General features: G+C 71.1%; 53 protein-coding genes and 1 tRNA gene (2 of these 54 cut by a window edge). 32 read left to right on the top strand and 22 right to left on the bottom strand.

The features are described 5' to 3' along the window. A protein-coding gene (locus tag EER34_RS14080; RefSeq protein WP_240642385.1) for an FAD-binding oxidoreductase crosses the window boundary here: on the top strand, positions 1-1,195 show its 3' portion. 131 nt of this gene lie to the left of the window's left edge; only the last 1,195 of its 1,326 coding nucleotides appear in the window; its start codon lies beyond the left edge, outside the window; the stop codon is at positions 1,193-1,195. A 77-nt stretch (positions 1,196-1,272) separates the two neighbouring features. Here EER34_RS14080 and gndA read toward each other — a convergent pair whose 3' ends face one another. After that, on the bottom strand, positions 1,273-2,757 hold the full coding sequence (gene gndA / locus EER34_RS14075; RefSeq protein ID WP_276317254.1) for an NADP-dependent phosphogluconate dehydrogenase: 1,485 nt from the start codon (positions 2,755-2,757) through the stop codon (positions 1,273-1,275). 218 nt (positions 2,758-2,975) lie between these two features. Beyond that, positions 2,976-3,098 (bottom strand): hypothetical protein, encoded by a 123-nt coding sequence (locus EER34_RS17865; RefSeq protein WP_276317253.1) that lies wholly within the window; start codon positions 3,096-3,098, stop codon positions 2,976-2,978. A 325-nt stretch (positions 3,099-3,423) separates the two neighbouring features. Between EER34_RS17865 and EER34_RS14070 the strand changes: the two genes are divergently transcribed. Further along, on the top strand, positions 3,424-4,068 hold the full coding sequence (locus EER34_RS14070; RefSeq protein WP_127475839.1) for a 50S ribosomal protein L25/general stress protein Ctc: 645 nt from the start codon (positions 3,424-3,426) through the stop codon (positions 4,066-4,068). A gap of 108 nt (positions 4,069-4,176) precedes the next feature. Then, on the top strand, positions 4,177-4,761 hold the full coding sequence (gene pth / locus EER34_RS14065) for an aminoacyl-tRNA hydrolase (RefSeq protein ID WP_127475837.1): 585 nt from the start codon (positions 4,177-4,179) through the stop codon (positions 4,759-4,761). A 97-nt stretch (positions 4,762-4,858) separates the two neighbouring features. On the opposite strand, the gene EER34_RS14060 is transcribed toward pth, so the two are convergent. Together EER34_RS14060 and EER34_RS14055 are read right to left on the bottom strand one after the other, a co-directional pair. Next, the gene (locus tag EER34_RS14060; protein WP_240642384.1) at positions 4,859-5,371 is read right to left on the bottom strand and encodes a hypothetical protein; all 513 of its coding nucleotides are present in this window, start codon (positions 5,369-5,371) and stop codon (positions 4,859-4,861) included. Between the two features lie 142 nt (positions 5,372-5,513). Beyond that, positions 5,514-6,236, bottom strand: a complete 723-nt coding sequence (locus tag EER34_RS14055; protein ID WP_240642382.1) for a hypothetical protein — start codon at positions 6,234-6,236, stop codon at positions 5,514-5,516. A gap of 64 nt (positions 6,237-6,300) precedes the next feature. On the opposite strand from EER34_RS14055, the gene mfd reads away from it, so the two are divergent. After that, a complete protein-coding gene (gene mfd, locus EER34_RS14050) occupies positions 6,301-9,945 on the top strand; it encodes a transcription-repair coupling factor (RefSeq protein WP_164743571.1) in 3,645 nt (1,214 codons plus the stop codon). A gap of 59 nt (positions 9,946-10,004) precedes the next feature. Here mfd and EER34_RS14045 read toward each other — a convergent pair whose 3' ends face one another. Both EER34_RS14045 and EER34_RS14040 read right to left on the bottom strand, forming a co-directional pair. After that, positions 10,005-10,547: a GNAT family N-acetyltransferase gene (locus EER34_RS14045; RefSeq protein ID WP_127475835.1), complete on the bottom strand. Its 543-nt coding sequence runs from the start codon at positions 10,545-10,547 to the stop codon at positions 10,005-10,007. Positions 10,548-10,610: 63 nt separating this feature from the next. Further along, positions 10,611-11,945, bottom strand: a complete 1,335-nt coding sequence (locus EER34_RS14040; protein ID WP_240642379.1) for an HNH endonuclease signature motif containing protein — start codon at positions 11,943-11,945, stop codon at positions 10,611-10,613. 93 nt (positions 11,946-12,038) lie between these two features. Between EER34_RS14040 and EER34_RS14035 the strand changes: the two genes are divergently transcribed. After that, positions 12,039-12,638 carry a gamma carbonic anhydrase family protein gene (locus EER34_RS14035; protein WP_127475831.1) on the top strand — a complete coding sequence of 200 codons (600 nt, stop codon included), beginning with the start codon at positions 12,039-12,041 and terminating at the stop codon, positions 12,636-12,638. Positions 12,639-12,714: 76 nt separating this feature from the next. On the opposite strand, the gene EER34_RS17555 is transcribed toward EER34_RS14035, so the two are convergent. After that, the gene (locus EER34_RS17555; protein ID WP_164743570.1) at positions 12,715-12,885 is read right to left on the bottom strand and encodes a hypothetical protein; all 171 of its coding nucleotides are present in this window, start codon (positions 12,883-12,885) and stop codon (positions 12,715-12,717) included. A gap of 167 nt (positions 12,886-13,052) precedes the next feature. Further along, the gene (locus tag EER34_RS14030; RefSeq protein WP_127475829.1) at positions 13,053-15,725 is read right to left on the bottom strand and encodes a phosphoenolpyruvate carboxylase; all 2,673 of its coding nucleotides are present in this window, start codon (positions 15,723-15,725) and stop codon (positions 13,053-13,055) included. A gap of 85 nt (positions 15,726-15,810) precedes the next feature. Between EER34_RS14030 and nhaA the strand changes: the two genes are divergently transcribed. The 3 genes from nhaA to EER34_RS14015 are packed head-to-tail and all read left to right on the top strand — an operon-like array spanning position 15,811 to position 19,014. Then, positions 15,811-17,058, top strand: coding sequence for a Na+/H+ antiporter NhaA (gene nhaA, locus EER34_RS14025; protein ID WP_338067958.1), 1,248 nt, complete (start codon positions 15,811-15,813; stop codon positions 17,056-17,058). Positions 17,059-17,093: 35 nt separating this feature from the next. Beyond that, positions 17,094-17,696, top strand: a complete 603-nt coding sequence (locus EER34_RS14020) for a nucleoside triphosphate pyrophosphohydrolase (protein ID WP_240642424.1) — start codon at positions 17,094-17,096, stop codon at positions 17,694-17,696. A gap of 31 nt (positions 17,697-17,727) precedes the next feature. Further along, a complete protein-coding gene (locus tag EER34_RS14015; protein WP_240642423.1) occupies positions 17,728-19,014 on the top strand; it encodes a histidine--tRNA ligase in 1,287 nt (428 codons plus the stop codon). Here the strand turns inward: EER34_RS14015 and EER34_RS14010 are convergent. Then, positions 18,998-20,251 carry an APC family permease gene (locus EER34_RS14010; RefSeq protein WP_127475824.1) on the bottom strand — a complete coding sequence of 418 codons (1,254 nt, stop codon included), beginning with the start codon at positions 20,249-20,251 and terminating at the stop codon, positions 18,998-19,000. The genes EER34_RS14015 and EER34_RS14010 overlap by 17 nt on opposite strands. Before the next feature lie 84 nt (positions 20,252-20,335). Between EER34_RS14010 and EER34_RS14005 the strand changes: the two genes are divergently transcribed. Next, complete coding sequence (locus EER34_RS14005; RefSeq protein WP_127475822.1) at positions 20,336-21,130, top strand: SGNH/GDSL hydrolase family protein; 795 nt, start codon at positions 20,336-20,338, stop codon at positions 21,128-21,130. Here EER34_RS14005 and EER34_RS14000 read toward each other — a convergent pair. Continuing rightward, positions 21,111-21,581, bottom strand: a complete 471-nt coding sequence (locus tag EER34_RS14000) for a DUF4442 domain-containing protein (RefSeq protein ID WP_127475820.1) — start codon at positions 21,579-21,581, stop codon at positions 21,111-21,113. The two genes, EER34_RS14005 and EER34_RS14000, sit on opposite strands and share 20 nt — an antisense overlap. Positions 21,582-21,813: 232 nt before the next feature. On the opposite strand from EER34_RS14000, the gene EER34_RS13995 reads away from it, so the two are divergent. The 13 genes from EER34_RS13995 to EER34_RS13935 all read left to right on the top strand — a co-directional run bounded on the left by EER34_RS13995 (position 21,814) and on the right by EER34_RS13935 (position 37,200). Beyond that, positions 21,814-25,893: a beta strand repeat-containing protein gene (locus EER34_RS13995; RefSeq protein ID WP_164743569.1), complete on the top strand. Its 4,080-nt coding sequence runs from the start codon at positions 21,814-21,816 to the stop codon at positions 25,891-25,893. 31 nt (positions 25,894-25,924) lie between these two features. Next, positions 25,925-26,608 carry an O-methyltransferase gene (locus EER34_RS13990; RefSeq protein ID WP_127475817.1) on the top strand — a complete coding sequence of 228 codons (684 nt, stop codon included), beginning with the start codon at positions 25,925-25,927 and terminating at the stop codon, positions 26,606-26,608. A 96-nt stretch (positions 26,609-26,704) separates the two neighbouring features. Beyond that, complete coding sequence (eno, locus tag EER34_RS13985; protein ID WP_127475815.1) at positions 26,705-27,985, top strand: phosphopyruvate hydratase; 1,281 nt, start codon at positions 26,705-26,707, stop codon at positions 27,983-27,985. Between the two features lie 32 nt (positions 27,986-28,017). Then, on the top strand, positions 28,018-28,545 hold the full coding sequence (locus EER34_RS13980; protein ID WP_240642376.1) for an FtsB family cell division protein: 528 nt from the start codon (positions 28,018-28,020) through the stop codon (positions 28,543-28,545). Positions 28,546-28,618: 73 nt separating this feature from the next. Beyond that, positions 28,619-29,134, top strand: a complete 516-nt coding sequence (locus EER34_RS13975) for a DUF501 domain-containing protein (RefSeq protein WP_127475813.1) — start codon at positions 28,619-28,621, stop codon at positions 29,132-29,134. Next, positions 29,131-30,411 carry a S8 family serine peptidase gene (locus EER34_RS13970; protein WP_127475811.1) on the top strand — a complete coding sequence of 427 codons (1,281 nt, stop codon included), beginning with the start codon at positions 29,131-29,133 and terminating at the stop codon, positions 30,409-30,411. The genes EER34_RS13975 and EER34_RS13970 overlap by 4 nt, the downstream gene beginning before the upstream one ends. A gap of 33 nt (positions 30,412-30,444) precedes the next feature. After that, the gene (locus tag EER34_RS13965; RefSeq protein WP_127476432.1) at positions 30,445-31,857 is read left to right on the top strand and encodes an NAD(P)/FAD-dependent oxidoreductase; all 1,413 of its coding nucleotides are present in this window, start codon (positions 30,445-30,447) and stop codon (positions 31,855-31,857) included. A 31-nt stretch (positions 31,858-31,888) separates the two neighbouring features. After that, a tRNA-Leu gene (locus EER34_RS13960) sits at positions 31,889-31,962 on the top strand. A gap of 1 nt (position 31,963) precedes the next feature. Then, entirely contained in the window at positions 31,964-32,818 is an 855-nt protein-coding gene (locus EER34_RS13955) for a serine hydrolase (RefSeq protein ID WP_240642374.1), read from the top strand. A gap of 36 nt (positions 32,819-32,854) precedes the next feature. Further along, entirely contained in the window at positions 32,855-34,084 is a 1,230-nt protein-coding gene (locus tag EER34_RS13950) for an alanine racemase (RefSeq protein ID WP_127475810.1), read from the top strand. Continuing rightward, on the top strand, positions 34,081-35,394 hold the full coding sequence (locus tag EER34_RS13945) for a D-arabinono-1,4-lactone oxidase (protein ID WP_127475808.1): 1,314 nt from the start codon (positions 34,081-34,083) through the stop codon (positions 35,392-35,394). Before EER34_RS13950 ends, EER34_RS13945 begins: the two co-directional genes overlap by 4 nt. Positions 35,395-35,476: 82 nt before the next feature. Then, complete coding sequence (locus EER34_RS13940; RefSeq protein WP_127476421.1) at positions 35,477-36,046, top strand: LemA family protein; 570 nt, start codon at positions 35,477-35,479, stop codon at positions 36,044-36,046. Between the two features lie 56 nt (positions 36,047-36,102). Beyond that, positions 36,103-37,200: a DNA glycosylase AlkZ-like family protein gene (locus tag EER34_RS13935; protein WP_127475806.1), complete on the top strand. Its 1,098-nt coding sequence runs from the start codon at positions 36,103-36,105 to the stop codon at positions 37,198-37,200. Here the strand turns inward: EER34_RS13935 and EER34_RS13930 are convergent, their stop codons facing one another. Both EER34_RS13930 and EER34_RS13925 read right to left on the bottom strand, forming a co-directional pair. Continuing rightward, on the bottom strand, positions 37,201-38,133 hold the full coding sequence (locus tag EER34_RS13930; RefSeq protein WP_127475805.1) for a hypothetical protein: 933 nt from the start codon (positions 38,131-38,133) through the stop codon (positions 37,201-37,203). It lies immediately after the preceding gene. Positions 38,134-38,142: 9 nt separating this feature from the next. Continuing rightward, the gene (locus EER34_RS13925) at positions 38,143-39,420 is read right to left on the bottom strand and encodes a winged helix-turn-helix domain-containing protein (protein WP_240642373.1); all 1,278 of its coding nucleotides are present in this window, start codon (positions 39,418-39,420) and stop codon (positions 38,143-38,145) included. Between the two features lie 103 nt (positions 39,421-39,523). On the opposite strand from EER34_RS13925, the gene EER34_RS13920 reads away from it, so the two are divergent. After that, on the top strand, positions 39,524-40,714 hold the full coding sequence (locus EER34_RS13920; RefSeq protein WP_127475801.1) for an AI-2E family transporter: 1,191 nt from the start codon (positions 39,524-39,526) through the stop codon (positions 40,712-40,714). A 2-nt stretch (positions 40,715-40,716) separates the two neighbouring features. After that, positions 40,717-41,967: a threonine ammonia-lyase gene (gene ilvA, locus EER34_RS13915; protein ID WP_127476419.1), complete on the top strand. Its 1,251-nt coding sequence runs from the start codon at positions 40,717-40,719 to the stop codon at positions 41,965-41,967. Positions 41,968-41,991: 24 nt separating this feature from the next. Here the strand turns inward: ilvA and greA are convergent, their stop codons facing one another. Continuing rightward, on the bottom strand, positions 41,992-42,483 hold the full coding sequence (greA, locus tag EER34_RS13910) for a transcription elongation factor GreA (RefSeq protein WP_127475800.1): 492 nt from the start codon (positions 42,481-42,483) through the stop codon (positions 41,992-41,994). Positions 42,484-42,573: 90 nt separating this feature from the next. Continuing rightward, positions 42,574-42,966 (bottom strand): DUF4307 domain-containing protein, encoded by a 393-nt coding sequence (locus EER34_RS13905; RefSeq protein ID WP_127475798.1) that lies wholly within the window; start codon positions 42,964-42,966, stop codon positions 42,574-42,576. Between the two features lie 104 nt (positions 42,967-43,070). Here EER34_RS13905 and EER34_RS13900 point away from each other — a divergent pair, with 104 nt between their 5' ends. Further along, positions 43,071-43,376 (top strand): hypothetical protein, encoded by a 306-nt coding sequence (locus tag EER34_RS13900; RefSeq protein ID WP_127475796.1) that lies wholly within the window; start codon positions 43,071-43,073, stop codon positions 43,374-43,376. Positions 43,377-43,430: 54 nt separating this feature from the next. Here the strand turns inward: EER34_RS13900 and trhA are convergent, their stop codons facing one another. Then, on the bottom strand, positions 43,431-44,174 hold the full coding sequence (trhA, locus tag EER34_RS13895) for a PAQR family membrane homeostasis protein TrhA (protein ID WP_127475795.1): 744 nt from the start codon (positions 44,172-44,174) through the stop codon (positions 43,431-43,433). Positions 44,175-44,286: 112 nt separating this feature from the next. On the opposite strand from trhA, the gene EER34_RS13890 reads away from it, so the two are divergent. From EER34_RS13890 to EER34_RS13875, 4 genes are all read left to right on the top strand, one after another. Next, positions 44,287-45,072 carry an isoprenyl transferase gene (locus EER34_RS13890; RefSeq protein WP_127475793.1) on the top strand — a complete coding sequence of 262 codons (786 nt, stop codon included), beginning with the start codon at positions 44,287-44,289 and terminating at the stop codon, positions 45,070-45,072. A 58-nt stretch (positions 45,073-45,130) separates the two neighbouring features. Further along, complete coding sequence (locus tag EER34_RS13885; RefSeq protein WP_127475792.1) at positions 45,131-46,252, top strand: aminotransferase class V-fold PLP-dependent enzyme; 1,122 nt, start codon at positions 45,131-45,133, stop codon at positions 46,250-46,252. Between the two features lie 188 nt (positions 46,253-46,440). Beyond that, entirely contained in the window at positions 46,441-47,796 is a 1,356-nt protein-coding gene (locus tag EER34_RS13880) for a PhoH family protein (RefSeq protein ID WP_127475791.1), read from the top strand. A 170-nt stretch (positions 47,797-47,966) separates the two neighbouring features. Continuing rightward, a complete protein-coding gene (locus EER34_RS13875) occupies positions 47,967-48,794 on the top strand; it encodes a hypothetical protein (protein ID WP_127475790.1) in 828 nt (275 codons plus the stop codon). 77 nt (positions 48,795-48,871) lie between these two features. Here the strand turns inward: EER34_RS13875 and EER34_RS13870 are convergent, their stop codons facing one another. The 7 genes from EER34_RS13870 to xseA are packed head-to-tail and all read right to left on the bottom strand — an operon-like array spanning position 48,872 to position 55,368. Beyond that, positions 48,872-49,528 (bottom strand): response regulator transcription factor, encoded by a 657-nt coding sequence (locus EER34_RS13870; protein WP_127475789.1) that lies wholly within the window; start codon positions 49,526-49,528, stop codon positions 48,872-48,874. Then, entirely contained in the window at positions 49,525-51,036 is a 1,512-nt protein-coding gene (locus EER34_RS17660; RefSeq protein WP_205791639.1) for a sensor histidine kinase, read from the bottom strand. The genes EER34_RS13870 and EER34_RS17660 overlap by 4 nt, the downstream gene beginning before the upstream one ends. A gap of 46 nt (positions 51,037-51,082) precedes the next feature. Then, positions 51,083-52,477, bottom strand: a complete 1,395-nt coding sequence (locus tag EER34_RS13860) for a class II fumarate hydratase (protein WP_127475787.1) — start codon at positions 52,475-52,477, stop codon at positions 51,083-51,085. 31 nt (positions 52,478-52,508) lie between these two features. Then, positions 52,509-53,159, bottom strand: a complete 651-nt coding sequence (locus tag EER34_RS13855) for a carbonic anhydrase (protein WP_127475785.1) — start codon at positions 53,157-53,159, stop codon at positions 52,509-52,511. Beyond that, positions 53,156-53,791, bottom strand: a complete 636-nt coding sequence (locus tag EER34_RS13850; protein WP_127475783.1) for a DUF4245 family protein — start codon at positions 53,789-53,791, stop codon at positions 53,156-53,158. The genes EER34_RS13855 and EER34_RS13850 overlap by 4 nt, the downstream gene beginning before the upstream one ends. Continuing rightward, entirely contained in the window at positions 53,791-54,033 is a 243-nt protein-coding gene (locus EER34_RS13845) for an exodeoxyribonuclease VII small subunit (protein ID WP_127475781.1), read from the bottom strand. The genes EER34_RS13850 and EER34_RS13845 overlap by 1 nt, the downstream gene beginning before the upstream one ends. 9 nt (positions 54,034-54,042) lie before the next feature. Continuing rightward, entirely contained in the window at positions 54,043-55,368 is a 1,326-nt protein-coding gene (gene xseA, locus EER34_RS13840) for an exodeoxyribonuclease VII large subunit (RefSeq protein WP_127475779.1), read from the bottom strand. 105 nt (positions 55,369-55,473) lie between these two features. Here xseA and EER34_RS13835 point away from each other — a divergent pair, with 105 nt between their 5' ends. From EER34_RS13835 to EER34_RS13825, 3 genes are all read left to right on the top strand, one after another. Continuing rightward, a complete protein-coding gene (locus EER34_RS13835) occupies positions 55,474-56,514 on the top strand; it encodes a 4-hydroxy-3-methylbut-2-enyl diphosphate reductase (protein WP_205791698.1) in 1,041 nt (346 codons plus the stop codon). Beyond that, entirely contained in the window at positions 56,511-57,101 is a 591-nt protein-coding gene (locus EER34_RS13830; protein ID WP_127475775.1) for a DUF6264 family protein, read from the top strand. The genes EER34_RS13835 and EER34_RS13830 overlap by 4 nt, the downstream gene beginning before the upstream one ends. 126 nt (positions 57,102-57,227) lie before the next feature. Further along, positions 57,228-57,671 carry the 5' portion of a sigma-70 family RNA polymerase sigma factor gene (locus EER34_RS13825; RefSeq protein WP_127475774.1) on the top strand. Its footprint extends 84 nt past the window's final position, so the window shows 444 of its 528 coding nt (coding positions 1-444); it begins with the start codon at positions 57,228-57,230; the stop codon falls past the right edge of the window.

Here is a 57,671-nt window from a genome sequence, read left to right as displayed (position 1 = left end):
CGACGACGTGCGCGCAGCCGTCCGCTACGCGTCGTCCGAACGACTCGATGTGATGGTGCGCGGCGGCGGCCACAGCGCCTGGGGCGCCGTTCCGGGCGGCGTGACGCTCGACCTCGACGCGCTCGACTCCGTCTCCGTCGACGGCACCCTCGTGCACGTCGGCGGCGGGGCGACCTGGGGTGCCGTCGCGGCGATACTCGCCGAGCACGGCCTGGGAGTGAGCTCGGGCGACACGGCATCCGTCGGCGTCGGCGGGCTCACGCTCGGCGGCGGCATCGGCTGGATGGTCCGTGCGTGGGGCCTCGCCGCCGATCAGCTCGTCGGCGCGCAGCTCGTGACCGCGCGCGGCGAGGTGATCGAGGTCAACGACGAGTCGCACGCCGATCTCCTCTGGGCGCTGCGCGGCGGCGGAGGCAACTTCGGCGTCGTCACCCGCTTCGACTTCCGGGCGCACGCGCTCTCGTCGGTCGTCTTCGCGACCCTCGGGGTCGCCGGCGACGCCCGCCCGGTGCTGCGCGCGCTGCGCGACACGATGAAGGACGCCCCGCGCGAGCTCACCGTCACGTACATGGACGTCCCGGAGATGGACCCGAGCGCGCCCGGCGGCGCCGCGATCACGGCGTGCTGGATCGGCGACGACGAAGACGCCGCCCGCGCCGCGCTCGCGCCGCTCCTGGCGCTCGACGGCGTGACCGAGACCGACCTCGGAGTCCGGTCGTACCCCGACATCCTCATGGACATGCCGGCGGCCGACCCCGACCAGCCCATGCCCGGCTTCGTCGGCGGCAACACGCTTCTCGCAGACCTCACCGACGAGGCGGTCGACCGCCTCGCGTCGTTCCGCGAGGCCAACCAGGCGTCCGTGCTGTTCCTCCGCTCGCTCGGCGGGGCGTACGGCGACGTGCCGCAGGACGACACGGCCTTCCCCGCCCGCAGCGCGACCTGGTTCGCGATGGCCGGCGCGTTCGACATCCCGGGTCTCGTCCATGACGACAACCGGCCGCTCATCCAGGCGGAGTGGGATGCCATCGAGGCGCTCGGCGAGGCCCTGTACGGCAACTTCACGGTGTCCACCGACCCGGCCATGGTGTCGCGCATGTACGCGCCCGAGACGATCGCCCGCCTGGCCGCCGTGAAGCGGCAGTGGGACCCGCAGAATCTCTTCTGCCGCAATCACAACGTCGTGCCCGCCTGAGGCCTACGAGAGAGGCCCCCGTCGATCACTCGACGGGGCCTCTCCCGGATCATGGCCCGATCAGCCGGGGCGCAAGGTCAGTGCGTGTCCTCGGCCTCGATCTCGGTGCGGTCGCCCGACCACAGCGTGTGGAACGTGCCGGGCTTGTCGACGCGCTGGTACGTGTGGGCTCCGAAGAAATCGCGCTGGCCCTGCACGAGAGCGGCGGGCAGACGCTCGGCACGCAGGCCGTCGTAGTACGCGAGCGACGACGAGAACGCGGGGGCGGGGATGCCCGCCGCCGCGGCCGTCGAGACGATCCGGCGCCATGCCGCCTGCGCGCGGCCGAGGGCCTCGACGAAGTACGGCGCGGTGAGGAGCACGGGTAGCTCGGGGGTCTCGGCGTACGCGTCGGCGATGCGGTTGAGGAACTGGGCGCGGATGATGCAGCCGCCGCGCCAGATCTTCGAGACCGCGCCGAGGTCGATCGACCAGTCGTACTCGGCGGCGCCGGCGCGGATCTCGTCGAAGCCCTGCGAGTACGCGACGATCTTCGAGGCGTACAGCGCGAGGCGGACCTCTTCGATGAACGCGTCGGCGTCGTCGACGGTCAGTCCTTCGACGGGCCCGGGGAGGCCGCCCGACACGGCGCGCTGCTCGGGGTGGCTCGACAGCGAGCGCGCGAAGACGGCTTCGGCGATGCCGGACACGGGCACGCCGAGGTTGAGGGCGGTCTGCACGGTCCACGCGCCGGTGCCCTTGGCGCCGGCCTGGTCGAGGATCACGTCGACGAGCGGCTTGCCCGTCTCGGCATCCACCTGGCGCAGCACCTCGGCGGTGATCTCGATGAGGTACGACTCGAGTTCGCCGGCGTTCCACTCGGCGAACACGTCGGCGATCTCGGCGGGGGACTTGCCGGTGCCGCGGCGGATGAGGTCGTACGCCTCGGCGATGAGCTGCATGTCGGCGTACTCGATGCCGTTGTGGACCATCTTCACGAAGTGGCCCGCGCCGTCGTGGCCGATGTGAGTGACGCAGGGCTCGCCCTCGGCGATCGCGGCGATCGACTTCAGGATCGGGCCGAGGGTGACCCAGGACTCGTCGGAGCCGCCGGGCATGATCGAGGGTCCGAGGAGCGCGCCCTCCTCGCCGCCGGAGATGCCGGCGCCGACGAAGTTGATGCCCGTCTCGCGGACGGCCTTCTCGCGGCGGATCGTGTCGGTGAACAGAGCGTTGCCGCCGTCGACGATGATGTCGCCCGGCTCGAACACGTCGACGAGGGCGTTGATGACGGCATCCGTGCCACCGCCGGCCTTGACCATGATGATCGCGGTGCGGGGCTTCTGTAGCGACGCGGCGAACTCCTCGTACGAGAAGGCGGGCACGAAACCCGCCTCGGGGTGCTCGGCGATCAGCGTGTCGGTCTTCTCGTGGCTGCGGTTGTAGATCGCGACGGTGTTGCCTTCGCGGCTGGCGAGGTTGCGGGCCAGGTTCGAGCCCATCACCGCCAGACCGACGACACCGATGTTCGCAGCGGGCGACGCCGGCGAATCGGGTCCCTCTGCATCGGGGACGGGCCGCACGACGTCTTCGGGCGAGGGCGCTCCCTCGTGCTCCTTGGTCGAGCCCGGCTCGTCATCGCGATCGGTCGAGATGTTCGTCTGTGCCGAGGGGTCGTTCGAAGACACACGTGCTCCTGATGTTCGAGGTGGGGATTCCAGCCTAGAGTCTGGCGTGTCGGTGTTACACGCTGTTGGCGCAGTGCTCACCGGCGCGGTGCGCGGCTTGTGAGAACGGGACCTCAGTCCTTGCGGTAGCTCGCGCGCCCCATCGACCAGAACGCACCGATCGTCAGGAGGGCGCCGAGGGCGGCCATCGCGCCGATCAGCCACAGCAGTGCGTGGGACAGAAAGCCGTAATCCATCGGGGTTCCTCCGTGGGCGAATCGGGTGCGTCCCTCATCGTAGCGGGCCGGTGGCTTTCGATCGCGGAGAGCTCCTCGCACGGCCCCGCTCACGCGCGTCTGGGCTTCGCCGCGCCCCCTGGTAGACTTGACGCTTGAACTTCGGCGAGGGATGCCTCGCACCCGCCTGATCGGCGGGATGCGGCATCCGTGATCGACGCGGTGGAGCGGGCCCATGGCTTTCCTCACGCGTGTGCGTTCGAGTCGAGAGACAACCCCCAATACCTGGGCCCGCCACCTGAGCGGACCCGCGATCAGAACGGGCTCACGCCCGCGAGGAGAAACCATGTCGACCGAGACCGACACCAAGGTCCACGCCGAAGTCCGCGAGAACTTCGGCAAGGGCTACGCCCGCCGCCTCCGCGCCGCCGGCCAGATCCCCGCCGTCATCTACGGCCACGGCACCGACCCCGTGCACGTCGCCCTGCCGGGCCACCAGATCGCGCTGCTCATCCGCCGCGCGAACGTGGTGCTCGAGCTCGACGTCAACGGCACGCACCAGCTCACGCTCGTCAAGGACGTCCAGAAGGACCCCGTGCACCAGATCATCGAGCACATCGACCTCCTCGTCGTGAAGAAGGGCGAGAAGATCCAGGTCGACGTCCCGATCACGGTCACCGGCGAGCCCGCCCCCGGCACCATCGCCGCGCAGGACGCGAACACGGTCCTGCTCGAGGTCGAGGCCACGCACATCCCCGAGCGCATCGAGCTCGACGTCGAGGGCCTCGAGGAGGGCACGCACATCACCGCTGCCGACCTCACGCTGCCCAAGGGCGCGACGCTCGCCGTCGACCCCGAGACGCTGATCATCGCGATCTCCGTTCCGTCGGCCACGCTCGCCGCCGAGGACGAGATCGCCGCTGCCGACGCCGAGGTCGCCGCTGAGCAGGCCGAGGTCGCCGAGGAGGCCAAGGAGGCCGAGTCCGAGTAAGGACTCGCCGCAGCATCCGTCGAAGCCCGTCCCCGATACTTGAGGGGGCGGGCTTCGCCGTCGGAGCCGGCAGGCATCACACATCGCACTCTGAAGGGCACAGCGCAGATGGCACAGGCGTGGCTGATCGTGGGACTAGGCAACCCGGGACCCCGCTACGAGCTCACCCGGCACAACGTCGGGCAGCTCGTCGTGGACGAGCTCGCCGCCAGGCGCGGCGAGTCGTTCCGTGCGCACAAGGCGAACGCCCGAGTGGCCGAGACCTGGCTGCGTCCGGGCGGCGCCAAGCTCATCCTCGCGAAGCCCAACACGTTCATGAACGTGTCGGGTGGGCCCGTGGCCGGGCTCGCGAAGTTCTATGGCGTCGAGCCCGAGCACGTCGTCGTGGTGCACGACGAGCTCGACATCCCGTTCGACACCATCAAGCTCAAGACCGGCGGCGGCCATGGCGGGCACAACGGCGTGCGTGACGTCGCGAAGGCGCTCGACTCCGGGGAGTTCGCTCGGGTGCGCGTGGGCATTGGGCGTCCTCCCGGCCGGCAGGACCCGGCCGACTGGGTGCTCGACCCCTTCGGCGCGACCGAGCGCAAGAACCTGCCGATCCTGCTCGGCGACGCCGCCGACGCCGTCGAGCAGCTGGTCGACGAGGGCCTCCTGGCTGCGCAGCAGAAGCACCACGCACCGCGGGTCTAGCAGCCGGGGTCTGGGCGAACGCCCGGGATGCGCCTCAGCGCGCGGCGTTCTCGCCCTCCGAGCCGCGTGGATCGCCGCCGCGCCGAGCGAGTCGGGGTCACGGAGCGGTGACGGGTGAGGTCGAGCTCTCGATGAACCCGAAGGGGAAGGGGCTGAGGAACGAGAACGATCCCGACATGAACTCATCGATGGGGATCAGGTGAAACCACACCTGGGAGATAACGACCGCTCCGAGCACCAGCACCACCACGCCCGCCGCTGCACGGTCGAGGATCCGCAGCGCGGCTGGTTCGTCGGCCGCTTTCAGCACGCGGTCGATCGCGAAGAGAACGATCAGGGCGATGCCGAAGTACACCAGCGGACTGGGGCCGAGCGACAACTGGATGCATGTGGGAGCCTCGTCGACCGGCCTGCCGGCAGCATCGACGAAGCCGTCGGCTCCATCGAAGCCGCCCGCACAGTAGCCCGCGCTGGCCCTCATGAACGCGGGATAGATCAAGGCTGCGGCGAGCGAGACGATGAGAACCCGACGGAGCCTGGCAACCACTTCCCGTCCCGGGAGCACCGACGCCACATCAGGGGCCACATGGGGCTCATGGGTGATCGACAATGCTGTCTCCTTCGGTCGCTCACTGAACTATGCCGCAACGCGTGCACGCTGCGCCACACTCTCGACTCGGCCTGTGGCGTCGCGCTCACGCGGCTCCCGGTACGACTCGCGCGTAACCGGAAAAGAGTCGGACCGGCGGGCGTCAGCCGCCGACGCTCGACCCGGCCGCCATGCCCGCGGTGAGAAATCCCTGCAGCACGACGAAGAACACCACGGGCCCGAGCGCCGCGACGACGATCGCGGCGATGGCGGCGCCACGCCCGCGGCCCTTCACGAGCGCGATGACTCCCTGCACGAGCGCCCACAGGCCGAGCGCGGTCCCCAGCCAGAACGTGACCTCCGCGAGGAGCACCCACTCCCGCACCGCGGAGAGGTAGGACCAGTCGAAGTCGGCGTCGATCGGACGCATCGCGATCTCGCGTCCGGCACCCAGCCCGATGGAGAACGCCGCGATCGCGACGCTGATCGCGGCACCGACGGTCGCGACGAGCGCGACCACGAGCGCGACCACGCCGAGGCGCCGCCCTCCCGCCGACGCGGGGCGGACGGATGCCGGGCCCGCCGCGTACGGCCCGGGGGCCGGTGCGTACCCCTGGCCGTAATCCGGCGGGGCGTACGGGGCGGCCGAGGAGGCGGCCGCCGTCGGCCCGGTGGGCTGGGCCGCGTAGCCCGGAGGGATCGCGTACCCCGCAGGCGGCGCGTAGCCCGCCGCCGGGTCGTGCGCGACCGGTGCGCCGAACGGGGGAGCACCGGGCGCCGCCCACGCGGCCGGCGCCTGCGGCACGGCCGGCACGGCCGAGTCCGACGGTGGCGCGCTCTGCTGCGGCGGAGTCTGCGGGGGCGTCGGCTCGGCGGGGTCGCTCACGCGCTCATCCTACGAGGTGGCGGATCCGGCACCCGGTGTCCGCCACCCGGAATAGACTCGTCCGGTGACAGTTCCCGGGATCGTGCGCGCCCTCGAGCAGGCTGAGTCGTTCCGGGATGCGGTGGCCGCAGCATCCGTCGACGGCGACTTCTCGCTGGTCGAAGGTCTCGATGCGCCGCTGCTCTCCGCCCTCCTCGAGCGCCGCCGCAGTGCCGGCAAGCCGCCGATCGTGCTCCTGATCACGCCCACCGGGCGCCGGGCCGAGTCGATCGGGCCCGCGCTGGGCGCGCTCCTGCCCGGTGCCGAGGTGCTGCACTTCCCGGCGTGGGAGACGCTCCCGCACGAGCGGCTGAGTCCCAGCGCCGAGATCGTCGGCAACCGACTCGAGGTTCTCGGTCGCGTGGCGCGCTGGAACGGCGAGACGCCGCTTGTCATCACCGCGTCGGTGCGCGGCGCGATCCAGCCGCTCGCGGCCGGGCTCACCGACATCCCGCCGATCGACCTGGTCGTGGGCGGCCGCGGGCACGAGCTCGGAGAGGTGTCGCTGCGCCTCGTCGAGCTCGCGTACCACCGTGTCGACATGGTGTCGCGGCGCGGCGAGTTCGCGGTGCGCGGGGGCATCCTCGACGTCTTCCCGCCAACGGCGCCGCATCCGTTCCGCGTCGAGTTCTTCGGCGACGAGGTCGATCAGATCCGCGCGTTCTCGGTGGCCGACCAGCGCTCGCTCCCCGGTGAGGTGCCGGCGGTCTCACTCATCGCGAGCCGCGAGCTCCTGCTCACCGAGGCCGTGCGCGGGCGCGCGCGCCAGCTGAAGGACGAGTTCCCCGGCCTCAGCAGCATGCTCGAGCGGATGTCGGAAGGCATCCCCGTCGAAGGTATGGAGTCGCTCCTTCCCGCCGTCGTCGACCGCCTCGTCACCGTCGTCGACTACCTGCCCGAGGGCGCGGCCGTCGCGCTCGTCGATCCCGAGCGCTCCGTCACCCGCGCGATCACGCTGGGCGACACGAATCGCGAGTTCCTCGAGGCCGCGTGGAGCGCCGCGACGGCCGGGGCGCAGACGCCGATCGACCTCGGTGCCGGCGACTTCCTCACCCTCCCGGCGCTGCGCGAGGCCGCGCACGCGCGAGGAGACGTCTGGTGGACGCTGAGCTCCTTCGATTCGGGAGAAGCGGATGCCTCGGCCGAGGGCTTGCTCGACCCCGACATCGACGTCGCTCTCCAGGCCGCGGCCGTCGTCCGCGTGCCCGGGGCGCCGGTGCCGTCGTTCCAGGGCAACGTCGACGGCGCGACGGCGCACGTCGGCGATCTGCTCGCCGACGGCTGGCGGGTCGTGGTCGCGGCGTCCGGAGTCGGACTCGTCGAGCGCGCACGCGACGTCCTCGCCGAGCGCGGGATCGCCGCGCGCAAGGTCGACGACGTGCACGGGGTTCCTGAGCCCGGCGTCGCCCATGTCGTCGTCTCGGTGCTCGAGCGCGGCTTCGAGGTGCCCGATGCCAAGCTGGCCGTCCTCACCGAGACCGAGTTCTACGGCCGGACGATCGGCGGCGACCAGCGGGTCGTGAAGAAGCTGGCGTCGCGCCGCAAGAACGTGGTGGATCCGCTGCAGCTCAAGGCCGGCGACCACGTCGTGCACGCGACGCACGGCATCGGCAGGTTCGTCGAGCTCGTGCAGCGCGAGGTGTCGAGCGGGGGCCGCAACGCCGTCAAGAGCATGCGCGAGTACCTCGTGCTCGAGTACGCGCCGTCCAAGCGCGGGTTCCCGGGCGACAAGCTCTTCGTGCCGACGGATCAGCTCGACCTGCTGTCGAAGTACGTGGGCGGCGAGGCGCCGAGCCTGTCGAAGATGGGCGGCAGCGACTGGGCGGCGGCCAAGGGTCGCGCACGCAGGGCCGTCCGCGACATCGCCGTCGAGCTGGTCAAGCTCTACTCGGCGCGCATGGCCGCGAAGGGCTACGCGTTCGGGCCCGACACCCCCTGGCAGCGCGAGCTCGAGGAGGCGTTCCCGTTCGCCGAGACGCCCGATCAGCTGCAGACGATCGACGAGATCAAGGCCGACATGGAGAAGCCGATCCCGATGGATCGCCTGCTGTCTGGCGACGTCGGGTTCGGCAAGACCGAGGTCGCGGTTCGTGCGGCGTTCAAGGCGATCCAGGACGGCAAGCAGGTCGCGATGCTCGTGCCGACCACGCTGCTCGTCAAGCAGCACCTCGAGACGTTCACGGAGCGCTTCGCCGGCTTCCCGGTCAAGGTGAAGGCGCTCTCGCGCTTCCAGACCGACAAGCAGGCGCGCGAAGTGGTCGAGGGGCTCGCCGACGGCACGGTCGACATGGTGATCGGCACGCACCGGATCCTTACCGAGAAAGTCCTCTTCAAGGACCTCGGCCTCATGATCATCGACGAGGAGCAGCGCTTCGGCGTCGAGCACAAGGATCAGCTGAAGAAGCTCAAGACAAACGTCGACATCCTCGCGATGAGCGCGACGCCCATCCCGCGCACGCTCGAGATGGCGGTGACCGGCATCCGTGAGATGTCGACGCTGCAGACCCCGCCGGAGGACCGGCATCCGATCCTGTCTTACGTCGGCGCGCGCAACGACAAGCAGATCGCGGCCGCGATCCGTCGCGAGCTGCTCCGTGAGGGGCAGGTGTTCTTCGTCCACAACCGCGTGCAGTCGATCCAGCGGGTGGCTGCGGAGCTGTCGGAGCTCGTGCCCGAGGCGCGGATCGCGGTAGCCCACGGGCAGATGGGGGAGCACGCCCTCGAGGAGGTCGTCGACGCGTTCTGGGAGCGCCGCTCCGACGTGCTCGTGTGCACGACGATCGTCGAGACGGGCCTCGACATCTCGAATGCGAACACGATCATCATCGACCGGGCCGACAAGTACGGCCTGTCGCAGCTGCACCAGCTGCGCGGTCGCGTCGGACGCGCGCGCGAGCGTGCGTACGCCTACTTCCTCTACGACGAGCAGAAGCCGCTGTCCGAGACGGCCGCGGACCGGCTCGAGACGATCGCGGTGAACAACGACCTCGGCAGCGGCATGCAGGTCGCGCTCAAGGACCTCGAGCTGCGCGGCGCCGGCAACCTGCTGGGTGCCGAGCAGGCCGGCCACATCGCCGGCGTCGGGTTCGACCTGTACCTCCGCATGATCGGCGAGGCCGTGTCGGCCTTCCGGGGCGACGACGTCGAGGGTCCGGCCGAGCTGCGGCTCGAGCTGCCCGTGCAGGCGCGCATCCCCGAGTCGTACATCGACAGCGAGCGGCTGCGCCTCGAGGCGTACCAGAAGCTGTCGGCCGCAGCATCCGTCACCGCGAAGGACGAGGCGATCGACCTCGTCGTCGAGGAGCTCACGGACCGCTACGGCGAGCTTCCGGCCGACGTGGAGGGACTGCTCGCGGTGGCGCGGCTGCGCCGTCGCGCCGCCCAGGCCGGGCTCACCGACGTCGTCGCGATGGGGCCGAACCTGCGCGTCGCCCCGGCGAACCTTCCCGACTCGCTGCGCGTGCGTCTGCAGCGGCTTCACCCGAAGGCGAAGCTGCTCTCGGGCGGCGAGGCCCTGGTCGTGCCGCTTCCGACGGCCGGCGGCGAACGGGTGTCGGATGCCGATCTCATCGCCTGGGTCGCGCAGCTGCTCGATCAGCTCTGGCCGGCCCCGAAGCCGGAGGGCGCGGAGGCGACGGCGACGTCGGGCGCGGAGAAGTCCGGGGCGTAGCGCGAAGTCGCGGGCCGACACGGTGGCGGCGAGACGTCGCGAGATCGGGCGTCCGACCGTCAGTCGAGGATCGTCACGTCCATTCCGTGCCGCTCCGGCACCGGGTCGCTGCGAAGCCGTGCATGGAGCTCGACATCGAAGCGCCGGTCGCCGTACCGCAGCTTCTGCCGCTCGATGCCCTCGGCGATGAAGCCGGCTCGTCGAGCCACGGCGCACGACGCCGGGTTGTTCACGCGGTGCCCGAGCTCGATGCGGAAGACGTCGTTCTCGAAGGCCCAGTCCGCGGCCTCCGCGAGCGCTGCCGCCGCGCAGACCTTCCCGCGTGCCGACTCGGCGAGCCCGTAGTACGCCCACGCCGTGTCGTGGCGGTGCTCGATGGCGGAGAGTCCGACGTTCCCCATAGCCACGCCATCCGCGACGATCGCCCAGTTGCGGCGCGAGTCGCCGTGGGAGAGAGACTCTGCGAGGAAGACGCGGGCGCTCGCGGCGCTCGAGAGATCGGCGCCGCCGAGCTGCGTGTCGAGGTCCGGAGTAGAGAGGAACGCACGCTGAAGCGCCTCCGCATCCGTCGGCAGCCACGGGCGCAGGGCGATCGCAGGCATGCCACCATCCTCACGCACGCGCTGGCGCACGTTCCGCCGCGAGCCGTCCTTCGTGCGCGCCGGTCAGAACGGCGGCGGGTCGGCGTCCGTGACATTACCGGTCGGGCTCGTCCACGACAGCGTCCCGGTCGCGCGATGCAACTCCCAGAGCGACTCGTGCTTCAGCCGATGGTGCGGTCGGCACAGTGGCGCGAGGTTGTCGGCTGACGTCGGGCCGCCGTACTGCCAGTCGACGGTGTGGTCGAGGTCGCAGTCGGCCGAGGACCGGCCGCACCCCGGGAAGACGCAGGTCGGATGCGCCGGCCCGAGCCGGCGACGTAGATCGGCTGGTACGCGGTACACCGCGCGATCGACGTCGAGCACCCGGCTCGACAGAGGGTCGGTGAGTATCCGCGTCCACGAGGTCGCCGAACCAGCCAACCGGCTCGCCGTCTCGAGGTCGATCGGGCCGTAGCCGTCGAGGATCGCGGGTTCGGCGCTCGCCCCCAGAAGCGACAGCGCCGGCACGGTCACCGAAACGGTCGCCCGAGTAAGCGGGGCTGACTCCATGGATCCACCCGGCACCAGGTCGCCCAGCACATCAGCTCGCAGCTGCGCGAGCGTGCGCTCCTCGTCGTCGGCCGAACGCAGGTGGCGGGCCGCGGCATCCAGGCGCCCCCTGAGCGCGTGCGCGGACGCCGCAGGCAGGAGCGCGGTCAAAGTCGCCATGCCGTCGAGCTCGGGCGTCAGCCAGACGCCGCGGTCGGCGACCGCACGCTCGTGCCGGGCTTGGAGCGACTCGGAGTGTACGCGCTCGCGGATCGCCCGCGCAGACGTGCGGAAACGCGCCGGCGCGAGCCGCTCGGCAGGCCCGACGATCCTTCCGTCGAACTGCGCCCAGGGGCCGGGCTCGTCGTGGGGGAGCGAGTCGGCGAGGCGTGCGGCGGCGATCGCGTTCGGCTCGGGGACGATGCCGCCCAGGAAGCCGGCCCACACGCGCGGGCACCGCCGGCGCAGCGTCTCGGCATGTGCGGCGCGCGTGCGCACCGTCGTCTCGGCGAGGCGCAGCCTCACCGCCATGTCGGCAACCGCCGCACGCACGGCGATCTCGATTCGGTCCCGCCGGACGGTCGTCGTGGTGCGGCCACGGGCATCGCACCACGCGGGCTCGAGTGTCGGGTCGGCGCCGACCCAGACCTCGGGCTGTTCCTCCGCCTCGCGAACGACCTGCGCGATCACCCGGTACTGCTCGGCGAATGCGACGCGTGCGTGGTAGGTGGTCGCTTCGAGCTCGGCCATGGCGGCGCCATGGTTCGCGGCGGCGTCGACCCCGTCGTCGGTCGCAGCGTCGTCCCACATCGCATCCTCCTCGACGTACCGCTCGGAGCCGGGTGCATCGTCGAGGAGGGATTCGTACATAAGTTCGACACTAGGGAGGGCTTCCGACATCCGGTCCCGTCGTCTGCACGCGCCGCACTACGCTGACAACCACCGACGAGGACGGAGCGAACGATGCGGTTCGAGCACCTCGGGGCCCAGCCCCGGATCCATCCCGATGCCGTGATCGCGGCAACCGCGGTGATCAGCGGCGACGTCGAGATCGGCGCCGACTGCCAGGTGCTGCACGGCGCCGTCATCACCGCCGAGGGCGGCGCGATCACCCTCGGTGCGAACGTGATCGTCATGGAGAACGCGCTGATCCGTGCGACGTCCACCAATCCCGTCCATATCGGCGACCACGTCCTCGTCGGTCCGATGGCGAGCGTGTCGGGCGCGACCGTCGGCGACGAGGTCTTCCTCGCGACCGGCACACGCGTGTTCAACGGCGCACGCATCGGGGAACGCAGCGAGGTGCGCATCAACGCGGTCGTCCACCTGCGGACGACGCTGCCCGCGGAGTCCGTCGTGCCGATCGGCTGGGTCGCGGTCGGCGATCCCCTGCAGATCCTCCCGCCGGACCGTCACGAGGAGATCTGGGCCGCCCAGCGCGAGCTCGACTTCCCCGGCTACGTGTTCGGACTCGACCGCGAGACGCCCGACCTGATGGTGCAGCTCACCGAGCGGTACGGCCGCAGCCTCGCCCGCCACATCGACGACCGCCGCGTCGACTGACGAGCACCGCCGCGCCCGCGCAGCCATCGACGATCGCGGATGCCGCGGCCGCGGCATCCGCGAACCTCCGGCCGTTTCAGTCCCAGACGAGGCGGCAGTCGCGACACTCGAACTCGAGGCGCTCGACCCAGCCGTCGTCGAGATCGCCGCGGCGGGCGAACTCGACGCGGAACCACCGCGGCTCGGTCGCCCGCACATCGAGCGACCCGCACACGGGACATACTTCGGCCACGACGATCCGTGCCATGCCGACACGGTAGCCCCGCGGACCCTGAGCGCGGCCGAGCCGCGCGCGTGTCGGCCGGCACCGCGGCGAGGGCGGCCCCGTCCATCCGTTCCTGTGCGCAGATCCGGCATCCCGGAGTCCGGATGGCCGAATCGCCCACCCGTCCGCATGGGCCGGAGCGTGCCGGCTCAGCCGGTGTTCTGCAGACCGGCGGCGACTCCGCTGACCGACAGCAGCAGCAGGCGCTGCTGCTCGGGGTCGATCGGCGCGCCCTCGGGGGCATCGCGGAGCGCACGGAGCGCCCGCAGCTGCAGGAGCGACAGTGCATCGACGTAGGGGCTGCGCATCTTGACCGCCCGCTGCAGCACCGGCTTGTTCGCGAGCAGCTCGGTGCCGCCGGTGATCGTGATCACCCACGAACGGGTGAGGGCCATCTCGTCGCGCACGAGTGCGGCGAGGTCGTCGCGGTCTCCGAGCTCGAGGTAGAGCCGGGCGATGCGGTCGTCGGCCTTCGCGAGGCTCATGGCGACGTTGTCGATCAGCGTCCGGAACAGCGGCCAGTCGTCGTACGCGCGCTGCAGCAGCGGCTCGTCGCCGACAGCCTCGAGCGCCGTGCCGAGCCCGAACCAGCCGGCGAGGTTGATGCGCGCCTGCGTCCACGCGAAGACCCACGGAATCGCCCTCAGGTCTTCGAGGGACTCCACCGAGAGTCCGCGTCGGGCCGGTCGTGATCCGAGGGCGAGCAGGCCGATCTCCTCCATGGGCGTCACCCGGGCGAACCACGGCGCGAAGCCGGGCGCCTTCACGAGGGAGAAGAACCGGTCGCGGGATGCCTGATCCATCGTCGCGGCCACCGCAGCGTACCGCTCGGCGGCCGCGCGGTTTCGCTCCTCGTTCGACGGCGACGACGCCAGGAGGATGGCGGCGGCGACCTGGTCGATGTGCCGCATCGCGATCGCGGGGTCGCCGTACCGGGCGAAGATCACCTCACCCTGCTCGGTGAGCTTGAAGCGCCCGTCGACCGAGTGCGGCGGCTGGGCGAGGATCGCCGAGTTCGCCGGCCCGCCGCCGCGGCCGAGGGCGCCGCCTCGACCGTGGAAGAGGGTGAGCTCGATCCCGCTCTCGCGGGCCCACGCCGCGATCGCCGCCTGGGCCTCGTACAGCGCGAGGTTGGCGGCGACGGGGCCGACGTCCTTCGACGAGTCGGAGTAGCCGAGCATGACCTCCAGCCGCCGCCCGGTCTCGTCCAGACGTGCGGCGAACTCGGGATGCTCGACAATCTCGGCGAGGATGCGCGGCGCGGCCTGCAGGTCGGCGAATGTCTCGAAGAGGGGGATGACGTCGAGGACCGGGACCTCCCCTTCGGGCCCGACGGCATAGCGCGCGAGGCGATGCACCGCCGCGAGGTCGTCCGCCGACTGCGTGAACGACACGATGTAGCGACCGGCCGCGCGCGGGCCATAGCGCTCCTGGAGGAACCCGACCGAGCGGAAGACGTCGAGCACCTCCTCGGTCTGCTCCGATCGGGCGCCGCCGGCGTCGAGCTCGGCGAGCACCTTGGCGTGGACGGCGGAGTGCTGGCGCACCTCGAGCTCGGTCAGATGGAACCCGTAGGTCTCCACCTGCCACAGCAGCTGCTGGAGGTGCCCGTAGGCCTGGCGCGCGGCGCCCGCCTGAACGAGGGAGTCCTGCACGACCCGCAGGTCGGAAATGAAGAGCTCGGGGTCGCGGTACGCGAGGTCGGCGTTGCGCTCGCGGGTGGCTGCGAGCTTGCGTGCGAGCAGCAGCAGGATGCGGCGATGCGGCTCGTTGGGCGAGCGCTTCGCGATCTCGTCCGCGGCGTCCTCGTCGGCGGCCGAGAGTCGCTGCCAGAGCACGACGAGCGCGCTGCTGGGCGGCGTGGTCGCGGCATCCAGCGTCAGCGTGCGACCGATGCGGCTGGTCGTGCGCTCGAGCCCCAGCAGCACGTGCTCGCTCGCGATCTTCGCCGCCTTGCGGGTGACGGACGCCGTGACGAACGGGTTGCCGTCGCGGTCGCCGCCGACCCACGAGCCGATCCGGACGAACGGGCGCACGACAGGAGCGCGCCCGCCCGCCGCCGGTCCCTGCAGCGCGTCGTCGACGCGGCGGTAGACGTGCGGGACGGCCGTGTAGAGGGTCTCGTCGAAGACCGCCATGACCGCCCGCACCTCGTCGGTCGGCGACGGCTTCTCGGGCCGAAGCGGCGCGGTGCGCCAGAGTGTGTCGACCTCTTCGAGCATGCGCCGCTCGGCGCGGCGCTCGTCGGCGCCGTTGCGCAGCGACGCGTCGTGCTCCTCGAGGAGGGTCGCGAGACGCCGGATGCTCGACGAGACCGCCCGGCGGCGGGCCTCGGTCGGGTGCGCCGTGAAGACGGGGTGGAAGCGCATCGCCTGGAGCCGTTCGAGCGCTGTGTCGTCGCCGACCTCGGCGGCGAGGCGCACGAACGCGGCGGCGACCGAGTCGGTGGCCTGCTCGCGGTCGGGGCGGCCGTCGCGCTCACGCAGGATCCGCACGCGCTGGTGCTCCTCGGCGAGATTCACGAGGTGGAAGTAGGCCGTGAACGCCCGCGCGACCTCGTCGGCGCGCGCGACGCTGAGCGAGTCCGCGATGGCGGCGGCGCGCGCGAACGCCTCGGGGGTCTCGTCGGTGTAGGCCTGGATCGTGGCGATCCGCAGACGCTCGACGTCGTCGTACAGGCCGGGGGAGCCGCTCTCGCGGAGCACCCTGCCCAGGAGCGAGCCGAGCATGCGCACGTCGGCGCGCATCCTCTCGGGGATCTCCTGCTCGGCCTCGAAGCGCCCGACGAGGTCGATCGCTTCGGTCTGGGTGAGTTCGCGCATGTCATCAACGGTAATGCCGCGGTGTTTCGCACTCGTCACGCGCGACCTCGTGTGACGTCCCCTCATGGCTAGACTTCCCGCAGGAGTGCCGGGAAGTCTGGTCGGCGAGGTCGCGGCGACCCTCGCCGACGACTCCTATGGAAGGACCCGGATGTCATTGTTACGCTCTGCCCGCTTCCCCGCGATCGTGCTGCTGGTTGCGGCGGCCGCAGGTCTCGTGGTCGCGAACAGCCCGGCCGGCGGTCCGGTCGACGACTTCCTGCACACGTATGTCGGCATCGACGGGATCTTCGAGCTGACGGTCGATCACTGGATCGCCGACGGCCTCCTCGCGATCTTCTTCTTCGTCGTCGCCGTCGAGCTGCAGTACGAGCTCACCTCCGGGCAGCTCAACTCGGCTCGCAAGGCGATGCAGCCCGCGATCGCCGCCGCCGGCGGTGTGCTCGTGCCCATCGCGATCTATCTGGTCTTCGCGTTCGGATCCGATGCCGCCGACGGCTGGCCGATCCCCACCGCCACCGACATCGCCTTCGCCCTCGGCGTGCTCGCCGTGTTCGGCAAGGGGCTCCCGGCGGCTCTGCGCGTCTTCCTCCTCGCGCTGGCGATCCTCGACGACATCGTGGGCATCGTGTTCATCGCCGTGCTCTTCACCACCGACGTCGACTTCGGGATGCTGGGGCTCGCGCTCGTCACTCTCGTGCTGTTCGGCATCCTGAGCCGCCAGCTCGACTCGCGCGCGAAGGTGCCGATCGCCATCGTCCTCGTCATCCTGGCGATCCTCACGTGGGCGTTCGTGTACCAGTCCGGCGTCCACGCCACGATCGCGGGCGTCGTGCTCGGCCTCGCCATGGCCCAGCGGCCCGCGCTGCGGGTGCGGCACGAGCTCGAACCGTGGGTGAATGTGATCGTGCTCCCGCTGTTCGCGTTCAACGCGGCGCTCGTGGCCGTTCCGGCGGTGTCGCTCGGGGAGCTGTCGCCCGCCTTCTGGGGCGTGCTCGTCGCGCTCCCGGTCGGCAAGATCCTCGGCATCACGGTGTTCGGGTGGATCTCCCTGCGCATCGGCGACCGCAGCGCCGCACCGCCGCTGAAGCTCGGCGACCTGCTGGCCGCCGGCGCACTCGGCGGCATCGGGTTCACGGTGTCGCTGCTGCTGTCCGAGCTGGCCTTCGGCGACCAGCCCGAGATCCGCGACCAGGCGATCCTCGGTGTGCTCGCGGGCTCGGTGATCTCGCTCATAGCGGCCGGGATCCTCGTATCGTGGCGGGCATGGCACTACAGGAAGCAGGCGGCGATCGCCGCGGCGGGCACCACCTCGACGCCGACGGCGTCGTGACCGGCGTCGACCCGCTGCGGGCGGCGGCCGACACGATGCGCACGGTCCGCGACCGGTGCGTGTGGACGCAGCAGATCGACCACCGCGACCTGGTCCCGTACCTCGTCGAGGAGAGCGCCGAGCTGATCGACGCCGTCGAGGAGGGCGACCGCTCCGAGCTGCGAGAAGAGCTCGGCGATCTGCTGTGGCAGGTGCTGTTCCACGCCGAGATCGCGTCGCGCGACGCCGACGAGCCGTTCGACATCGACGACGTCGCCCGCGGCCTCACGGACAAGATGGTGCGGAGGCATCCGCACGTCTTCGGCGACGCCGTCGCGAACACCCCCGAAGAGGTGCTCGTCCACTGGAACGCCGCCAAGGCGGTCGAGAAGAGCGCGCGCACCAGCGTCCTCGACGGGGTGAGCGAGCGGATGCCGTCCCTCGCCCTGGCTCAGAAGCTCGTGTCGAAGGGTGCGCAGGTCGGCGTCGCCGTGGACCCGGCTGCCGGGCCGGCGTCCGAGTCCGAGCTCGGCGATGCGCTTCTCGCGCTCGTCGCCACGGCGCGTGCGAACGGATGGGACTCCGAGCGTGCCTTGCGCGAGCGGCTGCGGGGCTTCACCGGCGAGATCCGGAACGCCGAGTCCGACCTGGCAACATAGTCGGGTGGCATCCGTCAATCCTCCGCGCGGCATGCGCGACTTCCTTCCCGCCGACAAGGCCCGTCGCGAGCGCGTGCTCGCCGTCATCCGCGACCGCTATCGCGTGCACGGCTTCGACGAGATCGAGACCCCCGTCATGGAGGAGTACGCGCGCCTCCACGCGGGCATCGGCGGCGACAACGAGAAGCTCGCCTACAACGTGCTCAAGCGGGGCCTCGACGCCGACGCCGTCCGCGCGGCGGCCGACGATCCCGCCCGGCTCACCGACCTCGGTCTGCGCTACGACCTCACGGTCCCGCTCGCGCGGTTCTACGCCAGCCACCGCGGCGAGCTGCCGACCGTCTTCCGATCGATCCAGATCGCGCCCGTATGGCGCGCCGAGCGCCCGCAGAAGGGCCGGTACCGCCAGTTCATGCAGTGCGACATCGACATCATGGGGGATGCCTCGGCCCGCGCCGAGTCCGAGCTCATCGTGGCGACGCTCGACACCCTCGACGCGCTCGGGCTCGAGGGCGGCAGCGTCCGCATCAACGACCGCCGCGTGCTCGACTGGATGCTCGACAGCTTCGGGTTCACCCCGGAGGAGCGCCCCGGGGTGCTCATCACGATCGACAAGCTCGACAAGATCGGCCCCGGGGGAGTGGCCGCCGGGCTGCGCGAACGCGGGGCGACGGCATCCGCGGTCGATGCGTTCGAGTCGTTCCTGAACCGCCCGATGACGCTCGAGTACAACCCGTACGGCGAGCGGCAGATCCGCAAGCTCCTGCCGGAGGACGCCCCCGCCGACGTCGTCGCGCACCTCGTCGGCATCGGCGACGCCGTCGCCGCGGCACGCGCGGCGACCGGCCCGGCAGCCGACGATGCGGCGCTCGCCGACATCCCGCTGGTGTTCGATCCCTTCCTCGTCCGGGGCATGGGCTACTACACCGGGACGATCTTCGAGCTCGCCCACCCGTCGGTCGACTACTCGCTCGGCGGCGGAGGCCGGTACGACGGCATGATCGGCCGCTTCCTCGGTCAGGACGTGCCCGCGGTCGGCTTCTCGATCGGCTTCGAGCGCATCGTCGATCTGGTCGATGCGACGGACGACGCCGCTCCGATCTCCGTCGTGCTCGTGCACGACCGGGATGTGCCCCCGAGCGAGCTCCTCGCGCACAAGGCGTCCTTCGCGGCCGGCGGCGTGCGTGTGCGCCTGGAGCACCGCACGAAGAACCTCAAGGCACTCCTCGAGCGCGCGGCCGCCGACGGCTACACGTCGTTCGCGACGGTGTCCGGCGGAACCCCCGTCGGAGGGCTCGAGCTCAAGCCGCTCGCGTGAACTTCAGCCGCAGCATCCGATAGCCGACTCCCGCGGCGGCCACCACGACGCCGACGGCCACGCTCTGCCAGGGCAGGGTGAGACCGAGCACGACGCATCCGACGGCGCCGACGACCTGGAGCGCCCGGGGATACCGGCGCGCGCCCGGGCGCTGACGGAACGCGGCGACGTTGGCGACGAGGTAGTACAGCAGTACGCCGAACGATGAGAAGCCGATGGCGCCGCGCAGGTCGACCAGCGCGACCACGGCGATGACGATGAGCGCGATGGCGACGTCGGCGCGGTGCGGCACATGCCACCGGGGATGCACCGCCCCGAGACAGCGGGGCAGATCCCCCTCGCGGGCCATTGCGAACGTGGTCCGCCCGATGCCCGCGATGAGCGCGAGGAGGGCGCCGAGGGATGCCGCGGCCGCACCCACCCGCACGACGGGCTCCGCCCATGCCCACCCGGAGGCCGCAGTCGCCGCGGCGACGGGCTCGGTCGACGCGGCCGTCGCCTCCGGTCCGAGCGTCGACAGGACCGCGACCGCGACGAGGGCGTACACGACGAGCGCGCCGGCGAACGCGAGGAGGATGGCCCGAGGGATCGTCCGGGCGGGGTCGCGGACCTCCTCGCCCATCGTGGCGATGCGCGCGTACCCGGCGAACGCGAAGAACAGCAGGCCGGCCGACTGGAGGATGCCGTACCAGCCGCCCGACCACAGCGATGCGGGGGACAGCCAGCCGGTGGAGTCCGGCGCTGCAGCCGCCGCCGCGACGGCGACGGCGAGGGCGAGCAGCACAACGACCACGATGACGCGGGTGGCCTGGGCGGTGCGCGTGATGCCGAACCAGTTGACCGCGGCGAGGGCGGCCACGGCCAGGATCGCGACCGGTCGCTCCCAGCCCGGCGGCGCGGCGTACGCGGCGAAGGTGAGCGCCATCGCGGCGCAGCTGGCGAGCTTGCCCACGACGAAGCCCCAGCCGGCGACGAACCCCCACCACGGCCCGAGCTCCGCCCGGCCGTAGGCGTACGTGCCGCCCGACGTCGGGTGCACGGCTGCGAGCTGCGCCGTCGACGTCGCGTTGCCGAAGGCCACCACGGCGGCGATCGCGAGTCCGACGAGCAGCCCGCTCCCGGCGGCGGCGGCAGCGGGGCCGAAGGCGGCGAACACGCCGGCGCCGATCATCGACCCGAGGCCGATGGACACCGCGTCGCCGAGACCGAGACGGCGGGGCAGAGAGGGCATCGCCATGCGCGAACACTAGCGCCCGCAGGGGAACGGGATGCTTCACCCCGGCGTCAGACGGCGTTCACCCGGACGGGGTCGAATCGACCCATGAGCCGCACCCGCGTCGCCGCGCTGAGCGCCGCGGGCTCAGTGGTCGGAGCCGGGGCGGTCGTCCTCGGCACACGGGCTCTGCTGCACCGCCAGGCGGCGATCGCGCGACGCCGGATCGGCAAGCCGCTGGGGGAGCGGGCGCTCGACGCCGACCGCGTCTGGCGGCGCTCGTACGACGGCGTGCCCGTGGAGCTCCTGCTCGTCGGCGACTCCATCGCGGCCGGGCTGGGGGCGGAGCGGCGCAAGGACACGCTCGGAGCGCGTCTCGCGAAGGGCCTGGCACGACGCGTGCACAGACCCGTGCGTCTGCGCACGGCGGCCGTCGTCGGCGCGGAATCGGGCATGGTCGGCGCGCAGCTCGACGCGCTCCCCGACGACTACCGGGCCGATGTCGCGGTGATCGTGGTCGGCGGCAACGACATCACCCACCGCATCGCGGTGTCGACCTCTGTGCGTCACCTCGAGACGGCGATCGCCCGTCTGCAGGCGATCGGCGCCGAGGTCGTCGTCGGCACGTGTCCCGATCTGGGCGCGCTCCGCCCGGTGCCGCAGCCGCTGCGCTCGCTCGGGTCGCGCCTGTCGCGCCAGCTCGCCGACGCGCAGGCGGAGGCCGCCGAGTGCGCCGGGGCGACCGCGGTCTCGCTGCGGCGCGCGGTCGGTCCCGTCTTCATCTCGCATCCTGAGGAGATGTTCAGCCTCGACCGGTTCCACCCGAGCGCGCTCGGATACCGCCGCACCGCCGACGCGCTCCTGCCGGCGATCGAGGCGGCGCTCAGCCGGCAGAGGCCGTGATGCGCTTCTTCTCGCGCACGTAGACCTCGCGCCGAACCCGCGCGACGACGTCGCCCGAGGCATCCGTGATGTCGGTCTCGAACCATTCGAGCACCTTGGCGCCGCCGCGAGCCCGTTCGCGCAGCTCTGCCGCCTTCTCGCGGGGCACCTCGAAGTGCGCGGTGAGCACGCCGCGGCCAGGCTTGACGAACTCGATCTCGCCGCGCGTGTCCCACACGACGTGGTCGCGCCCGAGCTGGTGCATCACGAGCATGAAGAAGTACGGGTCGGTCATCGCCGACAGCGCGCCGCCGAACGCCGTCTTGACGTAGTTGCGGGTGATCGGGTTCACGTGCAGCTCGACCGTGGCGCTCGTCCAGTCGTCGGCGAACCGCTTCACACGGATGCCGCTCCACAGGTTCGGAGCCCACAGGCTCATCCCGACGGCGAGTCTTCGAGGGGTCACGCGCATGCGGGCCATGGTGCCAAAGGCGCACAGCGGATGCCGCATCCCTTGTCGAACAGCGACAACAGGCCGACCCTCGGCGGGATGCCGCGCGAGCCGTCCTCGTCGGAGGGACCTCATCCGAATTTGATGATTTCCTATAGGAAAGTCTTGAGGCGGGCGATCGGCGGGCGTAGCATCGCGTCGTCACTACCCAGGGGGGCCCATGACATCGGTCGGATTGCGCACTCGGATCTCCGTGGGGGTCGCGGTCGTCACCGCGCTCATCGCATCGCTGCTCGTTCTGTCGCCGCTGCCGCACGCCGCGGCGGCGCCAGGCGACTGTCCGCCGGCGCGCATCTGGGTCAACACCGGGGGCGCGACGCCCCAGATGATCCGGTATCTCCCGAGCGGTGTGGCGGTCGGCCCCAGGCTCCCGCTCGCCCGCGGGTACGGCGATATCGCGTGGGGCGCCGACGGCACGACGCTGTATGCGGTCTTCGCGCAGAGCCCCACCGTGAACTCCACCCTGTACACGCTCGACCCCGCGACCGGCGCGGAGACGTCGTCCCTGGCGATCACGCTCGACGGCAATCCCCTCGGCTTCGTGTCGTCGGGGCTGAGCGCGACCCCCGACGGAACGCTCCTCCTGGGCGGCGGATCGACGATCTACGAAGTGGATCCCGTGACAGGGGTCGCCGCGCTCGTCGCCACTCTGCCCGCGGGCGTCATCGTCGGCGGCGACTTCCTCCAGCTCGCCGACGGCGACATCCTGGTCCTCGGCTGGGAGGGCGTGAGCGGCGCGTACTTCCGTCTGCATGCCGACGGCACTCTCACGCGGATCGGTGGCGGGCCCACCGCCTGGGGGGCGGCCCAATCGGGGGGCGGCATCTATCTGGTCACGGGAACCGGCGAGATGTTCAGCCTCGACGCCGTGCCGACGGCGGAGTCGACGGCCGTGCTCCCGACCACGGAGATCATCAACACGACGTCGATCTTCAACGGCGCGACGTCGCAGCAGGACGACGGCTCGTGCGACCCCGATCCGTTCCAGGCGTACGGCGTCGAGAAGTCGGCGTCGGTGGCCACGGCCGCGCCCGGCGACACCGTGACCTACACGATCCTCATCAACAACCTCGGCTCGGTCGACTACGCGGCGGGCACCGCAGACGTCGCCGACAACCTCGCGGGGGTGCTCGACGACGCCGATATCGTGCCGGGCTCCATCACCGCGACCTCGGGCTCCGCCTCGGTCTCCGCGAGCACCCTGACGTGGACGGGCGCCCTCCCGGCGGGCGCGACGGTCACGGTCACGTTCCAGGTCGTCGTGGACGATCCGAGCGCGGGAACGTGGCAGCTCGACAACACGGTGACCACCCTGGGCGCGGAGGGCGGATGCACCGGCACCTGCACCGTCGCGACGCCCATCCGGCTCCGGCCCACGCCCGCGGCGTGCCCGCCCTCGACGATCTGGGCGAACACGAGCGTCGCCCCGCTCACACTCTCGCGGTATGCGACGGACGGCACGCCGCTCGGCGCGTCGGTACCGCTGCAGCGCAACTACCAGGACATCGCGTGGCAGCCCAACGGGGCAGTGCTGTGGGGCGTGTCCCAGACCTCCACGACGGCCAAGACGCTCTACCAGATCGACCCCGCCACCGGCGCCTCCACGCTCACCCGGCCGATCACCGGCCTGCCGGCGGGCACGATGATTCTGGGCGGCTCGCTCGTCTACACGGCCGCCAACACGCTGCTCATGGACCTGACGACGTCGAGGACCATCTACAGCGTGAACCCCGCGACGGGGGCCGCGACCGCTTTCGCGGTGCTGCCGACCGGGGTGAACACCGTCGGCGACCTCGTTCCCGTCGCCGGCGGCGACACGCTGGTGTTCGCCAAGACCGGAGCGACGTCTCTCGGAACGAGCGTCTTCCGGCTCTCGCCGACGGCCACCTGGACGCAGATCGGAACACTCCCCATGGGCGTCGTCGGCGCCGCCCGCTCCTCGGGCGAGGTGTACGTCACCGCGGCGAACGGCACCTTCCTGCGCCTGAACGGCGTCCCCGCCGTGGCGTCCACGGCGCCGCTTCCCACCACGCAGGCGTTCGCCACCGGGATCGCGAACACCATCGGCGCCTCGTCGGTGCAGGATGCCATGGCTCCGGCCGCCTGCACGGTCGAGACGGACATGTCCTATTCGGTCGCCAAGACGGCCTCGGCCGCCGTGGTCGACGCCGGCGGCCTCGTGACGTACACCGTCACCGTCGACAACACCGGCGCCGTGCCCTACCCCGCCGACTATGCGGGGTTCCGCGACGACCTGACCGACGTGCTCGACAACGGCACGCTCGTGCCCGGCTCGATCACGGCGTCGGCGGGATCGGTCGACATCGCGGGCAACAACCTGCTGTGGTCGGGGCCGCTCGCCGCGACGGGCGCGGCGGCGACCGTCACGGTGACGTATCAGATCCAGACCGCGAACCCGCCCGGCGGGGATCGTCAGCTGACCAACGGCGTCTCCGCCACGGGCGTCGGCGGCGTGTGCGACGCGGCGGCGACCTGCGCGACCACGACCGACGTGCGCTCGTTCGAAGTGACGAAGACATCCTCCCCTCCGGGCCCGGCCGCGCCCGGCGACACGATCGCCTACACGCTGACCGTCGAGAACACCGGCACGGTCGCGTTCGGCCCGGGCGAGGCCGCACTGACCGATGACCTCGCCGACGTGCTCGATGACGCCACCATCGATCCGGCGACGATTCAGGCGTCGGGCGGCACCGCGACGCTCTCCGGGACGACACTGAGCTGGGCGGGCCCGCTCGGGGCCGCGGCCGGCGACGACACGGTGACCATCACGTACGAGGCGGTCGTCCTGGCGGCCGGATCCGGCCAGGGTGACGGCGCCCTCGTCAACACCGTCGCTCCCGGCGCGGGAGGACTCTGCGCGGTCGCCGCGGACTGTGTGACCTCGACCGATACGCGGGCGTTCGTCGTCGGCAAGTCGTCGTCGGCCGCCGCAACGGTCGCGCCGGGCACCACGGTGACGTACACGGTCACCGTGACCAACGTCGGCTCGGACGCCTTCGCAGACGGTGAGGCCGCCTTCACCGACGACCTCTCGGACGTGCTCGACGACGCGACCGTCGATCCCGCATCCGTTCAGGCATCCGCGGGTGTCGCATCGCTCAGCGGCACCACGCTCAGCTGGGACGGCCCGCTCGCGTCGACCGGTGCCGGGGCGACCGTGACCATCACGTACGAGGCGGTCGTCGAGACCGGTGACGGGTCCGGCGACGGCGTTCTCGTGAACACGGTGGCGCCCGGTGCGGACGGCGTGTGCCTCTCGTCCGCCTCGTGCGAGACATCCACCGCGATCAAGGCGTTCTCGGTGACCAAGACGACCTCCGACCCGGGGCCGCTGCGTCCCGGTGAGACGACGATCTACACCCTCACGGTCGAGAACACCGGCGCCGTCGCGTTCGCGGCAGGCGAGGCCACGCTCTCGGACGACCTGAGCCGAGTCCTCGACGACGCGACCATCGACCCGGCCGCGATCAGTGCGACCGCGGGCGCGGCATCCCTGACGGGTGGCACTCTCACGTGGGCGGGGCCGCTGGCCGCCTCGGGCCCGGGTGCGAGCGTGACGATCACCTACCCGGCCGTCGTCCGTCCGGCAGGGACCGGGGCCGACGCCGTTCTGACGAACACGGTGGCCCCCGGCGCGGACGGCACGTGCCCGACCGCGGCCGACTGCACGACAGTCACCGACACCGAGTCGTACACGGTGCGGGTCGCGACGACGTCCTCCGGTCCGGTGATCCCCGGCAGTGCCGTGCTCTACACGATCACCGTCGACAACACCGGCTCGACGCCGTGGTCGGTCGCGTCGTTCCTCGACGACCTGACAGGGGTGCTCGACGACGCGGTCATCGACCCGGCCTCCGTCAATGCGACCGGCGGGAGCATCACGGTCGACGGCGGCGTTCTCAGCTGGACCGGACCGCTGGCGGCCACCGGTCCCGGATCCACCGTGACCGTCACCTTCACCGCCACGGTGTCGGCGTCGGGCGAAGGCGACGGGACCCTGGTGTCCGTGGTCGTCCCCGGTGAGGGCGGCGGGTGCGCCGACGAGGACTGCATCCTCGACGTCGTCGTCGGACCGTTCCCGCCGGTCGACCCGACCGATCCGGCCGCTCCGCCGGGGCCGGGCGCACCTGGCGCGCTTCCGGCCACGGGAGGCATGTGGCCGTGGCAGAGCCTGCTGCTCGGCATCGTGCTGCTCGGCGGCGGCGCGGCGGCTCTGATGTGGGTCCGCTCGCGCACGCGCCGTCGGGCTTGACGGCGGCCCCGGCCGCTTGTTGGCTGGGGCCATGACCGACCCGACCCCCGACCTGTGGCGCCGCGTCGACGCCTACCTCACCGAGACCCTGGTGGGGCACGACCCCGCACTCGACGACGCCGTCGCCGACCAGAACGCCGCCGGTCTCCCCGCGATCGAGGTCGCCCCCGTCAACGGCAAGTTCCTGCATCTCCTGGCGCGCATCAGCGGCGCCCGGCGCGTGCTCGAGATCGGCACGCTCGGCGCGTACTCGACGATCTGGATGGCGCGCGGCATCCCCGACGACGGCCGCATCGTCACGATCGAGGCCGAGCCCCGCATCGCCGACATCGCGCGGGCGAACCTCGAGCGCGCGGGAGTCTCGGCCAAGGTCGAGGTGAGGCTCGGGAGGGCCGCCGACGTGCTGCCGACGCTCGAGGGGGGCGAGCCCTTCGATCTCGTGTTCATCGACGCCGACAAGGAGTCGAACACGATCTACCTCGATTGGGCGGCCCGGCTCGGCCGTCCCGGCACGGTCGTGGTCGTCGACAACACCGTGCGCGGGGGAGAGGTGGCCAACCCCGCCACCGAGAACCCGCAGGTGATCGGGGTGCAGCGCGGGCTCGAGATGCTCGGCCGGGATCCGCGCTTCGACGCGACCGCCCTGCAGACGCTCGACCTCAAGGGGTACGACGGCGTCGCGCTGGCCATCGTCGTGCAGGACGGCGGTCGATGACGGGATGCCTGTGGCCCGGGCATCCCCATCACTAGACTCTGATGCGGACCGACGACGCTCCGCATCACCACCCGCCCACGAACTAGGAGCTTTCCCGTGGCATTGATCGAGGCTGTAGGCGCACGCGAGATTCTCGACTCGCGCGGAAATCCGACCGTCGAGGTGGAGGTGCTGCTCGACGACGGGATCGTCCAGCGCGCCGCCGTCCCCTCCGGCGCGTCGACCGGAGCCTTCGAGGCGTACGAGCTGCGCGACGGCGACAAGAGCCGCTACGGCGGCAAGGGCGTGCTCAAGGCGGTCGCAGCCGTCATCGACGAGCTCGGCCCCGCCATCGAGGGCGTCGACGCCAGCGAGCAGCGCATCATCGACGAGATCCTCATCGAGGTCGACGGCACCGAGAACAAGTCGCGCGTCGGTGCGAACGCCATCCTGGGCATCTCGCTCGCCGTGGCCAAGGCCGCCGCCGACTCGGCCGACCTGCCGCTCTTCCGCTACCTCGGCGGGCCCAACGCGCACGTCCTGCCCGTCCCGCTGTTCAACGTCATCAACGGCGGCGAGCACGCCGACAACGGCATCGACATGCAGGAGTTCTTCCTCGCGCCGATCGGCGCCGAGACCTTCTCCGAGTCGCTGCGCTGGGGCACCGAGGTGTACCACGTGCTCAAGGGCGAGCTGAAGGCCGCGGGCTTCGCGACCGGCCTCGGCGACGAAGGCGGCTTCGCCCCCGACCTTCCCAGCAACCGCGAGGGCCTCGACTTCCTCGTCAAGGCGATCGAGAAGGCCGGCTTCACGCCGGGCCGCGACATCGCCCTGGGTCTCGACGTCGCCGCGACGGAGTTCTTCAACGACGGCGTGTACCGCCTCGACAAGAAGGACTGGACCGCGGCCGAGCTGACCGAGTACTACGTCGGCCTGGTCGACGATTACCCGATCGTCACGATCGAGGACGCCCTCGCCGAGGACGACTGGGACAACTGGAAGGCCCTCACCGACGCGCTGGGCACGCGGACGCAGCTGGTCGGCGACGATCTTTTCGTCACCAACCCGACGCGCCTGGCCGACGGCATCGCCCGGGGTGTCGCGAACTCGCTGCTGGTCAAGGTGAACCAGATCGGCACGCTGTCCGAGACCCTCGACGCCGTCGACATGGCCCACCGCGCCGGCTACACGGCGATGCTCTCGCACCGCTCGGGCGAGACCGAGGACACGACCATCGCCGACCTCGTGGTCGCCACGGGTGCAGGTCAGATCAAGAGCGGCGCGCCCGCTCGGAGCGAGCGCGTGGCGAAATACAATCAGCTTCTGCGCATCGAGGAGGAGCTGGGCGACGCGGCGACGTTCATCGGCCGTGCGGCCTTCCCGCGCTTCAAGGGCTGAGAGCCGCTGACAGAGCACTGAGAGGGGGAGCCGTGGCGAAGACGACGGCTCCCCCTTCTCGTGCCCCGCGGCGGGCCGGCGGGCGTGCCGTCGACGTGCGGGGCTGGCTCGGGGGCATCCGTCTCTCGGGCTTCATGGTCATCATGCTCGGCCTGGTGGTCCTCGCCGCCTTCGTGCTCGTGCCGACGATCGGCACCTACGTCGACCAGCGACAGCAGATCGCCGCACTCGAGGCCGCCGTCGAGGTGAGCCGGGAGGATGTCGCCGAGCTCGAGGCGCAGCGCGAGCGCTGGACCGACCCGGCCTACATCACAACCCAGGCGCGCGAGCGGCTGTACTACGTGCGCCCGGGCGAGGTGGTGTATCTCGTCGACAACGACCTGCCGCCGGAGCTCGCCCCGCAGGAGCAGGACCCCGTCAGCGAGGAGGTCGAGCAGACGCCCACAGACTGGATGTCGCAGCTCGTGCGGTCGGTCGCCGCGGCCGGGCTCGCCCAGACGGTGAAGGCCCCGACCGTCGGGGTACCCGACCCGGAGCCCACTCGGACACCGACTCCCTAGACGGCGTCGGCGCGCGGTCGACGGACGCGGAGCGGTCCAGGCTCGTCCCAGGCGCCACCGATACCCTTGCGGGGTGACGACCGTGCCGTTCCCCCCTGCCAGCGACACCGACCTCGCCGTTCTGCGCGAGCAGCTCGGGCGTCCCGCCCGTGGCGTCGTCGGGATCGCCGCGCGCTGCGTCTGCGGCAATCCCACCGTCGTCGCCACCTCGCCCCGTCTCCCCGACGGCACTCCCTTCCCGACGTTCTACTACCTGACCCATCCCGCGGCGACGGCGGCGATGTCGATGCTCGAGGCCGACCACGTGATGCGCGAGCTGTCCGACGAGCTCGCCGACGAAGACGTCGCCGCCGCCTACGGGCGCGCGCACGAGGCCTATCTGCGCGACCGGGCCGCCTACGGCGAAGTGGAGGAGATCGACGGGATCTCCGCCGGCGGCATGCCCACGCGCGTCAAGTGCCTCCACGCCCTGGCCGGTCACGCGCTCGCCGCCGGCCCCGGGGTGAACCCGATCGGCGATCGTGCTCTCGAGCTGTCGTCGTGGTCGCCCGAGCGCTGCGTCTGCGCGCATCCCGGGAACGCCCGATGAGTCGTGGCCTTCTCGCGGCGATCATCGCGACCGCTGCGGCGCTGACGCTGGTCACCGCCGCGCCGGCGGCCGCCGGCGTCCCGGAGGCTCCGGAGGAGGACCCGGTCCGTGCGGCCGAGTACTGGCTCGACGGCTACGGGGTCGAGAAGGCCTGGGAGACCACCCGCGGCAAGGGCGTGACCATCGCGGTGATCGACACCGGCATCGGCAAGGGGCCGGTGGAGTTCGAGGGCGCCGTGGTCGGCGGGACGGACGTCTCGGGCATCGGCACGCCCGACGGCCGCACGCCGGTCGGCGCGGTCGACGCCAACCACGGCAGCTGGGTCGCGTCGCTCGCGGCCGGACGCGGAACCGGCGCCGACACCGGCATGATCGGCGTCGCCCCGGAGGCGGAGCTGCTGTCGGTGTCGGTCGGATTCGGGTCGGCGGCCTCGAGATCGTTCACGGAGCAGATCGCCGAGGCGATCCGCTGGTCGGTCGACAACGGCGCGGACGTCATCAACATGTCGCTCACGACCAACGTCCCCGACTGGGACGAGAGCTGGGATGACGCGTTCCTCTACGCGTTCGAGCACGACGTCGTCGTGGTGGTCGCCGCGGGCAACCGGGGGAGCGGCACCACCCGTGTCGGCGCTCCCGCGACGATCCCCGGAGTCCTCACGGTCGGCGGAGTGGATCCGAACGGAAAGGCCAGTGTCGAGGCGTCGACGCAGGGCATCACCATCGGCGTCTCCGCCCCCAGCGAAGAACTCGTCGGAGTCTCCGCCGACGGCCGGCTCGTGCTGTGGAACGGCACGAGCGGCGCCGCACCGATCGTCGCGGGCATCGCGGCGCTCGTGCGGGCGGCGCATCCGGATCTCGACGCCGACAATGTCATCAACCGGATCATCCAGACGGCCAAGCCGCCGGCGGGAGCCGACGCCGATCACGACCCGCTCTACGGGTACGGACTGGTGGATGCCGGTGCCGCCGTGTCCGCCACGGTGCCCGCGGTCACCGAGAACCCGATGGGCAGCCTGAGCGAGTGGATCCGGCTGTACCGACGCGCCCAGAGCGATCCGCAGCCGCAGCAGCCGGTCGAGCCGGTCGAGATCGCGCCGCTCCCGCGCGCCGATCAGGCCGAGCGCGCGGCATCCCCGCTGCTGCCGTCGAGGGACACCCTGCTGTACGGGACGCTGCCGCTCTCGGTGGCCACGGCGACGGCTATACTGGTGGCGCTCGGCGTCACCGCTGCTGTCCGACGCATCCGATCGTCGTCCCGCGCGCCGAGCCGCTGACCCAGGAGGAGTACTCCACTCGTGACCAACACCGTGCCCAAGATCCTCATCGTCGGTGGCGGATACGCAGGCTTCTACACGGCCTGGAAGCTCGAGAAGCATCTGCGCAAGGGCGAGGCCGACGTCACCATCGTCGACCCGCTGCCGTACATGACGTACCAGCCCTTCCTCCCCGAGGTCGCCGCCGGTTCGATCGAGGCCCGTCACTCCGTGGTCGCTCTGCGCCGCCACCTCAAGAAGACCACCGTGGTCGCCGCGAAGGTCACCGGCATCAACCACGCCGGCAAGGTCGCCACGATCACCCCGATCGCCGGAGAGCCGTACGAGTTCGAGTACGACCAGATCGTCGTCACCGCCGGCGCCGTCTCGCGCACCTTCCCGATCCCCGGGATCGCCGACAACGCGATCGGTCTCAAGACGATCGAGGAGGCCGTCGCGATCCGCGATCGCCTGATGTCGAACTTCGACAAGGCTTCGACGCTGCCCCCCGGTCCCGAGCGCGAGCGTCTGCTGACCGTCGTGGTGGTCGGTGGCGGCTTCGCCGGCATCGAGGTGTTCGCCGAGCTCCGTTCGCTGGCCTCGTCGCTGGTCAAGAGCTACCCGCAGCTCACCTTCGACGACACGCACTTCCACCTCGTCGAGGCGATGGGGCGCATCATGCCCGAGGTGTCGCTCAAGACGAGCGAGTGGGTGCTGAAGGACCTCGCCAAGCGCGGCGCGTTCGTCCACCTCGACACTCAGCTCACGAGCGCCGTCGACGGCATCGTCGAGCTGTCGACGGGCGAGAACATCCCCACCGACCTCATCGTCTGGACCGCCGGCGTCATGGCCAACCCCACCGTCGTGCGCGGCGGTGACCTCCCCGTCGAGGAGCGCGGTCGCATCCGCACGCGCGCCGACCTGCGCGTCGGCTCCGACGAGGAGATCGTCGAGGGCGCGTGGGCGGCCGGCGACGTCTCGGCCGTTCCCGACCTCTCGGGCGGCGGCGTGGGCGGGTACTGCGTGCCCAACGCGCAGCACGCGGTGCGCCAGGCGAAGCTCCTCGCGAAGAACCTGGTCGCGGTCCTGCGCGGCGAGGTGCCCCGCGAGTACTTCCACAAGAACCTGGGTGCTGTGGCCGGCCTCGGTCTCTACAACGGCGTGTTCCAGTCGGGCAACATCGCCCTCAAGGGCCTCATCGCCTGGTTCGCCCACCGCGGCTACCACGGCCTGGCGATGCCCTCGTGGGAGCGCAAGTGGCGCGTGCTGTGGGGCTGGTGGAACAACTTCTGGCTCCGCCGCGACCTCGTGAACCTGTCGACGGTCCAGAGCCCGCGCTACGTCTTCGAGGAGTTCGCGGCGCGTCCGCGTCCGCCCCAGCCCGTCGAGGCCGCACCCGTGGCGAAGACCGTCGCGGCCAAGCCGGCCGCGAAGAAGACGCCCGCCAAGGCCGCCGCCGGCAGCTGACCGGTACGGTGGAGGCGTCCGCCGCGGCGGCGCCCCCGTAGCCCAATCGGCAGAGGCAGGCGACTTAAAATCGCTTCAGTCTGGGTTCGAGTCCCAGCGGGGGTACGTGCTCCAGGCGCTGATCGACGACCCCGCGGTGGGACTCGAATGGTCGGGGTGCGTCGTGGACGCGGCATCCGGTCGGCGCCTCGCCGCCCAGGCGCCCGGACGTGCGCTGTCGACCGCCAGCGTCGGCAAGGTGCTGCTGCTCATCGAGCTGGCGCGGCGGTTCGAGGCAGGTGAGCTCGACCGGTCCGCTCCCGTCGAACGCGGGCACGACACCGTGGCCGACTCCGGCCTGTGGCAGGTGATGGATGCCCCATCCCTCGGTCTCGCCGATGCCGCCCGACTCGTCGGCGCCGTGAGCGACAACCTGGCCACGAACGTCCTCCTCGACGTCGTCGGGCTCGAAGCCGTCGCCGCGACCGCGCGCGGGCTGGGACTGCACGACACCGCGCTCCTCGACCGGGTGCGGGATGTGCGGGGGCCGGAGCATCCTCCCGTCCTCTCCTGCGGGTCGGCGGCCGATCTGGCAGCGCTCGCCGCTCGGCTGCATCGGGGCGAGGTCGTCGGGAGAGAGGTGAGCGCGGAGGTGACCGGCTGGCTCGGGCTCGGCAGCGACCTCTCGATGGTCGCCGGCGAGTTCGGGCTCGATCCGCTCGCCCATCGCGAACCCGACCGAGGCGTCCGGCTGTGGAACAAGACCGGGACCGATGTGTCCGTTCGGGCGGACGTCGGCGTCGTGGCATCCGGCGAACGTGCACTCGCGTATGCGGTGCTCGCGCAGTGGCGGCCCGACGCGGATCCGAGCGTGCGCGACGGCGTGCTCCACGCGATGCGCGAGACCGGTCGCCGGCTGCGCGGGGAGCTCGCCCCCGGGCGAGTCCACAGGCCGTCGGACAGGCGCGGCACCGGGCTCTAGGCTGGACCGCATGCGCGCGCACCCGAAGCGGGCCGTATGAGCCTCGACCTGTTGTCCTCGCCCACGGCGTCCGAGCCCTGGAAAGATCCGGCGTCCTATTGGGGCGCCGTGACGCGGGCCGTCAGCGGTGTCTCCGGCCCGGTCGCGACCCTGAACCTGCCCGCGCTCCGCTACAACGCGCTCGACATGCTCGTCCGCGCCGGCGGCGTGCCGATCCGCGTGGCGAGCAAGTCCGTGCGCGTGCGCGAGGCCATCGACGCGACCCTCGCCATGGCGGGGTACCACGGCATCCTGGCCTTCACGCTTCCCGAGGCGCTGTGGCTGGCCGAGACGCACGACGACGTCGTGCTGGGCTATCCGACCGCCGATCGTGCGGCGATCGCTGCTCTCGTGGCCGACGAGCGCGCCGCTGCGCGCGTCACCCTGATGGTGGACGATCTCGCGCAGCTCGACCTCGTCGATGCGGTGGCGGCACCCGGTGGTCGTCCCGAGATCCGGGTCGCGATCGACGCCGACGCGTCATGGCGAGCGCCGGGCCTCGGTCACATCGGCGTGCATCGCTCTCCCGTCCACGAGCCCGGCGAGGTCGCCGCGCTCGGCCGGGGCATCGCCGCTCGCCCGGGCTTCCGTCTGGTCGGGCTCATGATGTACGAGGCCCAGATCGCGGGGCAGGGCGATGCGACCGGATCCGGCGACACCGTCATCCGCTGGATGCAGCGGCGGTCGTCGAGCGAACTGCTCGAGCGCCGCCACGAGATCGTGTCGGCGCTGCGCGACATCGCGCCGCTCGAGTTCGTCAACGGCGGCGGCACCGGGTCCCTGGAGTTCACGGCATCCGATCAGTCCGTCACCGAGCTCACCGCCGGAAGCGGGCTGCTCGCAGGGCACCTGTTCGACGGGTACCGCGCGTTCGACCTGGCGCCCGCCGCAGCCTTCGCGCTCGAGGTCGTGCGCAAGCCCGCCCCCGACATCGCGACGGTGCTCGGCGGTGGCTGGATCGCGTCCGGCCCGCCGGTCGCGTCACGTCAGCCGCTCCCCGTCTGGCCCGCCGGGCTCCAGACGATCCCGCGCGAAGGCGCCGGAGAGGTGCAGACGCCGCTCAAGGGCGAAGCGGCGCGCCACCTCCGCGTGGGCGACCGCGTGTGGTTCCGGCACTCGAAGAGCGGCGAGCTCGCGGAGCGGGTCGATCGTTATCACGTCGTGGACGGCGAGCGCCTCATCGGCGAAGTGCCCACCTACCGCGGCGAGGGAAAGGCGTTCCTGTGACTCGTCCGGGCGGCAGATGGCAGAACTGGGGTCGGTCGGAGTCGGTGCGACCCCGCCGTGTCGAGTTCCCCCGCACCACCGCCGCCGTACAGCGCGCTGTCGTGGCGGCCGCGACTCAGGGGATCCCGGTCAAGGCGGTCGGTGCGGGTCACAGCTTCACGGGGATCGCGGTCGCGCCCGGCGTGCTGCTCGACCTCACCGACCTGAGCGGTCTCGTCTCGACCGATGTCGAGCGTTCGCGCGTGACGCTCCTCGCCGGAACGCGGCTCCACCAGGTCCCGGCGCTCCTGGCGCCGTACGGCCTCGCGATGGAGAACCTCGGAGACATCGATCGCCAGTCGATCGCCGGCGCGATCTCGACGGGCACCCACGGCACGGGCCTTCGCTTCGGGGGCATCGCCACGCAGATCGTCGGCGCGACGCTGGTGACGGCATCCGGCGACCTGCTCGTCGTCAGCGACACGGAGAACCCCGAACTCCTCCCGGCGATCGCGCTCGGACTCGGCGCGCTGGGCATCCTCGTCGAGGTGACCGTGCAGTGCGTGCCGGCGTTCGTGCTCCACGCCGTCGAGCAGCCCGAAGACCTGGCGGGTGTCCTGGCGAACCTCGATGCACGCGTCGCGGCCGCCGATCACTTCGAGTTCTACTGGTTCCCGCACACCGACCGGGCAATGACGAAGACGAACACGCGGCTGCCCGAGAGCGCGCCGCGGCATCCGCTCGCTCCGGTCGGCAAGTGGGTCGACGACATCCTCGTCGGCAACGGCCTGCACCAGGTGGCGTGCACCGTCGCCAAGACGATCCCCGCGACGATTCCCGGCATCAACCGGCTGTCGGTGAAGATGTGGGGCGACCGCGAATTCACGGATGCCTCGTCCCGCGTGTTCGCGACGGCGCGCTCGGTGCGGTTCCGCGAGATGGAGTACGCGCTGCCGGCCGAGAACGTGCGTCCGGCCTTCGACGAGCTGCGCGCCCTCGTGGACGAGCGGGGATGGCGGATCTCGTTCCCCGTCGAGGTGCGCTTCGCCGCGGCCGACGACCGCTGGCTGTCCACGGCGCACGGTCGCACCTCGGGGTATATCGCCGTCCACCGCTACTGGCGCGACGATCCGACCGAGTACTTCGAAGCGGTCGAGCAGATCATGCTCGGCTTCGGCGGCCGGCCCCACTGGGGCAAGATGCACACGCTGGATGCCTCGATCCTCCGCGACCGCTACCCGCGCTTCGACGACTTCGTCGCGCTCCGCGATCGCCTCGACCCCGAGCGGCTGTTCGCCAACCCCTACCTCGAGCGCGTGCTCGGTGGGTAACGCCTGAGAGTCCGGCGAACGGGCGGGTGAGAGCCGCGCGACGCTCGCTAGGATGAGGGAAACCTCGAACGGAGTCCCCGCTATGTGGGAATGGCTGATCCCGGTCCTGATCGTCGTGGCGCTCGTCGCCATCGCCGGCATCTACCTCTGGGCCACCTACAACTCGCTCGTCCAGCTGAACGTGCGCGTCGATGAGGCGTGGAGCGACATCACGGTACAGCTCAAGCGGCGTGCCGACCTGCTGCCGAACCTCATCGAGGCGGTGAAGGGGTATGCGGCGCACGAGAAAGCCGTGTTCGAGAACGTCACGCGGGCGCGCGCCGAGACCTTGACCGCCGGCGGGCCGGCCGAGGCGGGCCTCGCAGAGGGACACATGCAGCAGGCACTGAAGTCGCTGTTCGCGGTCGCCGAGGCGTATCCGCAGCTGCAGGCGAGCCAGAACTTCCTCGAGCTGCAGCAGGCGATCGTCGACACCGAAGACAAGGTCCAGGCATCCCGCCGGTTCTACAACGGCGGCGTGCGCGAGCTGAACACGAAGATCAAGGTGTTCCCGAACAACCTGTTCGCGCGCAACCTCGGGTTCCACGAGCGCGAGTTCTTCGAGGTCGTCGACGGAGCCGCGATATCCGAGCCGCCACGGGTCCAGTTCTGACGGGACGAGAGCGGATGCCGCCGCCCGGCGTCGGCGGCGCGCAGTAGCCTCGCCTCATGGTCCATCGGCTCACGCGTGAGCAGGCGCGACGCATCGCCGTGCATGCCCAGCTGCTCTCGGCCGAGCGCCCGGCGGGCATCGTCGAGGCGATCGATGCGCTGACGGTCGTCAACATCGAGCCGACCGCTGCGATCGCGCCGAGCGCCGACCTGATCCTGTGGAGCCGGCTCGGCTGGCCGTATCAGCCCGCCGATCTCACCCGCCTCGTCGAGGAGGACCGCGCGGTGTTCGAGTGGGGCGGCTTCTACCGCACCATGGCCGACCTCCCCCTCCTGCGCCCCGAGATGGCGACGCGCCCGCACTCGCGCGAGGCCCGCGACTGGCTCGCCGCGAACGACGTCTTCCGGCGGGAGGTCATGGCGAAGCTCCGGGCCGAGGGTCCGCTGCGCCCCGCCGACATCCCCGACACGGCGCAGGTCTCGTGGCGCTCGTCCGGGTGGACGAACAACCGCAACACCCTGCAGCTTCTCGAGATGCTCGTGCTCCGCGGCGAGGTGGCGATCTCGTCACGCGACTCGGGTGGCAGGCTGTTCGATCTCGCCGCGCGGGTGTACCCGGCCGACATCCCCGAGGTTTCGGCGGAAGACTCCGCGCGCGAGCGCGCGGAGCGGCGGCTCAGGTCGTTCGGCGTCGCCCGGGCGAAGAACCTCGCGCAGCCGATCGAGCCCATCGACGTCGGGCTGATCGGCGATGAGGCCGTCGTCGACGACACTCCCGGCACGTGGCGCGTCGACCCCGAGGCGCTCGTCGCCGTCGAAGGATTCGCGCCGCGCACGGCGCTCCTCTCGCCGTTCGACCGGCTCGTCTTCGATCGCAAGAGGCTGGAGGAGATCTTCGCGTACGAGTACCTGCTCGAGATGTACAAGCCTGCCGTGAAGCGGCGCTGGGGGTACTTCGCGCTGCCGATCCTGCACGGCGACCGGTTCGTGGGCAAGCTCGATGCCAAGGCCGATCGCAAGGCGGGCGTCCTCCGCGTCTTCGCCGTCCATGAGGACGCCCCGTTCGATCCGGAGACGACGGAGGCTGTCCACACTGAGATCCGCGAACTCGCGCGCTGGCTGGGCCTGGATGTGCAGGGACTGCCGGAGGCATGATCAGCCGACGAGGAGGACCATCTCGTCGCCGGTGAAGCGCACCGATCCCCGCAGCGCCCAGTCGTCTGCGCGGTAGGTGACCGTGGCCGGCGAACCGGCGCGCGGGGTCCCGCTGGCCGTGGCGACGACCACCCCGCCGGTCGCCTCGAACCTTGTGCCGTCGCCCGACAGCACGACCGCGGGGCGCTCTTCGATCCGGAACGCGATCGTGTCGAGCGATGTCAGATCGACGGCCCACGGCACGCGGAGCCCGCAGGACTCGGGCACCTCTGCGGCGGTCGCCGTGCACTCGTCCATGTAGGCGTTGAGCTGCGTCTGCGCCGCGGCCGTCGCTTCGGGTGCGATCGTGGTCTCGAGGGCGATCGTGGTGGGCTCGTCGGTGCTCACCACGGCGGTCGCGGTGCCCGACAGGATGCCGCGCGGTGCTGCCTGCACGTCGTACTCGGCGGGCAGCAGCGACAGGTCGATGTTCGCGGGCGCGAGCGCGGCGCCGATCCACACCGCATCGCCGCCGGTCTGTCCGGCGAGTGTCGTGTCGACGCGCAACTCCGCGAGGTGATCGCCCACGAGCATCCAACCGCCGTCCGTCTCCTCCAGCGAGAAGCTCAGCTCGCGCGGCTCGCCGCCCAGTTCGACATCCGCGCTCACCGTCGCGGCGCCGTCGCCGTCGCTGCTGATCTCCGCGATGCCCGGCTCCGTGATGTACCCGCTCGCTCCGACGAACGCCTCCTCGACCAGGCTCTCGATGTCGCCGGCACCGTCGCCCAGCATCCCGTCGATGGTCGCGTAGTCGCCGCTCGCGAGGGCGTCGAGGTAGGTGCGCGCTGCGTCCTCCGGGCTCTGCGGCCGGGTGACGAACCACCACGTGCCGCCGGCGAGGAGGGCGACGACGGCGGCGCCGGCGACGATCCCGACGACGGCTCCGCGCTTCACCCTCCTACGCTAGCCCGCGGGCTCGTCGGCGGCGAGCGCCACCGGCTCGGCAGGCCCGGCATCGTGCCGTCGAGCCTCGGGCAGCACATCGGCGATGTCGTCGACGGCATCTCCCCACCGTGACACCGAGATGCTCTCGAGCGCCTGCCAGCGCGCAGCTGCGCGGAGCTCGTCGGCGACGCGGGCCGCGGCATCCGCCGGTCTGCCGTGCTCCCACCAGGCGGACTGCACGCGCAGCGTCGAGGCGGCTCGGTCGGCCTTGAGGTCGATGCGCCCGACGATGTCGTCGCCCACCAGGAGGGGGAGCGAGTAGTAGCCGAACCGGCGCTTCGGCGCGGGTGTGTAGATCTCGATGCGGTACTCGAAGTCGAACAGCCGCTCGGCGCGGTCGCGGAACCACACCACCGGATCGAAGGGTGTGAGGAGAGCCGTGGCGTCGACTCGGCGAGGGAGGGCGGCATCGCGGTGCGCCCATGCCTTCGAGGGCCTGCCGCCCGTCGTCCAGCCGTCGACGGTGACCGGCTCGAGCTCGCCGGCGTCGGTCAGGTCGGCGATCGCGGCGACGACGGCGGGCCGGTTCGCGATGCGCCAGTAGTCGGCGAGGTCGGCGGCCGTCGCCACCCCGTACGCGGCTGCGGCCCGGCGGACCAGCTCGCGGATCGCGTCGTCGCGCGGCACGGGGTTCGCCAGGACGTCGGACGGGAGGACATCGCCGGCCATCCCGTACCGGCGCTCGAACCCGCGACGCCCGGCGATCGCGACTTCGCCGAACAGCCACAGGTATTCGAGGGTGTGCTTGACGACGTCCCAATCCCACCACGGCCCGCGCGCCGCCTGCTTCGCATCGTGCTCGATCTGCGCGGGCCGGAGCGGGCCGCGGTCGGTCAGCTCGGCGCGCACCCAGTCGACGATCGAGCGGTGGCGCTCGAACCACCCGTCGGCCGCGGACCCGTGCTTCGCCCGCATGTCGTCCATGCGGAATCGGAAGAGCGACCAGTCGGACGCGGGGATGAAGGCGGCGACGTGCGCCCAGTACTCGACGTACGACGGGCGCTGGGCGAACAGCAGCCGATCGAGCGCGGCGGTGTCGTACGGCCCGACGCGTGAGAAGAGGGGCATGTAGTGCGATCGTGCGAACACGTTCACCGAGTCGATCTGGAGCGTCGCCATGCGCGCGAGCGCCAGGTTGAGCTGCCGCGTGCCGGGAGACGCGGGACGCGGCCGGCCGAAGCCCTGGGCGGCGAGGGCGATGCGGCGCGCCTCGGATGCGCTGAGGGTCGACTTCACGCGCGCAAGCCTAATCAGCAGGCCCGACACGCGGGCCTGCACGACCCTGCGGCGGGCTCGGGCACATGACCGGCGGGGCATGCGACGCGCCTAGACTGGCCGAATGAGCGGCTCCGACGATAAGCCCAGAGGCTCGCTGTTCGACGCCCTCCGCGATCGGAGCAGGGTCGTCACGACGGAGATGTCCGGCACGGTGCCGCACGGCCTGCGCATCGTCACCGCCTACTCCTGGCGGCTGCTCGTGGTCGCCGCGGCGATCGGCGTCGCCATCTGGCTGATCATCCAGCTGAAGCTCCTCGTCATCCCTCTGTTGGTCGCGATCCTCATCACCGCACTCCTGTGGCCCGTCTTCAGCTGGATGCTGCGCCGCCGCATGCCCAGGTGGCTCGCGATCGTCATCTCGGTCGCCGGCACCATCGCGATCGTCGGCGGACTGCTGTGGCTCGTCGCGTGGCAGATCACCCGGCAGTGGTCGTCGGTGCAGGCGAGCACCGTCGAGGCGGTCGACCGGTTCCGCGACTACCTCGTCAGCGGGCCGCTGCACCTCACCGAGGACCAGATCGACGGGCTCCTCGCCCAGGGGCTGGCGTTCCTGCAGCAGCAGGCGGAGCTGCTCTGGTCGGGGGCGCTCGCGATCGGCAGCACCGTCGGACACGTCCTGACCGGCGGCATCCTCGCGTTCTTCATCCTGCTGTGCCTGCTCGCCGACGGCGCGGGGATCTGGCGGTGGACCCTGCGGCTGTTCCCGAAGAAGGCTCGCCCCGCGGCCGACGGGGCCGGCCGGGCGGGCTGGGTGGCGGTCGTCAACTACGCACGCACGCAGCTCCTGGTCGCCACCATCGACGCCGTGGGCATCGGCCTCGGCGCCTTCCTGCTGGGTGTCCCTCTCGCGATCCCCGTCGCCGTGCTGGTCTTCCTCGGCGCATTCGTGCCGATCGTCGGTGCGGTGGTCACCGGAACGCTCGCCGTGTTCCTGGCCCTCGTCTACAACGGCCCGTGGATCGCGCTGTGGATGCTCATCGTCGTTCTCGGGGTCCAGCAGCTCGAGGGTCACGTCCTCCAGCCGCTCCTCATGGGGTCGGCGGTGAAGGTCCACCCGCTGGCCGTCGTGCTCGTCGTCGCCGGCGGCGCGATGATCGCCGGCATCCCCGGCGCCCTCTTCGCCGTACCGCTCGCCGCGTTCGTCAACGTCGTCGCCGTCTACCTCGCCCAACGCGCCTGGGAGACGGGCGCGCGTCCGACCGGCGACCTGATCTGGAGCACCGTTCCGCGTCCGAGGAGGACACCTTCGTGAGCATGACCTCGCAGCCTGCGCGCCGACTCTCGCCGCCGACTCTCGCCGATTTCGAGGACGCCGCTGCGGTGCTCGACGGGGTCATCGCCCACACCCCGCTCGACGAGTCCCTCCACCTCTCGGAGCTCCTCGGCGTGCCGGTGCACCTCAAGCTCGAGAACCTCCAGCGCACGGGATCGTTCAAGATCCGCGGCGCGACGTACCGCCTGTCGCGGCTGACCGCGGAGGAGCGTGCGCGCGGCGTGGTCGCGGCATCCGCCGGCAATCACGCGCAGGGCGTCGCTCTCGCGGCCAAGTCGCTCGGCATCGCGGCGACGATCTTCATGCCCCTGGGCGTGCCCGTGCCCAAGCTGCTCGCGACGCGGGGCTACGGAGCCGATGTCATCCTCGAGGGGGCGACGGTCGAGACCCCGCTGCGCCTGGCCGCCGAGTTCGCCGAGCGCACCGGCGCCGTCTTCATCCACCCGTTCGACCATCCCGACGTGATCGCCGGGCAGGGCACGCTCGGGCTCGAGCTCATGGACGAGCTCCCCGATCTCGACACGATCGTGCTCGGCATCGGCGGGGGCGGGCTCGTCGCCGGCGTCGCGGCAGCTGTCAAGGCCCGCGCGGCCGCGGAAGGGCGCACGATCCGCGTCATCGGAGTGCAGGCGGAGAACTCCGCCGCCTATCCGGCGTCGCTCGCGGCGGGGCATCCGATCGAGGTCGCCACGCGGCCGACGATCGCCGACGGCATCGCGGTGGCACGCCCCGGCGATCTGCCGTTCGCGATCATCCGCGATCTCGTCGACGAGGTGGTCACGGTGTCGGAGGACGACATCGCCCGCGCGCTCCTCGTGCTCCTCGAGCGTGCGAAGCAGGTCGTGGAGCCGGCCGGCGCGGTCGGCGTCGCGGCAATCCTCGCGGGCAAGATCACGGCGTCGGGCCCGACCGTCACCGTCCTGTCGGGCGGCAACATCGACCCCCTGCTGCTGCAGCGGGTCGTCGCACACGGGCTCTCGGCATCCGGCCGCTACATGACCCTCCAGATCCCGCTGCCCGACCGGCCCGGCCAGCTCGCCCGCGTCTCCGACCTGCTCGCGCAGGCCGGAGCGAACGTCATCGAGGTGCTGCACACGCGGCACGGTCAGGGCCTGCAGATCAGCGAGGTGATCCTTCAGCTGAGCGTCGAGACGCGCGGCGAGGAGCACCGCGCCCACGTGATCTCGGTGCTGGAGCAGGCGGGGTACGCGGCGAACGTCGTCCCCGACTGAGCGCCGGGTCGGCCCCGGGGTGGGCTACTGCCCGGTGTAGGTCTCGACCTTGACGATCTCGACGGCGATCTCGCGGCCGTTGGGCGCGGTGTACGACGTCTCCTCACCCTCGCGGCGTCCGAGGATCGCCGCGCCCAGAGGAGAGGCCTCGCTGTAGACGTCGAGCTCGGAGCCGACGGCGATCTCGCGGTTGCCGAGCAGGAAGACCTCTTCGCCGCCCGCGACGATCGCCGTGATGACGGTGCCGGGCTCGACGACCCCGGTGCTCTGCGGAGCCTCGCTCACGGTCGCGGTCTTGAGGAGATGCTGGAGGGTGCGGATGCGCGCCTCCTGCTTGCCCTGCTCGTCCTTGGCGGCGTGGTAGCCGCCGTTCTCCTTGAGGTCGCCTTCTTCGCGGGCCGCTTCGATCTTCTTCGCGATCTCCTCACGACCCGTCGTCGAGAGCTCCTCGAGCTCGTGGGCGAGGCGGTCGTAGGCATCCTGCGTGAGGAAGGTCACGGGGGCATCGCTGGACACGTCTGACTCCTTCGAATCTGCGGGGGACGGTCGATATGTCAAACGCCCCGGCTCCCGGCCAGGGCGTAAGTCGACTGCAGTCGGGCCAGACTACGACACCCAGCAGGAGTTGACAAAACCCGTGGTCGCCTCGGCGGTCGTCGGGATGACCTCTCGGAAGGCCCGCGAGTGGGAGTCGGATGCCGGGATCTCGACGACCCGCCACCCCACCACGCCGTGCTCTTCGTCCTGCGCCTCGATCGCGCACGCGATCGGCCGTCCCGGGGGAGCGGTGACCTGGAAGGTCAGAGCGACGGAGTGGCCGTCGATGACCTCGAACCCCGTCGCGTCGGCATCGACCGCGTTCAGCGAGTCCGAGACCGTGAACCATCCGAACAGCGCGACCACGGCCGCGCCCAGGGCGATCGCGACGCCGATCACCCAGCGGCGGCGCGGGGAGCGCGTGCGCCCGTAGCGCTCGTCGAGCATCTGCTGTGTCGTCATCGCCGGTCCGTCGGAAGATTTAGGCTGGAGGTTCCAGGCTATTCGCTCTCGAGCGCGGACGTCGCCACCCGGACGGCCCGCACAGGGCAGAACGAGGACACCTCATGCAAGATGCGCTCGTCGCCCTCGCGCGGGCGGCCTCGACCGTCACGCCGTCGCCGACCCCCACGCTGCCCGATCCGACGACGGTGACCCCCGGACCCTGGGGCTTCGTCGTGATCGTCTTCGTGGCGGTGGCGGTGATCGTGCTCGTGTGGGACATGATGCGTCGCATCCGCCGTGGCCGGGTCCGAGCCGACATCATCGAGGAGCTCGACGCCGAGGAGCAGGCTGCGCGAGCCGTCGAGGCGACCGAGACCGACGACGAGAGCATCGATCCCGGCGAGCCCGGCTCACGCCCGCAGGGCTGACCGGGGCATCCGTTCGCCTTCCGCGGCTGATGCCGCGCAACGGCGTCGATCAGGTCATCCGGGCGAGCCGAGCGAGGGCGTCAGGGGGTCGAGGGCGATCAGCAGGCACGCCGTCCAGTGGCAGAGGAACGCCAGCACGGTGCACACGTGGAAGATCTCGTGGAAGCCGAAGTGTCCGGGCCAGGGGTTCGGGCGCTTCATGGCGTACACCACGGCCCCGCCGGTGTAGAGCAGCCCGCCGACCGCAACGAGGATCATCATCGCGACGTTGGCGCGCAGCAGGTCGGGCAGGTACATCACAGCAGCCCAGCCGAGCGCGAGGTACAGCGCCACGTAGAGCCAGCGCGGCGCGTTGATCCAGAAGACGCGGAACAGGATGCCGACCAGCGCTCCCGACCACACCACGACCAGCAGGATCAGGCCCTGCTGCGGGGGGAGGGCGAGCACGGCGATCGGGGCATAGGTGCCGGCGATCAGCAGCACGATGTTCGCGTGATCGATGCGCTTGAGCACGGCCCTGGTCTTCGGGCTCCAGTTGAAGCGGTGATACAGCGCCGAGTTGCCGAACAGCAGGAGCGAGGTCGCCATGAACACGGCGCACGCCCACTTGGCGGCGGCGCCCTCGGCCACGACGATCAGCACGATGCCCGCGACGATCGCGACGGGGAAGGTCACTGCGTGGATCCAGCCGCGCCAGGTCGGTTTGATCTCGGGGGCGGCGGCGTCGACGGCCGCGGCGTCCAGAAGTGGCAGCACGGGAACCTCGGGGCCCTGGGGAAGTCGGGTGCGGCGGCTCATCTACCCAGAGTAGGGGTCGCGGCATGCCGAGAGTGGAACATACTGAGTATCGCCGCGCTTGAGACTGCGTGCCACGCTAGGGCGGCGGTCGCGAGGAGGGTAGCGTAGGCGTGTGGCGCGCGCAGGGTCGAACGAGGGCAGGGGCCCCCTCTACCGCCTCTACATCAGCCGGCTCCGACGGCGTCTCGAGCCCGGCGCGGTGCCGCGTCACGTCGCGATGATGATCGACGGCAATCGCCGCTGGGCGAAGCAGCTCGGATTCGACTCCGCCGCGCACGGTCATCGCGCCGGTGCGGCGAAGATGCGGGAGTTCCTCGAGTGGTGCGACGACGTCGGCGTGGGCGTCGTGTCGCTGTACCTGCTGTCGACCGACAACCTGCGCAAGCGCGACACGAAGGAGCTCACCGACCTCATCGAGATCATCGCCGAGCTCGCGCACGCGCTGTCGCTCGAACGCGACTGGCGCGTGCAGCACGTCGGGCGCGCCGACTTGCTGCCGCCCGAGCTCGCGCGCGTGCTCGTCGACGCCGAGGCGCGCACCCGGGCCAACACCGGCCTGCACGTCAATCTCGCCGTGGGCTACGGCGGGCGCAGCGAGATCGTCGACGCCGTGCGGAGCATCATCGCGCAGCACGATGAGGAGGGCGGGTCGCTCGAGGAGCTCGCTGCCAGCCTCACGCCGGAGCAGATCGGCGAGCATCTCTACACCGGCGGCCAGCCCGACCCCGACCTCGTCATCCGCACCTCGGGGGAGCAGCGGCTCAGCGACTTCCTGCTGTGGCAGAGCGCCCATTCCGAGTTCTACTTCGTCGAGGCGCTGGGGCCCGACCTGCGCGAGGTGGACTTCCTCCGGGCGATCCGCGACTTCGCCGACCGCGACCGCCGCTACGGGAGCTGAATCCACCGGCATCCGCCGAGGCCCCCGCGCGCGGGCCCCGGCATGCCAGAATGTGTCCGTGACGGATCTGGATTCATTCCTGGCGTCGTTCGATGGGGAACCGGGGTATCTCGACTGGGCTGCGTTCGGACCGCTCTCACCGGCTGTGCGCGCCGAAGCGCAGGCCGACACGGAGCTCCTGGGCTCCGGCCGGCGGACGAGCATCGACCTGGTGAGCGATCACGCCCGCGAGGCGCGTGAGCTGGTCGCGGGTCTCATCGGCACGGATGCCTCGCAGGTCGTTCTGCAGCCCTCGACCACGTACGGGCTCATGCAGGCGATCTACGGACTGGCCGGGGGTCTCCTCGTGGGCCGCGGCGAGTTCCCGAGCCTTACCGTCGCGGCGACGCGCGCCGCCGAGGCGCTGGGCTCGATCGAGCTGCAGTGGCTGGAGCCCGCAGACGGCTTCATCAGCCCCGATGTCGTGCGCGAGGCGCTCACCGACGACACGAGGGCCGTCGCAGTGAGTCTCGTGGACTTCCGCACGGGCTATCGAGCAGATCTGTCCGCGCTTCGCGACGTCATCGGCGACCGGCTGCTCATCGTCGACGCGATCCAGGGCTTCGGCACCGTCGACGTCGACTACGCCGCCGCCGACGTCGTCTGCTCGAACGGGTACAAGTGGCTCCGGGCGGGTCGCGGCACCGGCTTCGCGTGGTTCGGCGAGCGCGCGCTCGAACGGATCGCGCCGGTTCTCTCCGGGTTCGGCGGCGTCGAAGGCGACCTTCCGCTCGACATCGTCCCGCTCCCTGCGGCGTCGGCGCAGGCGTTCACCGTCAGCGGGGTCGACACCCTCGCCGCCGCGCGGCTCGCGACCGCCCTGCAGGAGCTGACGGACATCGGCGTCTCTACGGTCGAGGCGGAGCTCTCCGAGCGCACCCGCGACGTGATGTTCTTCGCCGACCGATACGAGGTGCCCGTCATCACGCCGGGGGAGCCTGAGCGCCGGGGCGGCATCGTCACCCTCGCGCCCGCGCCTCAGGATGCGGCTCCGCTCGCGGCGTCTCTGGCCAATCACGGCCTCACGGTGACGGTGCGCTCCGGCCTGGTCCGGATATCGCCCCACGTCGGCACCGGCGGCGACACCCTGCGGCTCTTCGGCGACGCCCTCGCGGCGTTCTCGTCGGCGCGCGTGTGGTGACGCGCGGCATCCGGAATTAACCCGCCCGTAACCGCGAAACAGCGTGTCGCCGATCCCGGTGTCGCCGGGGAGTCGTACGTTCATCACAACGGGCAAGGCGCCCGTCGAGTCGGCCTCACGGACCCACGACTCGTGACCACCGGTCGACTCGTGACTGCCGGGTTCTCCACCCGGGGCGGGAGTGGGTTGTGACCACACGAGCACCACACAAGCAGCACAGTCAGGACGTCGAGCAGGCGGAGGCCCTGGACCAGGATCTCCGCACGTACGTCCTCGACACCTCGGTGCTGCTGAGCGATCCGCGGGCGTTCTTCCGCTTCGCCGAGCACAACGTCGTGATCCCCGTCGTGGTGATCACCGAGCTCGAGGGCAAGCGGCACGATCCCGAGATCGGCTACTTCGCGCGGCAGGCGCTGCGGCATCTCGACGAGCTTCGCGTCGAGCACGGTCGCCTCGACTTCCCCGTCCCCGTCGGCGAGGGGGGAACCCTTCGCGTGGAGCTCAACAACACCGATGCCGGTGTCCTCCCGTCCGGCATGCGCCTCGGCGACAACGACAGCCGCATCCTCGCCGTCGCGATGCACCTCGCCTCCGACGGCCAGGAGGTGACGGTCGTCTCCAAGGACCTCCCGATGCGCGTCAAGGCGGCGTCGCTCGGCGTCACAGCCGAGGAGTATCTCGCCGAGCAGGCAGTCGACTCCGGGTGGACGGGCATCTCGACCATCGACGTGTCGGGCGACGACATCAGCGACCTCTACGAGAGCGAGGTCGGGTCCGCAGACGACGTGCGCGGACTCCCCGTCAACACCGGCCTCATCATCCACTCCGAGCGGGGCTCGGCCCTGGGCCGTGTCACCGGCGACGGCGCGTACAAGCTCGTGCGCGGCGACCGGGAGGTGTTCGGCCTTCACGGGCGGTCCGCCGAGCAGCGGATCGCGATCGACCTGCTGTGCGACCCCGAGGTGGGCATCGTCTCGCTCGGGGGACGTGCCGGAACCGGCAAGTCGGCTCTCGCGCTCTGCGCCGCCCTCGAGGCGGTGCTCGAACGGCAGCAGCAGCGGAAGATCATCGTGTTCCGTCCGCTCTTCGCCGTGGGCGGCCAGGAGCTCGGATACCTGCCCGGCGACCAGGCCGAGAAGATGAACCCGTGGGGACAGGCGGTCTTCGACACGCTCGGCTCCGTGGTGTCGTCGAACGTCCTGGAGGAGGTCGTCGAGCGGGGACTGCTCGAGGTGCTTCCGCTGACCCACATCCGGGGCCGTTCCCTCCACGACGCCTTCGTGATCGTCGATGAGGCGCAGTCGCTCGAGCGCAACGTTCTCCTCACGGTGCTCAGCCGCATCGGGCAGAACTCCCGGGTCGTTCTCACGCACGACGTCGGGCAGCGCGACAACCTTCGCGTCGGTCGCCACGACGGTGTCGCGTCCGTGATCGAGACGCTCAAGGGACACGGGCTGTTCGGCCACGTCACGCTGGTGCGTTCCGAGCGTTCCGCGATCGCGGCTCTCGTCACCGACCTGCTCGAAGCGGGCGAGCTCGCCTGATCGCACAGAGGGGCCGGGATGCTGCATCCCGGCCCCTCTGCTTGTGTCCGGGATCCGGGAAAAGGGTTTCCAGCATGAGAAGAGTCTCATGCCCCGCCTCGCTCCCACGCTGTCGGGTCTGTCACGATGGATGAGGTGCCATCTGCGCACCCGGAATGGAAGGCGCAAGCGTGGAAGGTCGGACGCGGCTCGCGGTCGGTGGCATGTCCGCCGTCGCTGCCAGCGTGGCCGTGATCTGCGCGGTCGCCCTGACCAACTCCGTGGCCCTCTCCGACGCCGAAGGGACGTCCGTCGAAGCAGACCGTGTGGTCGTGCCGTCTTCGGGCATCGCCGCATCGGGGGGCACCGACGAGACGCCGAGCGCGGTCGAGACCCCGACGCCCGAGATCGACACCGTTACGCCCGAGCCCGAGCCCGGGCCGGACGCCGGAGACGAGGCCGCGAAGGCCGAGGTCGTGCCGGCGCCCGCACCCGAGATCGTGGCGCCGTCGACGGCCGCTCCGCCGGCCGAGCCGCCGGTGGGCCCAGTGGTCACGCCCAGTGACGACGTGGCGATCGCCGAGGCCGAGGCATCGGGCTCGTGGGACTCCGTGCGCGAGCGGGCGGTGCGACTCGGATGGTCCGCGGAGCGCATCGACGCGTGGATCGCGAAGCTCGAGAAGGCCCGCGCATCGGCGTGGGGCCACCGTCGCGACGACGACCGCCGCACGCAAGGGGACGATCGCAACCTGCAGCAGACGGACTCCGAGCGCCCCGTCGACGCCGAGCGTCCGGGCCGTTCGGATTCCGACCGCCGCGCCGACGACTCCGACTCCGGAGGATGGGTCAGCACCCCCGACGTCAGCACGAAGAAGGACCAGGAGCGGTCGAAGAAGACCGACTCCTCGAAGGAACGCCCCGCGAACGCGGGCGCGAACGCCGACAATCGGTCAGAGAAGCCCGGCGTCGGCGCGAAGAAGGACCGATCGCGCGACTCCCCAGAACGACGCGATCGATAGCGGCCGGATCCCCCAGTCCGGCCCTTCCCAGCCCCCGGTGCCCCCCAGCACCGGGGGCTTCTTCGCCGAGTCGGGACTCACTCCCAGCGGTACCCTGCCCCCCGCACGGTGACGATGTGATCGGGACCCAGCTTGCCGCGGAGATACCGCACATAGACGTCGACCACGTTGGAACCCGGGTCGAAGTCGAGACCCCAGACCCTGCTCAGCAGGAGCTCCCGGCTGAGCACGCGGCCGGGGTTGCGCAGGAACTGCTCGGCGAGGGCGAACTCCCGGGCCGACAGGTCGACATCGCGGCCTCCGACCGTCGCGCGGCGGGCGAGGATGTCGAGCATCACGTCGCCGTGGGAAACAGCGACGCCGAGCTGGGGCGTCGTCTCGCGCAGGCGGGAGCGCACACGGGCGAGGAGCTCTTCGAAGGTGAAGGGCTTCGGCACGTAGTCGTTGGCGCCGGAGTCGAGCCCTTCGACCGTGTCGCGCGTGCTGGATCTCGCCGTGAGCATGATCACCGGCACGACCGACCCCCGGGCGCGCATCTCGCGGAGCACCTCGAAGCCGTCCATGGTCGGCAGCCCGACGTCGAGGAGCACGAGGTCGGCGTCGCCGCGCAGCGCCACGGCGAGGGCCTCGGCACCGTCCTCGATGAGGATCGTCTCGTACCCGGCCGCTTCGAGTCCGCGGCTCACGAACGAGGCGATCCGCGGCTCGTCCTCCACGATGAGGATCCTCGTCATGCCGATGCCTCCCGTTGCAGAACGTCGCCCGCTCGCACCGGTGCCGGAAGCTCGGCGGCCGCGGGCGGGAGGTGGATCGTGAAGGTGGCGCCGCCACCGGGTGTGTCGGTCACCGTACAGGTTCCTCCGTGGCCCTTCGTGATCGCATCGACGATCGCGAGCCCGAGACCGGATCCGCCCACCGCGCGCTTGCCGTGGGCGCGGTTGAACCGGCGGAAGATCCGGTGACGAGCCGCGGGCGGGATGCCGGGGCCGTGGTCGCGTACCCACAGATGAGCTCCCTCGGCATCGATGGCGCTTCCGACCTCGATCTGCGAGCCGTCCGGGGTGTACTTCGCCGCGTTGTCGGCCAGCTGGAGCCACGCCTGGAGCAGGCGGTCCTGATCGCCGCGTACGACTCCGGTGGCGTGGGCGTCCACAATCCAGTCGTGGTGGGGGATGACCGCGACGAGCTCGCCGACGCGCGCGGTGAGTGCGTTGACGTCGACGTCGCCCATCACATACGAATCGCCCTCCGCGGCCGCCAGCAGGTCGATGTCTTCGACGAGGCGTGCGAGGCGGTCGAGTTCGGCGATTCCGATCTCACGGGCGGATGCCGCATCCCCGGCGTCGCCGGGATCCATGAGCTCCAGGTGGCCGCGGACGATCGTGATCGGCGTCTTGAGCTCGTGCCGCACGTCGTCGAGGAGCTGACGCTGGACGTCGACGGAGCCCTCCAGCCTGTCGAGCATCGAGTTCACCGTCCGCGACAGGTCGGAGATGTCGTCGTTGCCCTGTGCCGAGAGACGGGGCGACAGGTCGGTGATCGAGATCGAGTCGGCGGTCTCGCGCATGTGGCGGATGGGGGACAGGAGGCGCCCTGTCACGAACCAGCCGACCACGCCGATCGCGGCGAGCACGACGAGCGCGGCGATGACATACGTCGCCATGGCCGCCGTCACGGGCTCGAGCTCGGCCCCGAGATCGATGGCGCGAACGTACACGCCGGACTGCTCGTCCCCTTCCATGGCGATCGGGATCGCTATGTACCGGAGGGAACGGTCTTCGGTGACCGCCGTGCCCTGCTTGGTCGCCCCATCGGCCGTCTCGGCGACGACACGGTCGATGAGGGCGACCTCGTCGGAGATGTCGAAGCCCGACAGGGTGACGGGCTTGTAGTGCGCGGCGCCGTCGATGATGGCGACGGCGGCTTCGTTCCGCGCCGGCACCAGCCTCGCGGTCGCCACATACAGGTACTCCTCGACGGATTCGTAATCCGCCATATCGAGGCGCTCGCTCGCCGTCTCGGCTCCGGAATCCGTCGAGGCGGCGTCGTCGGACGGGTCGGCGACGTCCTGCAGGATCTGCACCTGTGCCTTCAGGCGCTGGTCGACTTCGAGCAGCACGCGCTCCCGCTGCACCAGGAAGGTGACACTCCCGACGACGGCGAGGCCGACGCACGCCACAGCGAGGATCGCAGCGAGGATCCTCACTCGGGCCGGGATCGGCCGCGGTGTCGGGCGGGTCACCACCCGATTATCGCGCGCAGCGGGCTCCAGCGGCACAGGGCGGCGATCAGCCCGGGCGCGTCATCGAGAGGAGGTCGAGCTTCTCGTCGAGCTGCTCGAGCGTCAGCTCGCCGCGTTCGACATACCCGAGTTCGATGACCGCCTCGCGCACGGTGACACCCTTGGCGACCGAGTGCTTGGCGATCTTCGCCGCCGCCTCGTAGCCGATGAGCTTGTTGAGGGGGGTGACGATCGACGGTGACATGCCGGCGTAGGCGGCGGCGCGCTCGACGTTCGCCTCGAGCCCGTCGATGGTCTTGTCGGCCAGCAGTCGCGCCGCGTTCGCGAGGAGGCTGATCGACTCCAGCACCGCGGTGCCCATCACGGGGATGGCGACGTTGAGCTCGAACGAGCCCGACGCGCCCGCCCATGCCACCGTCGCGTCGTTGCCGATGACGCGCGCGCACACCATGAGCGTCGCCTCTGGAACGACCGGGTTGACCTTGCCGGGCATGATCGACGAACCCGGCTGCAGGTCGGGGATGTGAAGCTCGCCGAGGCCGGTGTTGGGTCCTGAGCCCATCCAGCGGATGTCGTTGTTGATCTTGGTCAGCGACACCGCGATGGTGCGGAGGGCGCCGGATGCCTCGACCAGTCCGTCGCGGTTCGCCTGAGCCTCGAAATGGTCCCTCGCCTCGGTGATCGGCAGCTCGGTGTCGGCGACGATCAGCTCGATGACCCTCTGCGGAAAGCCGAGCGGGGTGTTGATGCCCGTTCCGACGGCGGTGCCGCCGAGCGGGACCTCGGCCACGCGGGAGAGCACCGACTGCACGCGTTCGATGCCGAGGCGCATCTGGCGGGCGTAGCCGCCGAACTCCTGACCGAGCGTGACGGGGGTGGCGTCCATGAGGTGCGTGCGACCCGACTTCACGACGCTGGCCCATGCCTCGGCCTTGGACTCGAGCGCGACGGCGAGGTGGTCGAGCGCGGGGATGAGGTCGTCGATGAGCTCCTGGGTGACCGCGATGTGGACCGAAGTGGGGAAGACGTCGTTCGACGACTGCGACGCGTTCACGTGGTCGTTCGGGTGCACGGTCGCGCCGAGGTCGTGCGTCGCGAGGGTCGCCAGAACCTCGTTCATGTTCATGTTCGACGACGTGCCGCTGCCGGTCTGGTAGACGTCGATCGGGAACTGGTCGGCGAACTCGCCCGCGATGATGCGGTCGGCGGCGCGAGCGATCGCGTCGGCGATCGAGCCGTCCAGCGTGCCGAGCTCCTTGTTCGCCAGCGCCGCCGCCTTCTTGATCCGGGCGAGCGCCACGATCTGCGCGGGCTCGAGCGGGTCGCCCGAGATGGGGAAGTTCTCCACGGCACGCTGCGTCTGCGCGGCGTACAGCGCGTCCTTCGGGACGCGCACCTCTCCCATCGTGTCGTGCTCGATGCGGTATTCGATGTCGGTCACTTCGTCGTTCCTCCGTTGGTGCGAGTGAGTGTCAGGAGCCGTCGGCGTCCCCGACGATGACGTCGGGGACAGCGGTGCCTTCGGCGAGTCGGTAGTTGGCGCCCACGATCGCGAGGCGGCCCTCGGCCACCGCGTCGCTGATGAGCTCCGACGAGTGCAGGAGTTCGCCGACCGTGTCGCGCAGGTGCTCGCGCCCGACGTGCTCGTGGTCGATGGTGACGGGCGGAACCCCGTCGACCGTGCCCTGGCGGAGCACGCGGCGAACGGCCGGCACGATCGGGGCGATCTGCCGCCAGATGTGCGGGGGGAGTGCCGGGGCATCCACCCGCGTGCTCTCGATCGCGGCGTTCACCGCGCCGCACTCATCATGGCCGAGCACGACGATGAGGGGCACCTCGAGGACCGCGACGGCGTACTCGAGGCTGCCGATCACGGAGTCGGAGATGACCTGTCCGGCATTGCGGACGACGAAGAGGTCGCCGAGGCCCTTGTCGAAGATGATCTCGGCGGCGAGCCGGGAGTCGGAGCAGCCGAAGAGCGCGGCGCGCGGACGCTGACCGGCCGCCAGGTCGTGGCGGCGCTCGACGTCCTGGCGCGGATGGCGCGGCTCACCCGCGACGAATCGCGCGTTGCCGCGCTGCATCTCGTTCCATACCTTGCGGGGCGAGGGGTGCTCGCTCATTCCGCCTCCTCGCGCAGTCGCAGGACCTCGGGCGCCACGACGGCGGCGGCCTTCTCGATGGTCTCGTCGTCGGCCTTGCCGTAGACCATGACGGTGTCGGGACCCGCCTGCGTGGCGAGCGCCACGGAGACGTTGCCGGCGCGCGACGGATCGTCGATCTCATATCGGTCCCAGGTCACGCCGTCGATGGTGACGGTTCCGTCGACGCTCGCGCCCGAGAGCACGCGGGTCGGCCAGGCGGCATCGGCGTCGAAGCCCTGCGCGACGCGGAGGAACCAGGTGTCGTCGGCATAGACGATCGTCCACGCGCGCGGACCGTCGCCCTCGATCGCGGCGACGTTGACCTGCCAGCCGTCGGGCGCGTCGGGGGCCACGATCGCCCGGTCTTCGGCCGCCGAGACTCCTTCGGCGACCGCTGCGACGTCGATGGGCTCACGTTCGGGCGGCGCACCGCGGGGGACGGCCAGGATGACGACGATCACGACGGCGATCGTGACGATCAGTGCGGCGACGAGGTTGCGCGTGTTCTGACTCTCGCGGTGCACACGTGAGGACTCGGCCTTGCGCGCGGCGGTCTCATCCGGCGTCTCGGGGCGTCCGAGCTCGGCGACGATGCGAGGCGGCTTCGCCATCACGCGCCCTCCGCCCCCGACGTCTCCGCGGAGGAGCGCGCGGCGTCGAGCCGGCGCTTGGCCCCCAGGAGCCATTCGTCGCACCGCGCGGCGAGGGCCTCGCCGCGCTCCCACAGTGCCAGCGAGTGCTCGAGCGTCGGCGCCCCCTGCTCGAGCTCGGCGACCACACGCACCAGCTCGTCGCGAGCCTGCTCGAACGACAGGGTGGCGACGTCGGACGCGGCTCCGCTCGACTCGGTCATGCTTCCATCCTAGTTCGGCGCCGGGACGTCGCCTGCGGGGGCGGCGGGGCCGGGGGACGCCCCGGACTCGGCGATCTCGCCCTCGGATCGCGCGGCGAACGACCCCCGTCCGACGGTCACCACGACCGGCGTCGCGGGTGGCGCCTGAGCGGCGTCGCGCACGATCGCCCCGTCGGCGAGATGGGCGATCGCGTAGCCGCGCGCGAGGGTGGACGCGGGGGACAGGGCGCGAAGCGTCGCCCGCAGCTCCGACGTGCGGCGGGCCTGCGATTCGAGCACCCGATCGACCCGGTCGCGGCCGCGCGCGGCGAGCAGCTCGAGCTCCTGAGCACGAGACCCGATGATCGATTCGGGTGTGCGCAGCGCCGGACGCGAGCGCAGCTGCTCGAGCTGCTGGATGTCGTGGCCCACGCGCTGCGTCAGGCGCGAGGTCAGCCGCGCACGCAGCTGGGCCACGAGCGCGCGCTGCTCCGCGACATCCGGAACCACGCGCTTGGCCGCGTCGGTCGGGGTCGAGGCTCGGAGGTCGGCGACGTCGTCGAGGAGGGGCCGGTCGTTCTCGTGGCCGATGGCGCTGACGACGGGAGTGGATGCCGCGGCCACCGCCCGTACCAGCCGCTCGTCGCTGAAGCCGAGCAGGGTCTGCGGGTCGCCGCCGCCCCGCGCGATGATGATGACGTCCACGTCGGGGGCGGCGTCGAGGGCCTTGAGCGCCGCGATCGTCTCGGGAACGCACCGGTCGCCCTGCACGGCGGCGTACTTGGTGCGGAACCGCACTTGTGGCCAGCGCAGCTCGGCGTTGCGGTGCACGTCCTTCTCGGCATCCGAGTTCTCACCGGTGATGAGGCCGATGGTCTGGGGGAGGAACGGGAGGCGCTTCTTTCGGGCGGGGTCGAAGAGGCCCTCGGCGCGCAGCTGCGCGCGCAGGCGCTCGAGGCGCTCGAGCTGGTCGCCGAGCCCGACGTGGCGCATCGACGACACTCCGAAGCTGAAGTCGCCGGACTTCGCGAAGAAGTCGGCTTTGACGCACGCGACCACGTGGTCGCCGACCTTGAGGTCGCCGGGGAGGCGGTCTCGCGTGGACGACCAGATCCGGAACGAGATCGTCGCATCCGCGCCGTTGTCCTTGAGGCGTCCGAAGACGTTTCCGCCGCGCAGGTTCCACGAGGTGATCTCGCCTTCCACCCAGACCGATCCCCAGGTCTGGATGAAGCCGCGGATCGTCTCGTTGAGGCGTGAGACGGAGGTCGGCGCCTCGGGGGTGGAGTCCTTCGGACGCACCGAGTCGGCCGGCGGTGACTCACCGGCGACGGGCTCGGGTTGGAAGGTCGTCATGCGTTCCTCTCGTGCCCGGATGGGGTCGCTCCTCGGCCCGCGCACAGGGGCCGCCCGTAGAATCGAGGAGTGAGCACCAGCACCGTGGGCAGAAGCCCTGTGAGCATGCCCGTTCCCCGAGTCCCGCGGCGGCGCGAACGCCTCCAGGATATCCCGGTGCGCGGACAGAAGCGGGTGCTGCTGGCGTCACCGCGCGGCTACTGCGCGGGCGTCGACCGCGCCGTCATCGCCGTCGAGAAGGCGCTCGAGCGCTTCGGCGCGCCCGTGTACGTGCGCAAGCAGATCGTGCACAACATCCACGTCGTCACCGAGCTCGAGAGCAAGGGGGCGATCTTCGTCGAAGAGGTCGACGAGGTTCCCGAAGGCGCCCATGTCGTGTTCAGCGCGCACGGCGTGTCGCCCGCGGTCGTGAATGCGGCATCCGATCGTGGACTGCAGGCGATCGACGCGACCTGCCCGCTGGTCACGAAGGTGCACCGCGAGGCCGTGCGCTTCGCCCGCGACGACTTCGAGATCCTCCTGATCGGCCACGAGGGCCACGAGGAGGTCGAGGGCACCGCCGGCGAGGCTCCCGACCATGTCACGATCGTCAACTCGCCCGACGAGGCGGACCGCATCGAAGTGCGCGACCCGTCGAAGGTGGTGTGGCTGTCGCAGACCACCCTCTCGGTCGACGAGACGATGGAGACCGTGCGCCGCCTCCGCGTGCGATTCCCCGAGCTGCAGGACCCGCCGTCGGACGACATCTGCTACGCCACGCAGAACCGCCAGGTGGCGATCAAGAAGGTCGCCAAGGACGCCGATCTGGTGATCGTGGTCGGGTCGGCGAACTCGTCCAACAGCGTCCGCCTCGTCGAGGTCGCGCTCGAGTACGGCGCCAAGGCGGCCTACCGGGTCGATTACGCCGACGAGGTCGAGCAGGCCTGGCTCGAGGGCGTCGAGACCGTCGGGGTCACGAGCGGCGCCTCGGTGCCCGACGTGCTGGTGCAGCAGGTGCTCGAAGACCTCGCCGGTGCGGGCTATCGCGACGTCGAAGAGGTGCGCACCGCGGAGGAGGACCTGCAGTTCTCGCTGCCCAAGGAGCTCCGCACGGATGCCGCGGGCAAGCGCGACGACCGCGCCCTCGGTGGCCGGAGCCGCGCATGACCGGGGCCGGCAGCGCCGCCGCGTCGCAGGATCCTCGTCCTCGTCCTCAGTACGGGGAGTACGCGTCCCCCGAGGAGCAGCGCGCCCACATCCGCGAGCCCGCGGCGACGTGGGCGTACGAGCCGAACGCGGCGACCCAGGCGACCGCTGCGCCGACCGCTCCCGCGGTCGCGCCGGCGCCGTCGGCCGGTGCCGCCGCGGAGCCACGGACCCGCCCGCGCGCGGTCGACCGCATCGTGACCTTCGCACTGCTCGCCTATGGCCTGATCAACGTCGTCTCCGCCTTTCCCGCCCTCGTGGACTTCGTCGCGTACGCGGACACGATGTTCGACCTGCTCGGCGTCGATGCGACGCTGACCGATCCGGCCGCCGGCAAGCCGTGGGGGATCGCCGCCGCACTCGTGCTCGCCTTCGGCTGGGTCCTCACGGCGGGGCTGTCGTGGCTCAGCATGCGACGCGGACGTCTGTCGTGGTGGATCCCGCTCGTCGGGGGAGTCGTCTTCACCCTCGCCTCCGGGATGCTCGTCCTCGTGCCGATCATGAACGATCCCGCCGTGTGGGACGCCCTGGTGAGCAGCGTCCGCTGACCCTCGCTCTCGACCTCGATCGCGCCGCCGCTCCGAGGGGTCCATACTCGGGGAGCGAGAGGCGCGCGCGTCGGGACCGGTGAACCCGGCGGCGGCGTGTCTCGTGTCTTCCTCGGGAGGTGACGGATGCCGCGCGAGACCGCTGAAGACGCGAACGGCGATGCCACGCGCCTGGCCGCGCTTTACGACGCCCATGCGCGGCCGGTGTGGCGCTATGTCGTGCACCTCACCGGCGACCGTGCGGGCGCGGACGACGTCGTCCAGGAGACGCTGCTTCGCGCGTGGCGCACCCCGCGGATCCTCGAGCAGGATCCGACGACGACCCGCTCGTGGATGTTCACGGTCGCCCGTCATCTCGTCATCGACGACGTGCGCAGCGCTCGCCGGCGGCGCGAGATCGCCGTCGCAGACGTCCCCGAATCCGAGACGCCGGACGCCACCGAGGCGCTGTTCGAGGCGATCCTCATCGAGGAGGCGCTGGCCGCGCTGTCGGCCGATCACCGGGCCGTGGTCATCCGGGCATACTTCGGCGGGCTGACCGTGGCGGAGATGGCTTTCGACCTGGAGATC

Source organism: Microbacterium sulfonylureivorans (assembly GCF_003999995.1).
GTDB lineage: Bacteria > Actinomycetota > Actinomycetes > Actinomycetales > Microbacteriaceae > Microbacterium > Microbacterium sulfonylureivorans.
This window is presented reverse-complemented; position numbering and strand designations above follow the sequence as displayed.

Excerpts from the sequence above, each read along its gene's own strand:
- EER34_RS17865 (WP_276317253.1), bottom strand. The coding sequence starts at position 3,098 with ATGGATTACGGCTTTCTGTCCCACGCACTGCTGTGGCTGATCGGCGCG.
- EER34_RS14070 (WP_127475839.1), top strand. The coding sequence starts at position 3,424 with ATGTCGACCGAGACCGACACCAAGGTCCACGCCGAAGTCCGCGAGAAC.
- pth (WP_127475837.1), top strand. The coding sequence starts at position 4,177 with ATGGCACAGGCGTGGCTGATCGTGGGACTAGGCAACCCGGGACCCCGC.
- EER34_RS14045 (WP_127475835.1), bottom strand. The coding sequence starts at position 10,547 with ATGCCTGCGATCGCCCTGCGCCCGTGGCTGCCGACGGATGCGGAGGCG.
- EER34_RS14040 (WP_240642379.1), bottom strand. The coding sequence starts at position 11,945 with ATGTACGAATCCCTCCTCGACGATGCACCCGGCTCCGAGCGGTACGTC.
- EER34_RS14035 (WP_127475831.1), top strand. The coding sequence starts at position 12,039 with ATGCGGTTCGAGCACCTCGGGGCCCAGCCCCGGATCCATCCCGATGCC.
- EER34_RS17555 (WP_164743570.1), bottom strand. The coding sequence starts at position 12,885 with ATGGCACGGATCGTCGTGGCCGAAGTATGTCCCGTGTGCGGGTCGCTC.
- EER34_RS14030 (WP_127475829.1), bottom strand. The coding sequence starts at position 15,725 with ATGCGCGAACTCACCCAGACCGAAGCGATCGACCTCGTCGGGCGCTTC.
- EER34_RS14020 (WP_240642424.1), top strand. The coding sequence starts at position 17,094 with ATGCGCACGGTCCGCGACCGGTGCGTGTGGACGCAGCAGATCGACCAC.
- EER34_RS14015 (WP_240642423.1), top strand. The coding sequence starts at position 17,728 with ATGCGCGACTTCCTTCCCGCCGACAAGGCCCGTCGCGAGCGCGTGCTC.
- EER34_RS14010 (WP_127475824.1), bottom strand. The coding sequence starts at position 20,251 with ATGGCGATGCCCTCTCTGCCCCGCCGTCTCGGTCTCGGCGACGCGGTG.
- EER34_RS14005 (WP_127475822.1), top strand. The coding sequence starts at position 20,336 with ATGAGCCGCACCCGCGTCGCCGCGCTGAGCGCCGCGGGCTCAGTGGTC.
- EER34_RS14000 (WP_127475820.1), bottom strand. The coding sequence starts at position 21,581 with ATGCGCGTGACCCCTCGAAGACTCGCCGTCGGGATGAGCCTGTGGGCT.
- EER34_RS13990 (WP_127475817.1), top strand. The coding sequence starts at position 25,925 with ATGACCGACCCGACCCCCGACCTGTGGCGCCGCGTCGACGCCTACCTC.
- EER34_RS13970 (WP_127475811.1), top strand. The coding sequence starts at position 29,131 with ATGAGTCGTGGCCTTCTCGCGGCGATCATCGCGACCGCTGCGGCGCTG.
- EER34_RS13950 (WP_127475810.1), top strand. The coding sequence starts at position 32,855 with ATGAGCCTCGACCTGTTGTCCTCGCCCACGGCGTCCGAGCCCTGGAAA.
- EER34_RS13940 (WP_127476421.1), top strand. The coding sequence starts at position 35,477 with ATGTGGGAATGGCTGATCCCGGTCCTGATCGTCGTGGCGCTCGTCGCC.
- EER34_RS13935 (WP_127475806.1), top strand. The coding sequence starts at position 36,103 with ATGGTCCATCGGCTCACGCGTGAGCAGGCGCGACGCATCGCCGTGCAT.
- EER34_RS13920 (WP_127475801.1), top strand. The coding sequence starts at position 39,524 with ATGAGCGGCTCCGACGATAAGCCCAGAGGCTCGCTGTTCGACGCCCTC.
- ilvA (WP_127476419.1), top strand. The coding sequence starts at position 40,717 with ATGACCTCGCAGCCTGCGCGCCGACTCTCGCCGCCGACTCTCGCCGAT.
- EER34_RS13905 (WP_127475798.1), bottom strand. The coding sequence starts at position 42,966 with ATGACGACACAGCAGATGCTCGACGAGCGCTACGGGCGCACGCGCTCC.
- EER34_RS13900 (WP_127475796.1), top strand. The coding sequence starts at position 43,071 with ATGCAAGATGCGCTCGTCGCCCTCGCGCGGGCGGCCTCGACCGTCACG.
- trhA (WP_127475795.1), bottom strand. The coding sequence starts at position 44,174 with ATGAGCCGCCGCACCCGACTTCCCCAGGGCCCCGAGGTTCCCGTGCTG.
- EER34_RS13870 (WP_127475789.1), bottom strand. The coding sequence starts at position 49,528 with ATGACGAGGATCCTCATCGTGGAGGACGAGCCGCGGATCGCCTCGTTC.
- EER34_RS13855 (WP_127475785.1), bottom strand. The coding sequence starts at position 53,159 with ATGAGCGAGCACCCCTCGCCCCGCAAGGTATGGAACGAGATGCAGCGC.
- EER34_RS13850 (WP_127475783.1), bottom strand. The coding sequence starts at position 53,791 with ATGGCGAAGCCGCCTCGCATCGTCGCCGAGCTCGGACGCCCCGAGACG.
- EER34_RS13845 (WP_127475781.1), bottom strand. The coding sequence starts at position 54,033 with ATGACCGAGTCGAGCGGAGCCGCGTCCGACGTCGCCACCCTGTCGTTC.
- xseA (WP_127475779.1), bottom strand. The coding sequence starts at position 55,368 with ATGACGACCTTCCAACCCGAGCCCGTCGCCGGTGAGTCACCGCCGGCC.
- EER34_RS13835 (WP_205791698.1), top strand. The coding sequence starts at position 55,474 with ATGCCCGTTCCCCGAGTCCCGCGGCGGCGCGAACGCCTCCAGGATATC.
- EER34_RS13830 (WP_127475775.1), top strand. The coding sequence starts at position 56,511 with ATGACCGGGGCCGGCAGCGCCGCCGCGTCGCAGGATCCTCGTCCTCGT.